Below are 57671 nucleotides of genomic sequence, written 5' to 3' on the forward strand. Positions count from 1 at the left end.
CATTGGAACCGACTACCGGCATCCCCGACGAATACAAGAAATATGTGATCGGTGTACAGGCTAACCTGTGGACTGAATATATCCCGACCTTCTCACAGGTTGAATACATGGTGATGCCGCGTATGGCCGCCCTGGCAGAAGTACAGTGGACAGACCCGAGCAAGAAAGAATATGAAAGTTTCCTTCCCCGCCTGGTTCGCATGACAAAATTGTACGACCGTCTGGGTTACAACTATGCCAAGAACATCTTCGACATCCATGCCGAATTCACTACAGATACTGAAAACGGACAGATCCTTGTAAACCTGTCGACGATGGGTGATGGTGATATTTACTATACACTGGACGGTAGCGAACCGACAAGTGCAAGCAGTAAATATAAAGCACCCGTTAAGATCAAAGAAGATGCGACTATAAAAGCAGTCGTTGTACGTCCTACCGGCAACAGCCGCGTATTCTCTGAAAAGATCAATTTCAGCAAATCGACAGCGAAGCCTGTAACATTGCGCGTAGCTCCGAGCAGAGGATATGAATTCAACGGTGGCCCCGAACTGACAGACGGCCTGACCGGTGATACCAACTACAAAACCGGCCGCTGGCTGGGCTTCCAGGGAAAAGACCTGGATGCAGCGATCGACCTGAAACAGCCGGTAGAGATCAGCAAGGTCAGCTTTAACACCAATGTGGTAAAAGGCGACTGGATCATGGGGGCAGCCGGAATTACCGTAAAGGTATCTGAAGACGGCCAGAACTTCAAAGAGGTGGCTACCAAAGTAATCCCCTCGCTAAAGCAGTCGGATAAAGACGGCATCTATTCGCAGGAAATCACTTTCGACCCGGTAAAAGCACGCTATGTGGAAGTGATCATCAAGAGCGATAAACTACCGGCATGGCACGGTGGTGCAGGCAATCCGGCCTATCTGTTTGTAGACGAAATCATTATTCAATAGGGTAAAACATTCACACAAAAAGCCGGCTACAAGACTCATCTGTTCCCGACAATAGGTCTTATAGCCGGCTTTTTCATTTAAATTCATACGGGCTTTATGCGAAAAGCAATTATCATGCTAAGCCTTTTCCTCTGCCACCTCACACTAGTATACGGTAATAATCAAGGCAAGCAGGAATACATCCTTGTTCTGAACTCCGTCAATTACGACGAAGTCTGGACAAATGGAGTCTATCAATCTATCTACAATACCTTTAATGGCCCTCAATATGCAGTCTGCACAGAAGAACTGATGGTTCCTACCATCGCGAATGCGGATGAAGCCGAAGCCAAAAGAAACTCCTTACTGGAAAAATACCCCATACGCCCTAAAGCCGTTGTCTTTATCGGCGACCCGGGATGGATAGTATACCGTCCCTTATTCGACAGCGATTGGAAAGAGGTACCTGTCCTGATCTGCTACTCACGTCAAACAATGCCAGCCTGTATCGATAATCTCCTTTTCCGGAATATATCAGAAAAAGAACTTGTCCCCGCCAGCCAGATGCTGAAAGGTTATAACATAACGGCCTTATATCAACCTTTCTACATGAAGGAAACGATTGAACTCATGCAACGCATTCAACCGGAGATCAAGAAGATAGCTTTCATATCCGATAACCGGTATATCAGCCTGTGTGCACAGAAAGAAGTGGAACAAGCATTGGCTGACTATTATCCGTCCCTGAAATTAGACCTTCTCACTACGACCCGGCTTTCTACCGAACAATTACTGGATACGATCTCACGCTACAATAAGGAAACCGGAATACTGTATTACTCCTGGTTCTCAAAACAGGTTCAAGAGACTAATTTCCTGAATGACAACATACAGCGGATCGTTTACGGCTTTGCCCATAATCCGGTTTTTACCGTTGCCGACCTACAAGCAGAAAACGGGAACTTTGCCGGAGGTCATTATATCTCGCTATCCGACTTTAGTGAAGAAGCTATTCATACTTTACAACAAATAGTAGACGGCACTCCGGCCCGTGATATTCAGCCACATAACGGAGGTAAACCGCAAACCTATCTGAATTACCGACATTTAAAACTACATAATACCGACAGTAACCTTTACCCTCACAATGCAGTCTATTATCAGCGTCCTCCGAGTTTCTATGAACAAAACAAGCTGGCTATTATCTGCATCATCGCGCTTGTCTGTGCCATAATCATAATCCTGGTGATGAGACTCCGGTTTTACTGGCAGGTACAACAGGAGATACGCGAACGTGAAAAGGCGGAAGAAGCGAACCGTCTCAAGTCGGCTTTCCTGGCCAATATGAGCCACGAGATACGTACGCCTTTAAATGCGATCATCGGCTTTTCCACCCTTTTAGTCAATGAAGACAGCCTGGAGGAAAGGCAGGAGTTCATCAAGATCATCGAAAACAACAATGAATTATTGCTCCAACTGATTAACGACATACTGGATCTTTCCAAAATAGAAGCCGGGACACTCGAATTCACTTATTCGGATGTAGACGTGAACAGCCTGTTAACGGGAATAGAGCAAAGCTGCCGGATCCGCAACCAGCATCCGGAAGTTCAGATTTCTTTCGAAGAACGTCTCCCCCAGTGCCTGATCCATACGGAGCAGAATCGCCTGACCCAGGTCATTACCAACCTGTTGAACAATGCCATGAAGTTTACTACCCGGGGAAGCATCCGCTTCGGCTACCGGCAGGAAGGAAACATGTTGCGCTTTTACGTAAAAGATACCGGCTGCGGCATTCCTGCGGATAAGATCGATTCAGTGTTCGGGCGCTTCGTTAAGCTGAACAACTTCCAGCAAGGCACCGGTCTGGGACTTTCTATCTGCAAAACGATCGTAGAAAAGCTGGGCGGCGAAATCGGTGTGAAATCGGAAGAAGGAGTGGGTACTTTATTCTGGTTTACCATTAAAATAGATACCTTTGCGACATAATAATTAAACAGCATCCGCCATGAAAAGAAACATGTTACTTTTGGCCGCTATCTGTTCCTGCTGCAACCTCTTTGCTGAAGAGGTCATTGTTAAACAGTTCAGACATGCCGGCCCCTACGAAGTAAAGAAGCCGTTCCTCAACGACAGTCTCGATGTAAACAGCAAGAAGTTTACGGAAAAAGAACTACTTAAAACAGCCATCCCGTTCAGTAACGTTCGCCAAAGCACACAAATACTGGAAGCCAACGTCGACGGAGAAGGACTACTCCCCGCCTCTTCCCTGCCCTATCAGATCGGACTGGCCTCTTTCTACCTGAACAGCGACCGGTACGTAAAAGGCAACCTGCAGGTAAAAGGCCCGGAAACATACGAGGTATATATTAATAATGAAAAGCAAACGCCTGCCGACGGCAAGATTGCGCTGACGCTCGAACCCCACCGTTACGAGGTCGTGATCAAATACCTTGCCGGAAAAGACAAAGCCGGTTCCCTGAAAGTGACTTTCGACACAGAAGCCGAAGCCACCGTCACAGCCACCACCGATCCGGAGAAACGGTACACCATCAGCGAGGTGTTCGACGGAACCCGCTTCCGCTCGGTAAGCCTCTCCCCCAACGGCAAATATTTGCTGACTTCTTACCAGACAACCTTCCCCGGCGGCGAGACAACGTCGTACCAACAGGTTACCGACAAGGCCAACGGACAGGTATTGGTTGAAAGTAGTACTAACAACTACAACTGGATGCCGCAAAGCAACCGCCTGTATTATACCCGCAAAGGACTGCAAGGCAAGGAACTGGTAAGCATCGACCCGGTTACAAAAACAGAAACGATCCTCTCCGCCAATCTACCCGACGGATGGTTCGTCTTCGCCCCGACCGAAGATTATCTGATCTTTATGGTATCGGAAGAAGGCCCCAAGAAAGACAAGGATATGGAAGAGATCATCGTCCCCGACGACCGTCAACCGGGTTGGCGCAACCGCTTTTTCCTGCACAAGTATGACTTATCAACAGGTTTGTTCGAACGTCTCACTTACGGACATAACTCGACCGGCCTCAACGATATTTCCAAAGACGGCCGTTACCTGCTGTTCACCAGCCGCGAGCGCACCCTGACCCAACGCCCGTTCAGCACGACGACTCTTTACCGGATGGATCTGCAGACGATGCAGACAGAAGAGATCCTGAAAGACCCGTTCATCGGTTCCGCCAGCTTCTCCCCCGACGGGACACAACTGGCTATCGAAGGTTCGGGAGAAGCATTCGGCGGTATCGGACTGAACATCGCACCGGGACAGACATCAAATACCGCCGACGGTCAACTGTTCATCTACGACCTGGCCGGCAAACAAGTAACCCCGGTAAGCAAAGACTTCGACCCGTCTATCCAGTCCGTCATCTGGAACAACCACGACAAGCAAATCTACCTTCAGGGAGAAGATAAAGACTGTGTCCGCCTGTACGTACTCAACCCGTCCAACGGAAAGATCAACCCGGTTCCGCTGAAAGAAGATATCCTGTCGGATTTCACGATCGCCACCTCGGCTCCCGAACTGGTTTACTTCGGCGAAAGTGCTTCCAACTCGCAGCGCCTTTACTCCGTCAACCTGAAAAAGAACACGACTGTCTGCCTGAAAGACCTGTCGGAAACGATCTTGAAAGATGTTACGCTGGGCGAAGTACGCGACTGGAACTTCCAGGCTGCCGCAGGCGACACGATCTACGGACGCTATTATCTGCCCCCGCATTTCGACCCGAATAAGAAATACCCGCTGATCGTGAACTATTACGGCGGCACAAGCCCGACGGAACGTTCGCTTGAAAACCGTTACCCGTCGCATGCATATGCCGCATTGGGATACATCGTTTACATCATCCAGCCCAGCGGGGCTACCGGCTTCGGACAGGAATTCTCCGCACGCCACGTCAATGCCTGGGGTAAACGTACGGGAGACGAAATTATCGAGGGCACAAAGAAGTTCTGTGCAGAACATAGCTTCGTCGATGCCAAAAAGATCGGTTGTATCGGAGCGTCTTACGGTGGATTCATGACACAGTACCTGCAAACAAAAACGGATCTGTTCGCCGCCGCGATCTCCCATGCCGGTATCAGCGATATTACAAGCTACTGGGGAGAGGGTTACTGGGGATATTCCTACAGTTCACTGGCCACCGCCAACAATTATCCCTGGAATGCCCGTGATATATATGTAGAACAAAGTCCGCTGTTCCATGCCGACAAGATCAACACACCGATCCTGTTCCTGCACGGTTCCGTCGATACAAACGTACCTGTCGGAGAAAGTATCCAGATGTTTACCGCCCTGAAACTGCTCGGTAAGGAAACCGCCTTTATCCAAGTAGTCGGACAAAACCATCAGATATTCGATTACAAGAAACGCGCAGAATGGAACAACACCATCTACGCCTGGTTCGCCAAATGGCTGAAAGAACAGCCTGAATGGTGGGAAGCACTCTATCCACAGAAAAGTCTGTAAACATAAAAGAGGGCTGATTCCAATCGGAATCAGCCCTCTTTTATTATGATATAAACAACAATCCCACTAATCAGCCAGTTCTTCCAACTGCTGTATAACCTGGTTGGCCATGCTGAGACATTCCTCCAGGTCTTCTGCCATATCGGGACGCAGGGGGAGGAATTCACTGAGCACATCGCGGGTGGTGAAGAGATCCATCAGATCAGGCATGCTGTTGAGTACCAATTCCTTTTTCCCTGGATAGTCATTCGGGATGTTATCGTTGAGCTCCCGGTAATAGTTAACCGCCAGTGACGCCTGCCTTATCCGTTTTTCGTTCATGTTGCGGATGCGATTGATCGAAGGCAGAACATTGGCAAACATGGCTCGCTGCAAATCGATCGCCGTGGTAATCTCTCCCAGCAAAAAATGAGACTTGATAAGGTTCATATTACATATCGTCCTCATTTCAGAGGGTGGAAACCTATCCATCATATATTCGAAACCTTCCTTTGCCTGGATAAGGGTAAGAATACTTTCCGGAAGGGTCACAGGCTGCTCCGGATTTTTCGCTTTCAGCCAGTTATAACAGGCCATCGTGATCAGGCAGCGATGCATAAGCCTCGTGCAATCCGGCCCGTCCGGCAGGAAGGCAGCATAGCGGTCGGCCTCAACATACTCATGCTTCATAATAAAATCATAGACCATCTGCTTGCAGGCTTCCGGATGTAAAGAATCCGGCGATTCTCTCCTCCATTCGTTAAACGGAGTAGCCCAATCGGCGAGGAAGGTCATTTCGTCTCCTTCACCGTCTTCGAAATCCATATCGTCACCATAAACTCCCGCCGCTTTAAAGACTTCGGGGATGGCCAGTTGTTTGAGCAATGCCTGTATCCTTTCCGGTGCCGGTGCATTACTATCGTCAATACCGGCTACTACGCAGAACAAAGGGAAAAAGGCATACCAGAGCCCCATCGTATCAGCCGCCGTTTTATCACCTTCGGCAAGAGCCTTTGAAGCCAGGGGGATAATAAGCTCCGCCAGTTCCACCGGATCGAGTTTACGCAGTTCAGTCTTGGCCGATGCAGGAAAGATACCCAGATCAAGCAGTTTCTTCCATAACTTCGAACCGGCGGTGACGCAGCAACATCCGGAACGCAGATCGAAATAAGTTTCTTTATTCAGAAAGCCCCCTTTTTTGGCGAGTTTCTTGGCAGCCTTGCATTCAGGCTCCGGCAACTGTTCCGGCGGCAGCAGGAAAAGATAACCAAGTGCTACCAGTTCATCCTTGACCCGCAAAACGGTATATCCACAATCCAGAAGATTCTGGAGTTGGTAAAGACTGAAACAAATATTACGGGCTAAAGGGGGAACAGGAGAAGCGGTTGCCACTGTTTTTACAGAATACTCCACCAGGCTTTCTATTGCATGCATCGACATAATTATACGGATTTTTGTTTGTAAAATATTTATTCAGAAGGCAACAAAGTTATACACTTTTCACTAAGATACGAGAGGATTTGTGTAATATTCGTATAAAATACTACTTAGTTCGGTAAGAACTCTGTTAATAATGACCACAAAGATAGAAATAATCTATAAATAACAATCACTTTACGAACTTAAATTCAAAGTTCATACGAAATTATTTCATATTTATAAACTTTTTTACTCAACAAAAAGGTACCACTGTGGTATCATTATATAAAACAAACCAGATTTCTATCGATTGGAATATCGGTCATCCTTACTGATTAAGAAGAATTTTCAGCATCTATAAAGATTGATTTTCAAAATTAATGCCAGAGTTCTTACCGAACTCACTAAATTTAACTGGCCTATGGCATTAAATGAACCCAAAAAGCGCAGCATCGTCGCCACCCTCGTGGCTAACATGCTGACAGAGCGTGAAGATGACTTCACGGCCAACGTTACTTACGTAGCAAGTCGCTCGATCGAAGATTTGTGCAATATTGCTGCAAATGGTAAAAGTAAATTCACAGCATCCGAATTGCTGGCCGCCCACAACGATTTAAAAGCGACAGCCAAAGAAGAATTATACTCAGGTTCTACCGTAGAATTCGGACTGACAAACAACTCACTCGGAATAGACGGCTCCTTCATCGGACCGAAAGCCAAATTCAATCCCTCAAAGAACAATGTAACCCTCCGCAGCACGCCTATCAAGGACGTGAAAACGGATCTGAAAGGTATCAGTGTAATCATTGGCGAAGTAGTGGAAGGACTTCCGACTGTTACCAAACTAACCGATGTATTTACAGGCGAAGTAAATGGAAAGATAACTCCGGGTAACACCCTCAACGGTGAAGGCAAACGTGTTAAGATCGTAGGAACAGAAGGCAACACCGTCGGTTTCTTTTTTATCAAAGAGAGCGACGATACCGAAACAGCTGTTCCGATGACAACCATTTCACGCAACGATCCTTCTTACTTCTCCTTTATCATTCCGGCCCTGGGCGATGGTAAGTATTACCTCGAAGTAGCAACCCAATATGGCGGCAGTAACCAACAGACAGTGAAAACCGTACGCCGCAACCGGTTCCCCTATCTCCTAACCGTGGGTGATGGCGGAGGTGACGACGACCGTCCCGTAATCGAATAAACTTTTCATAGGATGCCCCTATGCCCCCCGTATAGGATTATCCTATGTGAGGCTATAGGAACATCCTATGCGGGAGGATAGGCTTACCCTATGTGAGCGGATAGGGCAAGCCTTTATTCTCCCGAAAATAATCCATAATTACAAATTAATCAAAAAAGTAAAAAATGAAACAGTACTTACAAAAGACAAGCCGGCTACTACTGCTGGCAATGGTTATGTGTTTTTTCCTACCGCGGGTGATATGCGGACAATCTGTTCTTCCCTCTATCTATAAAGTTGTTATTCCCTCTCTCTCTAAAGGCATCCGTCCTGATGGAGAGGGAACAGAAGAAAAGCCCTATCTGATCGGTTCCAGAGACCATTTGGACTGGATTAGTTATACGATGATAACAACTAGAGAATTAAATCACAAACATTTCAAACTCACGAATGACATAGATGTGGGTAGTGACTGGAGAACGATAAGCAAGGTTACAGGAGAAGAGCAACAGGGTAAGGATGAACCACTTATACTCGCAGGTCTTCCTTTCCTTGGTGTATTCGATGGTAACGGATACCGAATTTCCGGGCTAACAGATTGTTTGTTTTCTGTAATCGGTACAGACGACCCGTATACCATTATCTCACCGGGCCCAAGCGCAATCATTAAGAATCTGGGGCTGGAAGTTTCACCAAAGGGAATGCATCCATCGTTTGAGGAAACCGGTTATACCGGTGTGCTCGCCATGTATACCAGTAATTGCTTGATACAGAATTCTTTCGTAACCGGAGGGACGATCTATTCCAAAATAAAACACCCCAGCCCAAATATCGGAGGATTAGTCGGAGGCGCCAGTAGTTTTACGGTTATCAGTAATTGTTACACTACAAACAATATAGAAATAACAATGGAAGCTGAAGCTCCTCTTAGAGAGGTAACGAGCGGAGGTATTGTGGGCAGTGGTTCGTTTAACACATATGTAAACAATTGCTTTGCTACAGGGACAATTTCTATAGATATAAGCAAGGAAGAACTCGATATCTACGACGAGCCTATCAGAGCAAAAACCTACTTGGGAGGTATAGCAGGAGGAGGGCTCAGTTACGTTCTAAACTGCGTGGCAGCAAATAAGGGAGGACTCACAATCAATACGGATGAACCGAAGCATGCCCATATTAAGAATATAATTGGCATAACATTTCACGAAGTTCTCGATGATCTTGGCGACTCGTACTATCCGTACGAATCGTACGAGTACGAACCGCTCCCCGATGACTTTGGAGGCCCCATATCCGGAGCTGAGAACTTCTATAACAACAATTATGCTCTACCTGATATTCCGAAAACATCGGGGGTAACAACCGACAAAGGCGTTGCCGGAACAGATTGGAATAATACCTCTATTTATCCTACCGGCATTTTCGACATCGGTCAATGGCTAGAGTCCGATATCAATCCCGAAACGGGATTCCCCAAACTTTGTTATGTCGGAACTAAAATAGCTTTGCCCAGCCAGATGAGCTCCTATGATGTAGATGCCAGTACTCCTGCCAACAACGGTACTTTCAGTGTAGACAAAAGCAAAGCAAAAGCCGACGAAGTGGTAACCATCACGACTGTACCGGATAACGATTATGCAGCTGCCCTTCCGACAGTAACCGTACCGGCCGGCACTCTTGTAACTGTAACACCGGTCAGCACCAATCAATATACGTTTACTATGCCTACCAGCCCCGTTACAGTAACTGCAACATTCCTTCAACTCATCACAGTCACTGTCGATGATGCAATAGCCAACGGCAGCATCGAAGTGAGGAAATCCGACGGCACTTCTCTGAACCCGGGTACGAATGCAGGAATAGAAGAAAACACCGAGCTCACTATCACCGCCACGCCGGCTTCCGGTTACAAATTGAAAACGCTGATGGCAGATGGGAGCCCGATTACAGGCTACACTCATACTGTTACAGCCGATGTATCCCTCTCGGCCCGATTCGAATCAATACCTGTAGATGATGGAGGTAGTGATGTTGATGGAGGCGGCGATGATGACAGTCCGACGACCCCGACAGTCTACCACACGGTACACCTTCCGTCAGTAGAAGGAGCAACTACCGATCCAGTAGCCGGGGAATATGAAGTGGAAGCATGGAGTAGTTTCCGGTTCTATCTCTCGATCGATAAGGAATACGACTTATCGACCCCGGTAGTAACGACCAGCCGTGGAGAAACCATTTCCCCACGTACCAGCGACGGTGCCTATATCATCCAATATGTTCGCCAGCCAGTCGATATTCTGATCGACGGTATCACCAAAAACTCCGATCCGGTAAGCAACGAAACAGTAACAACCGATGCTGTCAAAATATGGGCAACCAAAGGCAACCTGCATATCAGCACCGCTACAAATCAAACCGTTCAGGTCTACAATCTGATAGGCTTATTGGTAAAGCAAGCCGATATCCCTTCGGGAGATACTTTATGGCAACTGCCTTCCGGCATCTACATCGTCCGAATAGACAACCGACAGTATAAGATAATTCTATAAAAACATCAGTGATGAGAAAAGAAGAAATAATACGTAGAATAGCCAAAGATTCCGGACAAGAGGAAGTATCCATTAAGAAGACTATTGAATCGCTACTCAGGGTCGCTACCGAAGCGCTGGAAAGTGGCGAAGAGATCCGCTTCCATAATTTCGGAGTGTTATTACCCTGGAAACAGACAGGACGGCCTGCCCGTAACCCTAAAACAGGTACTCCTGTCATGATCAACCCGCGAACCTCGGTGAAATTCCGTCCGGGCAGGCTTTTAATGCAGGCTTTAAACGAATAGAAAAATATGAACCGACAAAAAGAAGGCACCATCGTAAAATGGTGCCTTTCTTGTTTTCACAACACAATATTTATCAGATAATGCCGCGCATCCGGTCTTCGAAAGCAGTCAACGCCGCTTTCGCGCCTTCGCCCATCGAGATAATGATCTGCTTGTAAGGCACGGTAGAAACGTCGCCGGCCGCATAGATACCGGGAACGCTCGTACGGCAATGGCTGTCGATCACGATCTCGCCGGGGCGGTTCGTGTCTACCACGTCACGGAACGGGCCGCTATTGGCTGCCAGGCCGATCTGGACGAAGATACCATCCAGTTCGATGTTGCGCACTTCCTCTGTTTTACGGTCTTTTATACGGATAGCGGTCACTTTCTCTCCGTTACCCAACACTTCCATCGTCTGGGAATGCATGAAGATCTCCACGTTCGGCAGGCTTCTTACTTTGTCTTGCAAGACCTGATCCGCTTTCAATTCGTCTGCGAATTCCAGTAGCGTCACTTTCGAGCAGATACCGGCCAGGTCGATCGCTGCTTCGACACCGGAGTTACCGCCACCGACAACTGCCACACGTTTGCCTTTATAGAACGGGCCGTCGCAATGCGGACAGAAGGCTACGCCGCGTCCGATGTATTCCGTTTCGCCGGGGACGTTCAGACGTCGCCAGCTGGCTCCGGTGGCTACGATAACGGCCGGGGCAATCAACTTTTCACCGGTAGAGGTGGTCAGTAGCTTTTCACGATCTCCCAGTTCCACCTTTTCGATACGGCGGTGTTCGAGGATGTCGATCGGATAATCCTTCATGTGCGCCATCAGGTCGAGTGCCAGTTGCTGGCCTGTTGTCTGCGACACGGAGATCATGTTCTCGATACCGACAGTTTCTTTCACCTGCCCGCCGATACGGTCTGCAACGACCGCTACGTTCAACCCTTTACGGGCGGTATAGATGGCTGCCGCACTTCCGGCAGGGCCACCACCGACGATAATTACGTCATAGTTCTTCTCTACCACCGGCAGGTTTTCTTCTTTCACGCCGTATTGGGCTTCCAGTTTACCCAGCAGTTCGCCGAAATCCCCGCGTCCTACATGGATCAGCTTGCCGTCGGCAAATACGGAAGGGACACCCTGTACTTTCATGGCTTCCACTTCTTCCTGGTTGATCGCGCCGTCCACCATTTCGTGGGTGATCTGCGGGTTCAACGTTGCCATCACGTTCAGAGCCTGCACCACATCGGGGCAGTTCGTACAGGTCAGCGACACATAGGTGGTCAGTTTGACCGGGCCGTTCAGCGCCTTTACCTTATTACAGATACTCTCGTCGGGAATATTCTTTCCTTTGCCGTCACTGTTCAGGATGGCCAGCAACAGGGAAGTAAATTCATGGCCGTTAGGGACGCCGCGGAACTTAATGCCGGTCTTTTCACCGTTCTTCAACAAGGAGAATTCCAGGCCGTCGCCATCAGTTACCTGCACGGACAGTTTGTCGGAACAGGAGGCCACATCGTTCAGTAGTTCGAGCAGCTCATGGCGGTTTTCATGTTCCGGAGCTACTGTGACATCAAATATATAGTTTGTCGTTAATCCTGCAAAGATGCCGGATAACTGGTCTTTCATCGCTGAGTCTAACATAATAAATCCTTTGTTTTAATTGTTTCCAAACAAAAAAGGCCGACATTTGATTGCCGGCCTTCCCTTTTTACTATTAGATCTTACCGACCAGATCAATGCTCGGTTTCAGCGTTTCGCCGCCTTTTTTCCATTTAGCCGGACAAACTTCGCTCGGGTGTTCTGCGATGAACTGAGCAGCTTCCACTTTACGAAGCAGTTCGTCTGCGTTACGGCCGATACCGTTGTCGTTGATTTCTGCCAATTTAATCTTTCCTTCCGGGTTTACCAGGAATGTACCGCGGTAAGCCATACCGTCTTCTTCGATCATTACACCGAATGCGCGGCTCAAAGCGCCTGTGGGGTCGGCCAACATCGGGTATTTGATCTTACGAATCGTTTCAGAAGCGTCGTGCCATGCTTTGTGTACGAAGTGTGAGTCTGTGCTTACAGAATAAACTTCTACGCCCATAGCCTGGAACTGTGCATATTTGTCGGCCATGTCTACCAGTTCAGTCGGGCAAACAAATGTAAAGTCTGCCGGATAGAAAAAGAAGATAGCCCATTTGCCTTTGATGTCGTCGCTACTTACAGTTTTGAAACTTCCGTTCTGAAATGCCTGTACTTTAAACTCGGGTGCTTGTGAATTGATAATAGGTTCCATTTGATTTACTATTTTATTGTTATTACTATTTGTTTTTGTTACTGGTGCAAAGATAAGTTGCCGATTCGAGGTAAGAACAAAAAATCCAATCGAAAGGTTTTATGTGGTCATAGACAAAATCTTTGAGTATCAGTAAATCAACCTTATTATCCCACCCTATTCCTCTGAACAACAACGGCCATTGCACTTGATGCCGGACATTTCAAATTCGAGCGTGGCATGCTGGATGCCTGCATGCAAAAGCTCGTGTTTTATCTCCTGCTTGATGCGTTCCATATCCGATACATTTTCGATGGCAATATGTGCAGTCAGGGCTGTTTCGGTAGTGCTGATCGCCCATATATGCAGGTGGTGCACTCCTTTCACTCCTTCTACCGCATGGATCACCTCTTCCACCTTGTCTATATCCGTCCCCATAGGCACACCGTCGAGTGACAGACGCAGGCTGTCGCGCAACAATCCCCAGGTGGAAACAATAATGACGATGGCGATCAGCAATCCGATGATCGGGTCGATAATATACCATCCCGTATGGGCTATCACGATACCGGAGACCACCACGCCGACCGATACCAACGCATCAGCCGCCATATGCAGATAGGCTCCTTTCACATTCAGATCCTTCTCTTTGTCCTTCATAAACAGCCATGCCGTAATCCCATTGATAACGACCCCGATACCTGCCACCCAGGCGATAGCGTCGCCCTCGACCGGACGCGGGTGCATCAGTTTCCCTATACTTTCAGCAATGATGATCCCGACAGCCACCAGGAGGATGACGGCATTCAACAAAGAAACCAGTACGGTGCTTTTCTTGTAGCCATACGTGTATTTGCCGGTAGGATGTACCTTTGCCAGCCGAAATGCTAACATAGCCAGTACCAAACTGGCCACATCCCCGAGGTTATGCCCCGCATCGGACAGCAGTCCCAGCGAGTTATACCAGAAGCCTGCCACAAACTCGGCTACGACAAACGCCAGGTTCAGGGTGATACCTATAATGAAAGCCTTGTTGAGGGAGGTTATCTCGTGGTGGTGATGATCGTGATGATGTTGTTCCATATTCTTTCTTTTATCAGAGTAACAATATGGGACAAAGCTATGTTTTTTCCGGCAATAAAAATATACCTGATTATAGGTAATTTATCACGCCTTAATACTGTATTCTTTGAAAATCGTTATCTTTGGGCATCAACTAAAAGCGACAGGAATATGAAGAGAATTAGCTTTTTAACTTTATCGGCCGGTGCACTGCTATCATGCGCCCTCGGTTTTTCCGCTTGTGGTTTGGCAGGAACACCTATTGCCAAATCGGCTTCAGATAATAATCCCACCTATAAGGTCGAGTATTTATTTGAACACGACGGTTGTAAAGTATACCGGTTCATGGATATGGGACACTATGTATACTTCACCAACTGCCAGGGAGATGTCAGCAGCATTGAGAATGACAGTGTCCGTTATGTCAATAAAGTTCGCAAAGAACAGGTAAAGATTCGCAGAGAACCGATCGAGTAAGGTCAAATAACTATACCGTGTTTCTTAAAGATCTCTTTCGCATTTGCCAGGCGTTCGGCGGAAAGGGGTTCTACATCTTTTAATTTGTAGTCGATCCCTTGTGCTTCATATTTGTAAGTACCCATCGTATGGTAAGGCAAAAGTTCTGCTTTTTGAACGGTTTTATAATGGCTGATGTATTCAGCTAATTGATCCAGAGCTTCGTCGTTATCCGTCAGCCCGGGAACGATGACGTGGCGTATCCATACAGGAATACCGCGTTTCTCCTGTTCATCCAGGAAACGTAACGTATTATCCAGTTTCACCGCTGTTAAACGGGGATGTAGTTCGGGGTCTATCGTTTTTATATCCAGCAAAACCAGATCGACATATTCCAATATCTCCAACGCTTTCGGGGTACAGATATAGCCGGAAGTATCGAGTGCCGTATGAATACCTTCTTCCCGGCAAAGACGGAAAAACTCCTTGAGAAATTCAGCCTGCAACAAGGGTTCTCCCCCGGTGACAGTCACGCCGCCTTTGGCGATAAAGTTCTTATATCGTAAAACCTCTGCCAACAGTTCTTCCGGTGTCATCTGATATTTGGCACCGCCTTTGCTGTCCCAGGTATCCGGATTGTGGCAGTACAGACAACGAAGCGGACAGCCTTGCATAAAAACAACAAAGCGAATTCCGGGACCATCAACGGTCCCGAAACTCTCTAGTGAATGTATGCGTCCAATCATTAAAGTGAATGATTGATTGTTCTTGAAATGACATCCAACTGCTGTTCGCGTGTCAGTTTCACAAAGTTCACTGCATAACCTGATACACGGATCGTCAACTGCGGATAGTTTTCCGGATGATCCATTGCGTCGAGCAACAGTTCCTTGTCGAATACGTTCACGTTCAGATGCTGTCCGCCGTCAGGCGTAAAGTAACCGTCCAGCAGGCCGACCATATTGGCGATCTGGATATCACGTTCCTTGCCTAATGTGGCAGGAGAAACGGCGAATGTATAAGAGATACCGTCGTGTGCATGCTGGAACGGCAGTTTAGCAACCGATGCCAGTGCAGCGATAGCGCCTTTGGTATCACGTCCATTCATCGGGTTGGCACCCGGGGCAAACGGTGTACCGCCTTCGCGACCATCGGGAGTTGCACCTGTTTTCTTTCCGTACACCACATTGGATGTGATAGTCAGGATAGACTGTGTCGGAGTGGCATTGCGGTATGTCTGGTGCTGGCGCAGATATTCCATGAACTTTTCTGTGATATCGACAGCGATGCTATCTGTACGGTCGTCGTTGTTACCGAAAGGAACATAATCGCCTTCGCGTTCGAAACCGACAGCCAAGCCACGTTCGTCGCGGATCACTTTTACTTTTGTATCGCGGATAGCGGCCAACGAGTCTGCCACGATAGAAAGGCCGGCAATACCTGTGGCGCGGATACGTTCCACCGAACCGTCATGCAAAGCCATTTCGAATGCTTCGTAAGCATATTTATCGTGCATATAATGGATGATCTTCAGTGCGTTCACATAGACCTTAGCCAGCCAGCGCATCATCTGTTCGTATTTCTCCATCACTTCGTTGTAATCCAGGTATTCGCTGGTAATCGGTTCGAATTTCGGAGCTACCTGTACACCTGATCTTTCGTCACGGCCACCGTTGATGGCATACAGCAGACACTTAGCCAGGTTGGCACGTGCGCCGAAATATTGCATTTGCTTACCGATCTTCATCGGAGATACGCAGCAGGCGATACCGTAATCGTCCCCATAATCGGGACGCATCAGGTCGTCGTTCTCATACTGGATAGCGGAAGTATCGATAGAAACCTTTGCACAGAAACGTTTCCAGTTTTCAGGAGCGTTGTTGAACCACAGAACCGTCAAGTTGGGTTCCGGTGCCGGGCCGAGGTTATATAATGTATGCAGGTAACGGTAAGATGTCTTCGTCACCAATGAACGGCCGTCGACACCCTGTCCGCCTAACGATTCAGTTACCCAGACAGGATCGCCTGAGAACAGGTCGTTATATTCCGGAGTACGCAGGAAACGAACGATACGCAGTTTGATGATAAACTGGTCGATCAGCTCCTGTGCTTCTTCTTCCGTCAGTTTGCCTTCACGGATATCTTTTTCAATATAGATGTCGAGGAAAGTAGAAGTGCGTCCCAATGACATGGCAGCACCGTCCTGGTCTTTCACTGCAGCCAGATAACCCAGGTATACGAACTGAACGGCTTCGCGTGCATCCTTGGCAGGTTTAGTCACATCGAAACCATAACCGGCACACATCTTTTCGAATGCTTTCAGCGCCTTGATCTGTTCGGATATTTCCTCACGGCTCTGGATGATCTCTTCGGTCAGCTCCTGGATATCGAGTCTTTTCAGATAATGTTTCTTTTCTGCGATCAGGATCTCTGTACCGTACAGGGCCACGCGACGGTAGTCACCGATGATACGTCCGCGTCCGTAAGCATCCGGCAGGCCGGTGATGATGGCGGAACGGCGTGCTGCGACCATTTCATCTGTATAAGCGGAGAATACGCCTTCGTTATGCGTCTTTCTGTATTTCGTGAAGATTTCTTTTGTCATCGGATCCAGTTTGTAGCCGTAAGCTTCCAGACTGTTTTCCACCATGCGGGTACCACATTTCGGGTAGATACCGCGTTTCAGGGGGGCATCGGTTTGCAGGCCGACAATCACTTCGTTTTCTTTGTCAATATAACCTGGCCCGTAAGTATCTATACCTTGAGGATATTTTGTTTCAGCGTCGTAAACACCCTTCTCCCTTTCAACCTTAAACATTTCGGTCAATTTATCCCAAACTTTCTTCGTCTTGTCTGAGGAGTCTTTCAAGAAAGAGTCATCCCCTTCGTAAGGTTTGTAGTTGTTTTGGATAAAATCCCTTACATTAATCTCTCTTTTCCAAATTTCGCCTTTGAACTGCGCCCAGTTCTCGTTTTCAAACTTCATACCTTATTTTGTTTACTTCGGTTTTAATTTCGATGCAAAGGTACGTTATTTATATGTCATGCGAAACAATCAGTAAATACATCATGTATTCCCAACGGTCAAAATCCCTACAAATAGTTACTAAAACGGCAGATATATTGTGGCTTATCGCCTGATATAGGTATCAAACAGGAAGGTTCATAAATAACATCAAAAAAATAAAAAAGGAACCATCCTTCACAGGCGGGCTCCTTTTTTATGTCGGAAACAACCAATAAAACATTCCGACATACGTTTAATCATCTTATATGCTTACATAATTAGCAAAAGGTTTTGATATAGCGATTATACTAATAGTGTTACTTTTTTTCTATGTTGCAAAGATAGAGTTGTCAGGAAGAGTACACAATACCTATTATATAGTAAAAAAGAGCGTTCCATTACCTATTCCGTGTTATAATGAAGAAAATTGCTTCCTTCGACAAACAAAAAAGAGCCATTCTTCACAGGATGGCTCATCTTTATATATGAAAGGGACAACCAATAAAAAATCCCTTTCACGGGTATTTACCTTAAATAATAGGTGTACATAAAAATCAACAAATCGGGTTTTGGTCGGACGATTATACTAATAGTAAAACTTAATTGATGCGACAAAGGTAAAAGCACGTAAAGACGCACGCAATACCTATATATATGTAAAACGCACCTGTTTCTAACTATTAATAGGGATTATAAGACAAAAAATGCATCCTTATACAAACGTATGCCGACTAATGGAAAAGAGAAAGCCTTACTTGAAAGACTATTAAACGAGAAGGGATAAAATTGTCTGCTAAGAGATTTGTTGCTGATAATTATCTGCAAGCTTGTCCATAATTGTCAACAAGCTTGCAGATAGTTATGGGCAGGCTTGCAGACAATTGTCGGCAAGCAATTACCTGCTATATTTTTTACCATCTCCTTGCATCCATTACGCCTTTACAAGGCATTAGATCAGATAACAAATATCTATTCAAACACCCATAAATACCTACAAATAGGTAAGATTGTCCTTATTTTACCTACAATATGCGATTGCGCATACTTTTTAACCGCCCTAATTTTGCCCAAAATTAAAAAAGGCAATGAGAAAATTAACAAACTTACTGGTTGTCGCTCTACTTGGGTCTTGCGCAACGGCCCTGGCACAAAACGAAGAAACACCTACAGCATCAGAGAAATCGGCTGAAATTTATGCCGGCGGTTATGAAAAATTTCGCTTCGGCGGTTATGGAGAGATCTTGGCTAATTTTATGGATTATGGCATCAATCGTTTTTCCGGAGTTACCTATGGTAATACAAAAGACAACCGGAATTCGATATCTATCCCTCGCTTCGTTTTAGCATTCGACTACAAATTCAATTCCAAATGGATACTGGGAGCCGAAATAGAATTTGAAGCAGGTGGTACAGGCTCAGCCGTCGAACTTGAACAAAAAGAAAACGGCGAATATGAAACGGAAATAGAAAAGGGTGGAGAAGTCGCTCTTGAACAATTCCATATCACCCGCCTGATTCACCCAGCCTTCAATGTACGTGCGGGACATCTTATCGTGCCTGTCGGATTGACAAACGAACATCATGAGCCGATCAACTTCTTCGGAACCTCACGTCCGGAAGGTGAAACAACCCTTCTGCCCTCTACCTGGCATGAAAACGGTATTGAGTTCTTCGGTACTTTCGGTAAAAACTATACCAAATTCAGTTATCAGGCACTCATTGTTGCCGGTCTGAATGCAAACGGCTTTGATCGCGACACATGGGTTGCCAGTGGAAAACAAGGCCTTTTCGAAGCGGACAACTTCACTTCACCGGCTTATGTAGGCCGTTTGAATTATGAAGGTATCCCCGGATTAAAGATTGGAGGTTCCATGTATTATTGCAATGATGCCGGAGCCAACTCCGACAAAACAACGACTTATGCAGGTGTCGGCAGAATACCGATCCGCATATATACAGCAGACCTGCAATTCCGCAACAAATATGTAACTGCCCGTGGAAACATCCTCTACGGGAACCTGGGAAACTCCAAAGAACTTAGTAACTGGAACGGTAAACAATCCAGCAAATCGCCTTACAGCCGATTGACACCTATTGCCAAAAACGCAGTTAGCTACGGTGGAGAAATGGGTATTAACATCCGTTCGTTCTTTAAAGAGAATGCCAAAATACCGACCATCTATCCTTTTGCCCGCTACGAATATTACAACCCTCAGGAAAAAGGTGAAAGCGGACAGACGATGGAAAAAAGATGCCAAGTAAGCATGTGGACCGCCGGTTTGAACTGGTATGCCCTGCCTAACCTGGTAGTAAAAGCGGATTATGCAACCCGCCAGATCGGAAGAGGGAAATATAACAGCGAAAATGAATTTAGCCTCGGTATAGCTTATATCGGTTGGTTTATAAATAAATAAATAAAGAGCAATAATATATTAATAATTAGACACATGGACAAACGATTCTTTTATTCAGCTATTTGTGCATTAGGGCTGTTATTTACAGCCATATCATGCAGTGATAACGATGATCCGAAACCGGATGACAAGCCAGACGCAGCTAACATTGAATATACTGCTGAAAATGCAGTAAGTTGGGGCAATTACATGTATAATGTAGCAAACTTATTAAAGAATGATGCTACCACCCTTTACAACGCATGGAATACAAAGTATGAAAGTGAAAGTTATACAGGAGGTGAAAGTTTCGCTTCTCTTTTCAAAAATCATAACTCTGTATACACCAGTGCACTTAATTGTGTAGACGAACTTATAGAAGGATGCATTACAATTGCAGATGAAGTTGGTAACGCTAAGATCGGTGATCCATACAGCAAATACGTTGCAGGTAATACGACAGAGGCCCTTTATGCCGTAGAGTCATGGTATAGCTGGCATTCACGCGACGACTATACGAATAATATCTGGTCTATCCGTAACGCTTATTATGGTTCATTGGACGGAACAATTCATAAAAATTCGTTGTCAGCTCTGGTTGCTACAACCAATGCCGATCTCGATACACAAGTAAAAACGGCTATCGCAAATGCAGCAACCGCAATCCAGGCTATCCCGCAACCTTTCCGCAACAACATCAACAGCAACGAAGCTCGTGCTGCCATGGATGCCTGCGAAACATTAACAAATGTATTTGAAAGCTTGAAAGGCTATGCTGACGATGCCTATAAAGCCAATTCATACGACAGCATACTGGATGCCATCGTTGATAATTATGTAGATGGGGTTGTATTACCGACTTACAAATCACTCATGGAACAAAATACGGCTTTGCTCAATGCAATTACGACATTCAGAAATAATCCGAGCGATATTAATTTCAGTAATGCTTGCGATGCATGGTTGGTAGCCCGTGAACCATGGGAAAAGAGCGAAGCCTTCCTGTTTGGCCCAGTAGATCATTTAGGCCTCGACCCCAATATGGACAGCTGGCCTCTCGACCAGGTTAGAATCGTAGGAATTCTGGATTCCGGCAACTTCAGCGATTTGGAATGGGGTACAGGAGATGATGACGATGCAGTGGAAGAAGCTCAGAGTGCCCGTGGTTTCCACACATTGGAATTCTTGCTTTTCAAAGATGGAAAGCCTCGCACCATCCAATAATAATATTCCATTGATTTATATAGTCAAGAGGCAGGATGTCAAACCTACCCTCTTGACTTGTTTGTTCGTATACCTAAACAACAACAAGACATAAAAATGAAACAATATTACAATCTGTTTTTATCTTTTACTTTATTGCTCATTGCAAGCGCGTGTGAAGACGGATTTGATATAGACGATGTTGAAATAGCTAACGGATATGCACTCTCCGCCGGCACTTCCACCATCTTCGTGAATTCATCGAAAGCGTACGACTCTAATGCCGATTGGGTTACGGGAAATAACCTGATACGCTTTTACCGGGGAGACAAATTATATGATGACGTGCGTACTAGTTCTAACGGTCAAGGAGGAGGATTAGGGCCAGTTTATGCCGGTTACTCCTGCGGCAGTTGCCACCGCAATGCAGGTCGTACCCGTCCGACTCTTTGGAGCGAAGGCGGTTCTGGTAATTATGGCTTCTCTTCCATGCTAGTTTATATCAGCCGCAGAAACGGAGTCTTCTTCAGGGATTACGGCCGGGTGCTTCACGACCAGGCTATTTACGGAGTCAAACCGGAAGGAAAACTTTCAGTAAAATATACCCATGAGACATTCTCCTTCCCGGATGGGGAGACTTATGAATTATGTAAACCGGACTACTCCATTACCGAATGGTATGCCGACAGTATTGCTCCTAAAGATTTATTCTGTACAGTTCGTATCCCTTTACGCCATGTCGGAATGGGACAAATGATGGCACTCGATCCTAAAGAAATCGAAGCATTGGCCGCTAAAAGCAACTACCCGGAATATGGTATCAGCGGACGTTGCAACTACATCTCTGAACGGGGAGTCATGAGTCTGGGGCTGTCAGGAAACAAAGCTCAACATGCAGATCTGACAGTCGAGTTGGGTTTCTCCAGTGATATGGGTGTCACTAACAGCCGCTATCCGGAAGAAATTTGTGAAGGCCAGATACAGGTGAATCAAGGCAGTATGATGGGACTTTCTTACGATCAACTGGATATTTCAACAATAGATATGGAAGATGTCGATTTCTACATGCAAAGTCTTGGGGTTCCGGCCCGACGGAATGTAAACGATCCGCAGGTAATACGCGGGGAAGAGATGTTCTATCAGGCCAAATGTCACTTATGCCATGTCACAACTTTACACACAAAATCACGTGGGTCGGTATTGTTGAATAATACCCAAGTTCCTTGGTTAGGTAGTCAGACTATCCATCCCTACTCCGATTACCTGTTGCATGACATGGGATCGGAAATCATGGGAGTCGGCCTGAACGACAACTACGTCAGTGGTCTGGCCCGCGGAAACGAATGGCGTACTACCCCGCTGTGGGGTATCGGACTTCAGGAGAAAGTCAACGGACATACTTATTTCCTTCATGACGGACGTGCCCGCAATTTGGTAGAAGCCATCATGTGGCACGGGGGCGAAGGAGAAGCATCCAAAAATTTATTCAAGAAAATGAGCAAAGAGGATCGCGATGCTCTGATTACATTCTTAAATTCACTTTAACACACTTGTTATAATATAATTATGAAACAAATAATAGCAGTTATCATACTATTGTTACTCCTGCCTGTTGCAGCCATCGCACAACACGAAAACGATATGGAAAATGGTATCGTATCCTTAGCGGGAAAAGAAGGATTCACGATAGGAACAAAAAAAGGTGATTTCATATTCAAACCTTATTTATTGGTGCAGACAGCAGCCAATCTCAATTACTACGACGATGAAGGACTGGACCCCGCCTACAATCAGGACAACATTGCCAATTCAGGATTTTCTATTCCTTATGCTATTCTGGGATTTACCGGAAAAGCCTTCAATATGGTAACATTCAACCTTTCCATCAATGCGGCTGCATCAGGCGGTGCACTTCTTCAGCAAGCTTGGTTCGACGTACAGTTGAAACGGCAGTTCGCCATACGCGTCGGTAAATTTAAAACACCGTTTACCCATGCTTACCTGACTACATTGGGAGAAACATTGATGCCGGTAATGCCTATATCACTTACAGCACCAGTTATTTTACCTCATTCGCTCAACGCTGTAACCCCAAACATCGGAACAGGCTTTGACCTCGGTGTTGAAATTCACGGTGTGGTAAAAGAAAAATTCGGATATGAAGTCGGAATATTCAATGGCACGGGAAGTTCCGTTAATGTGGCATCCAAAACATTTAGTGACGACTGGCATATTCCTTCCTTGCTTTATGCCGGACGCGTAACCTATATGCCTAAAGGGGTAATGCCTGCCACACAGGGTAATCCCAACCTTCTGAACGAAGACAAAATGTTATTCGGTCTTTCCACATCTCTTAATGTGGAAAGTGAAAATGAAAGTACAAACGATTATCGTGCCGGGGCGGAATTCGCCATGCTGAAAAAACGCCTGTACCTCGGAGCAGAAATTTACTATATGAATGTAGGATTCACTAAGCGTCAGAAAATTGACGAAAGTTACAACTATCTGGGAGGATATGTACAGGGGGGATATTTCGTTACTAACCGCCTACAGGCTACTGCCCGTTATGATTTCATGAACCGCAACGGACTCGACACGAACGGATTTCTCAACATGCCGGCAGTAGGTATCAACTATTTCTTCAAAGGTTGTAACCTGAAACTACAGGCCATGTACCAGTTTACCGGACGTACCGGTCATGATACGCAACTCGACCGCGATAACGACGACCTCGGGCTTGCCATGCATTCCGGCACAGTCCTGCTTCAATATACATTCTAACGAGAAGAATATGAAAAAAGAAATTCTTTCAATACTATTACTGTCAGCACTCGGGCTGATCGCCTGTGACGACGGTAAAATATATACAAATAATAATATTACCACCACCGAAGGAAGTGTTCTGAGAATAACGACCAACATCTGCGGTATCAACGACTGGCCGGAAGGTTACAGCGTTGTTATTGCCGGATTTGACAATACTGACTATGCCACCATTTCCAAAGGGATACCGGCCCCTGAAAAAGACGGAGAAACGGTCGATGTCATCTTGTCTGGAATCTCGACAGAAGTCAGCCAAGTCGAAGTATGCGTCATCAACCGATTGAGAAAGCGCATTGCCACCTTCTACAAAGCAGACTTCACCGCACAGGATGACACTGTCTTTTTAAATGCAGGAACAATCAATGCCGGCATGTTCAACAGTATTCAAAAAACGGTATTCGATTCTCATTGCATCGCCTGTCATGGAACCAGTACTTCTGCTGCCGGAGGATTATACCTGACGGAAGGGAAAAGCTATGAGGCTCTTGTTTATGTGAAAGCCGATTTATCACCGGAAGGGAAAATGCTGGTAAATCCGGGTAACACGAATGACAGTTTTATCCTGGATATCCTTTTGTCAAATACGACAAGACACGATCACAGTGATATATTGTCAGTCATGCCCGAAAAAATAACTCTGTTACAAAGTTGGATCGAAGGAGGAGCCAAAGAATGATTCTCACTAAAACATACGAACAAAACTCCATACACGCTCAAATCAGTTCTTTTGAAGGGAAAGGAGGGGTGACGGAATATCATATTATGTTTTCCGTTGCAAGCCCTTCGCTTCCTTTCTGCGAACAATTGGACAGGTTGCAGGCTGCCTACGAGACACTGACTAAACAAGATTTAAAGAATGCCGTAGCCGTTTTCCGCCGTTATTTTCTGAGTGATGCAGCCAATCAGGCCGAGTCGCTGATCGAACGGGAATGTGAAAATCCTTATTGCGCACTGTCAGTGGTACAACAGGCTCCGATGAACGGAACCAAGATCGCCCTGTGGGTCTGGTTACAAACCGACATGACGACAGAAACCTATAAGTCAGGGATGTTCGAAGCAGCACACAACGGTTACCGTCATTTATGGAACGGAGGAGCACACAACAAGGCTGCCACTTCCGAATATCAGACCCGCCTGTTGCTCAACGACTACGTAATGCAGCTCACCGAACAACATTGTACGCTGGCTGCCGATTGTATCCGTACCTGGTTCTTCGTACAGAATGTAGATGTAAATTACGCCGGTGTTGTAAAAGCCCGCAAAGAAGTGTTCATCACTCAGAACCTGACGGAGAAAACACATTATATATCCAGTACCGGGATAGAGGGTCGTCATGCCGACCCGAACGTTTTGGTACAAATGGATGCCTATACCGTCGACGGCCTGCAACCGGAACAAATCCGGTTCCTCTACGCCCCTACTCACCTGAACCCTACATATGAGTACGGGGTTACGTTCGAACGGGGAACAGCTGTTTCTTACGGCGACCGTAAACACATATTCCTTTCCGGTACCGCCAGTATCGACAACCGGGGAGAGATCGTTCATCCCGGAGATATTCTGAAGCAGACCGAACGGATGATGGAAAATATCAGAGCATTGCTGCAGGAAGGCGGAGCCTCCATCGATGATATCATGCAGGCAATCGTCTATCTCCGTGACCCGGCCGATTATGTGGAAGTAGACCGCTATATCCGTAAGAATTATCCGCATCTGCCGCACCTGATTGTACTGGCGCCGGTATGCCGTCCGGGATGGTTGATTGAAACGGAATGTATTGCCATTATTCCGGCAGACCTTCCGCAATACCCCTGTTTATAAATGAAACACCATAAATACAACAACTATGTATAAACAAGGAAAATACAAAGAGACAGATAAAATGAGTGACTTGATTTGCGAGAACTATCCAATGGTTCTCGTAATGAGTCGCTTCGGTATCGACCTGGGATTCGGGGAGAAAAACATCGGGGATGTATGCCGGCAGAACGGAGTGGATTGCTGTACATTCCTCACCGTTGTCAATTTTCTTTCGGAAGAGAATTCGACTACGATCAACGAGATCAACAAATGCCTTTCCCTCGGATCACTGATCACCTATCTGCATAATGCACACGATTATTTCCTCAACTTCCGGTTGCCGCATATCCGCCGCAAACTGACGGAAGCGATCACCGGTTGCCCGGGGGATATTGCTTTCGCTATCACCAAATTCTTCGACGACTATGTCTACGAAGTCCATAAACATATGTCGTATGAAGAAAAGATCGTCTTCCCCTATGTGCGCAATCTGCTGGAAGGGGTGAAAGATTCCAAATACAATATCAGCATCTTCCGCAAACGACACGACCAGATAGAGATGAAGATCGTTGAGCTCAAAAATATCCTGCTCAAATACTATCCCGGCCCCGACAATTACCTGCTGAACAGTGTCCTGTTCGATATCTTTGCCACCGAACAAGATCTGGCCTCTCATAACCGGGTAGAAGATTACCTCTTCGTTCCCGCTGTACTAGCAATTGAAAAAACAATAAAATGACTGCTGTTTTATGAGCACTAACATCAAAATAGCTATTGCAGAACCTTCTGCCATTATCCGTTGCGGATTGATCACCATCCTGAAACGGCTGCCCGGATTACACATCCAGTTAACAGAAATCTCCACAGCAGAGCATCTGGTGGATAGCCTTCGCATGCACCGGCCGGAAGTACTGATCATTAACCCTTCACTTCCCGGATATTTTGGGATACAGCACCTGAAAGAAGAATGCGGCTGTCCCGATATGAAATGCCTGGCCATTGCCTGCATGGTTGCCGATCATAGCATGCTTCGCTTTTACGATGATCTGCTCAATATTTATGATAGTCCCGACGAACTGAAACATAAGCTGGAACGGCTGAATGCTGAAGAAACGTCCCCCGAACCGGAAGAAGAGGAAGAACAACAAACATTAAGCTCCCGCGAAAAGGAGATCGTTGTCTGTGTGGTTAAGGGAATGACAAACCGGGAGATAGCCGACCGGCTATATCTTTCCACTCATACCGTAATCACTCACCGCCGGAATATCGCCCGGAAACTACAGGTTCACAGTGCCAGCGGTCTGACTGTGTATGCAATTGTAAATAAACTGGTTGAATTAAATGATATAAAGAAAGCCTGACAAATATTATTTTCTCACAGCTTTTGTTTTCTTTTCACATAACAAAATTTGGCTTCAATCTGATATACTGTATCTTTGGGAAACAAAAAAAATATATCAGGCTACCATGGATCTAACAACAAGACAATACAACAAGACAAGAGTACAGATCACTTCCTTTGAAACTAAAAAAGGGATCACCGAATATCATATCATTTTCGAACAAACGGATTGTCTGGATGACTATACTACCCAGTTGCAGGACTTGCTTAAGGCTTACAACCAGTGTGTGGGAGAACTTCCCGGAAATCCGACCGCCGTATTCCGCCGTTACTTCCTGAGTGACGTGACCAACCAGACGGCTCTGCTGATGGAAGAGGAACGTTCAAATCCTTATTGCGCCCTCTCTATCGTACAACAGGCTCCAATGAACGGAACTAAAATAGCACTCTGGGCATGGCTCCAGACAGGCGTACAGACACAAGTGCTTCCGAGCAATCTGTTTGAAGCCCGTCACGGAAATTACCGCCAGCTTTTTGGTGCCAACCTTTGCAACCGTGCTGCCAATTCCGAATATCAGACACGGCTTATCTTCCGCGATTACATCATGCAACTGACCGATGCCAAGTGCACGCTGGCCGCAAACTGTATCCGTACCTGGATATTCGTACAGAATGTAGACGTCAATTATCCGGGAGTGGTTAAAGCCCGCAAGGAAGTATTTGCAACACAGAACCTCACGGAAAACACGCACTTCATCGCCAGTACCGCGATAGAAGGCAGATATCAGGACACCAACGTTTTCGTCACAATGGATACGTATGCCGTATCCGGGATTGGACAGGAACAGATCCAATATCTATACGCTCCCGATCATTTGAGCCGTACATACGAGTATGGAGTGACTTTTGAAAGAGGCGTAGCCATCACTTACGGCGACCGTCGCCACGTATTCGTTTCCGGTACCGCCAGTATCGACCGATACGGTGAGATCGTCCACCCGGGAAATGTGATCAAACAGTCCGAGCGCATGATCGAAAACATCACCGCATTGCTGAATGAAGCCGGAGCCGACTTAAACGATATTATGCAGGCAATCGTCTACATACGTGATACCGCCGACTTTGCCCGCGTCGAACAATATATGAAGGCTAACCATCCGGACATCCCTTACCTGATCGTCCGTGCTCCGGTATGCCGCCCGGGTTGGCTGGTTGAGATCGAATGTATCGCCGTAGTTGCCGTCGATGAACCGGAATATCCGTCATTATAATCAACAAACGTGAAAGAATAATAACGCTCGAAATTGTTCGCTTAAAAAGAACTACCTTTGAACATTCAATAACACCAAAACAATTTAGAAAGGAATAGTAAAACTTATGTATAAAAACGGGAAATACCGGGAAACCGACAAGATGAGCGATTTGATATGCGAGAACTACCCGATGGTTCTTGTGATGAGTCGTTTTGGAATCGCCTTGGGATTCGGAGAAAAGAATATCGGAGAGGTATGCCGCCAGAACGGTGTAGATGCCTGTACCTTCCTGACAGTGGTCAACTTCCTGACGGAAGATATTTCCGCCCCTGTCACCGATGTCAACAAATGTCTGTCTATCGACGCGCTGATCACTTACCTGCATAATGCACACGATTACTTCCTCAACTTCCGCCTGCCGCATCTGCGCAGGAAACTGGTGGAAGCGATCGCAGAATGTCCGAAAGATGTAGCCTTCGTGATCCAGAACTTCTTCGACGAATATGCCGAAGAGGTGAACAAGCATATGTCATACGAAGAAAAAGTGGTCTTCCCTTACGTCCGCGGATTGCTGGCCGGGAAGAAAGACCCGAAATATAATATCTCGATCTTCCGCAAGCGTCACGACCAGATAGAAATGAAGATTGTGGAACTAAAGAATATCCTGATCAAATATTATCCGGGCCCCGGAAGCAACCTGCTGAATAGCGTGCTGTTCGACATCTTTGCCACCGAGCAGGATCTGGCCTCACACAACCACGTGGAAGATTACCTTTTCATGCCCGCTATTTTAGCTTTAGAAAAAACAATTAATTGATGCCTTATGAGCACCACACTGAAAATCGTTATTGCTGAACCTTCCGCCATCGTCCGCAACGGATTGGAAGCTATACTGAAGCGCCTGCCCGGCGGCCTGCGCGTCCAGTTTTCTGAAATAGCGACTATCGAAACGCTTACCGAGGATCTCCGGACACACATGCCGGATATCCTCCTCATCAATCCATCCATTCCGGGATATTTCACTATTCCCCACCTGAAAGAAATGACAGGTTGCCCGAATATGAAATGCCTGGCTCTGGTCTATTCGCCGATCGACCACTCCCTGCTCCGTTATTACGACGACCAGATCAATATCCTCGACAGTGTCGACGAGATAAGTCTCAAACTCGAACGTCTGCATGCCAAATCGGAAGAAGAAGCCGACGGCGACGAACAACAGACCCTGAGTTCACGCGAAAAAGAGATCGTCGTATGCGTAGTAAAAGGCATGACGAACCGCGAAATAGCCGACCGCCTGTTCCTCTCCACCCATACCGTCATTACGCACAGAAGGAACATCGCCCGCAAGCTACAGGTACATAGTGCCAGTGCCCTCACGGTGTATGCGATTGTCAATAAGCTGGTGGAACTTAGCGATATCAATAAGGCATAAACAATCATTCATACCATACAAAAAAGGGGATCATTGCTGAATGATCCCCTTTTCTTATCTGTCCGCCACTATAACATCACTTTATAGCGTTTACCGTCCACTTCCACAATATAGGCACCGGAAGGGAACTGCCAGCGGGTTTCCCCCGGAAGGATACGCGCTTGCTTCAGCAACCTGCCGTTAAAGTTATAAACCGCTGCCCGCACTTCGGTAGTGACACTGATATACAGGCAACCATCAGCCGTGCGAACTCCTATACCGTCGGCAGCAATCGTCTCGTTGGCTACCGGATCAGGGTTCTTCACGACACCGTCGATCCTTATCTCAACCGGTTGACGCACATACTTCACAAGGTAAGCACCGTCGCTGCTACGCGGGGTGATGGTTTCGCCCCGGTCGGTCGTGACAATAGGTTCGGATTGATCATATCCTTTATCCAATGTAAGATAAAAACGGAAACTACCCCATGCTTCTACCTCGTATTCTCCGGCAACCGGATCGGTGGTTGCACCTTCCACTGACGGAAGTGCCACCGTATAATAGACTGTTGGTTCAGGATCAGGAGTCACCGGCGGTTGAGGATCAGGATTTTCTTTGCTAAATGTCGCAGCAATCGTAACAGCATCATCCGGCATGTCAAATGAATACTTATTATTGCCTTCACTATTGACAGTTACATTTCCACCTCCGGCTTTTGTAACGGTTGGTAATCCGCTAAGTTTATAACCGTTTGCCGGGGTAGCAGTAAAGGTGATTTTATCACCGTCCAAAGCTTCCGTTTTATTTCCCTCTATGCTGATAGCACCATTTGTAACGCTTGCTATTGTTATGTCCGACTTAACATTAAACACGGCTGCAATCGTCGTTTTTTTACCTGGCATGGTAAAGTAATAATGTCCGGCATTCTCTGTTATAGCAACTGCATTTTCTCCTTCCGGCTGATAAGTCAGACTTCCCAGTAAAGAATTCTGATCCGGAGTTATGACAAGTTCAACCTGTGTACCTGCTCCCGCATACGTTTTATAATACTTTGCACGTACAGCGCCATGTGTTGTTGCTGCAAATTCCAACGGATAGGGAATTGAGACATCCGGTTGGTTAGCCATCAAGACGCCGGTAGTTGTTTTCAGCTTGGGCATAACGGGTAATGCTCCGGTTTCCCAGTTACTTGTATTATCCAGTATACTGGCAGGTATCGGGTCATTGTTCCTCCAATCCCAGCCTGCACCATTCTTATCTGCAGCATTAGATCCGGTGATTGGATTAGATGTACTATTTGTCAGGTCGTCCCAAACGATATTATCATAAGCATGATTGTCTTGGAAATTAAAAGAAACAGCGCCATTGTCAGGACTTTCACCTAATATCCTGCCAACAAAACAAGCCACATCTCCATCTTTTGTAATCAGTTTGTAGTTTAATGCAAGGCTATTTTTTATAGACATACTATTGCTTCCATATCGAACTGCATATCCGAGAATACCTCCGGCACCTCCTGTGTCGGAAGGATCTTTAGCACTGATTATCCCGGATGAAAAGCAATTAGCTATGCCAGCATTCCCATCATAATTATCCATATACCCAACTATTCCACCTGAAACGGAATGAAGTCCTTTTGTTTCTTCCCCGTTGTATATATCTACAGTCGAATAACAATTGCTGATAGTTGCTGTAAACCAAGACTCTGTTTTCCAAGATCCTACCACGCCACCAAGATAGGAAGCAGAACCAATAACATTGCCCGAAATAGCACCTCCTGTAACGTAGCAATTTTTTAGAGTAGCCTTTTGACCCAGGCCGACAATTCCTCCAAGTTGGCTATCCCCGACACCACTATTGGTTACTTTCATGGTTACCCCCTTTTCTGAAATCACAACTCCCAGATTTTGGATAGTTCCACTATTCAGCCAACCAAATAGACCGGAAGTTATACTTTCTCCGGATATTTTATTGATATACAGGTTTTGAACCTGATATCCATTCCCGTCGAATGTTCCTTTGAAAGGATTTGAGTCGCTATTTCCTATCGGTGTCCATTCCTCACTATCGAGGTCAACATCGGCAGTTAGTTTGACAAATTTGCCATCGAAATCGTTTCCGGCATTTACCACGTTGGCAAATGTTTTCAAAGCGGCCGGGCTGGCAATCAGGTAAGGATCAGCATCTGTTGTACCAACTGAAGCAGCCGCAGCGGTAAGCTCCGTTTGCGTCAGTGTAGGATGTTCGCTGCCGGGAAGTAATTCCCAGGCATATTTTTTCAACAATGACGTTTGCGTCGTCCCTTTAGTTGTACTATAATTATAGGCACCCTGATTCATCCATTGAACCAGGAAATTGTTTTTACTGACATCAGCAGGAACAGGCAGCAAGTTTTCAGTAGTTCTTTCGGCATCATTTCCGGTGCCTTTTGCATAGGCATCCTGATTCCAATAACAATTCAGTAATGTGGATCGTGTACCGGCATTTCCTGCAAATCCGCCTACTTTGGTATCAGTAGAACCTCCTTCCACAGTTCCCAACGAATAACATGAATGTACATCGTTGGCTTCATAGTCATTGGAACTAAAAACGCTCTGTCCGACAAAACCGCCGATATATGCATAATCTCCTCCTTTTACATTTCCGGTTGAATAGCAATTATAAATGATCGGATGCCCTCCGGATGTCGTTCCGTTTTGTCCGACAAAGCCACCAATATAACTTTTATAAGTATAAGTATCAACAACTCCACTCCCTGCTGTCACATCTACAGAAGCATAGCAGTTTGTAATAATGCTGCATGTACCATACCCTCCATAATTCATCCCGACCAATCCTCCGGCATAAACTTTCTCTCCTGTTACAATTTTCCCGGTGGCACTACATCCATCCATAACATCACCGCCCTTCAATCCGGCTAAAGCTCCGACATAAGAATACCCGGTTCCAGTAGGAGTCGTTAACTCTATATCGGCATTCTCTATATGTAGATTTTTGACAAGGCCACCATTACCGGGAGTAGGAAAGCTTGCATCCCCTATTATACCAAACAAACCGGCAAAAGTATGTGTACCCCTTATTTTCAAATTGGATATAGTATGGTTTTGTCCATCGAAGGTTCCACGAAAACAGTTTTTCTTTATAGAATATAGGTCAGTATTACTAAGCCCTATTCCTATCGGTGTCCATTCATGTTCTGCCAGATCGATATCGGTTGTAAGTGTCAACGTGCAACCGATAAACATTTTATCACTGGCCGTATTTCCTGTTTGCCGGTCTTCGTTTACCATTTGGGCGACCCAGGCCAACTCTGCTGCCGAACTGATATTGACGGCTGCATTCCCGGCTGTCCATCCGGCAGGTTCAGTAGCGGTTAGCCCATCCCATACGTCCGCCTGTGCTTTCGCTACGTGCGAAATAATTAAGAAAACAAGCAGATATAATAACCTGCTTGTAACCAAAGTAATTTTTGTTTTCATATTGTTTTTATTTTGTATGTATCAAATCAATTCGTGCGCAGGCATTGCGCACGAGCTTGCGCATCGGCCGCGCATTCCCTTGCTCATACATCGCGCACGGGAATGCGCAATGCCTGCGCAAAAAAGTTTATTCTATTACGGGGCGGTCATCCTCACCATTACCTACCGTCAGCACATAAGGGAAACGGTTACGCCGTACGTCCTTTAGCAAGACTGTACGGTTGCCACCATATTGGGTCGCTATTTCAAGATAATATTTTCCGTCAGCCAGAGCCGGGATTATGAAAGAGAGGAAAGAAGGATCGTTACGCGAAACGACAGTCATCGGAACAGCTGTTTCTGCATCATCATCCGACTTGATAAAGAAAAGCCCAACAGTATTACCTTCCGTCCCTACGATTTTGATGCGTTTACCTTCCGCATTGAGGGTATTTCCCGGAGTGATCTTTCCATTTACTTCACCGGTGAATACATCGGTTACTTTTCTGAGGGTAGGAAGTCCTTCCACCACTTCACCTATAATCACACCAACCTCTTTCAGATCCTTCTTCACATCAATAATAGGCGTGCTGCGAAGGGTTACACTGTTCTTTGCCGGATCGAATTTGGCTTTCGGGCCGATGAAGGAACCGTCTATTCCAAGGGAGTTGTGAACAAGTCCGAATTCTACGGTAGAACCGGAGTACAATTCATCCTTTGCAGTCGCCTTCAGATCGTTGTGGGCGGCCAGTAATTCGGAAGCAGAGAACTTACTTTTACCGTTGGCGGCAATATTACAAAGGTCTTCGATCGAGCGGTTTGCCACGTAAGTAACGTTGGCTGTGAAGTCATCTTCACGCTCTGTCAGCATGTTAGCCACAAGATTGGCGACGATACTACGCTTTTTTGGTTCATTTGTTGCCATAAGCTTTATTAGATTGATTGAGTTCGTAGAGAACTGTGGTTATTATATTGATTTTCATAGCTAGAGAAGCTCCACCACTGTTGTACGCAGCATAGAAAGAACGATACACCAAAGTTTAAGAAGAACATTTATTTTCCCCGTTGATACCCTCAGAGTACCTTTTCCTGTAAAGAAAAAGACGAAACAAACAGATATCTGACGGTTAAGTCTTGATAATTACCCTATGTTGATACCATATTTACTGATTATTACTATCTTTGCCAGCATTACTAACATAGTTCTCTACGAACTAAGTTATTTTAAACCCTCTTATCCCCTCGTTTTTCCCAATTAACATAACAAATCTCAAAACCTGTTTCTTTCTTAATAATTAACCCTAACATTTCACCTTTTTTTCAAAACGGGGCAAACAATATCCGAAACCTTCCTGTTAAGAACAAAGAGTATCACTAATAACGAATATCACATGAAGAAATTCTTTTTAATAGGGGCAACGTTATTATTCTCCCTTTATGCAAGTGCACAACATGTAGCACTAAAGAATAATATCATCTATGATGCCACTGCCACTCCAAACCTAGGTCTGGAAGTGGGGCTAGGGAAAAAGGTTACAATGGATCTTTCTGCGGGTTACAATCCATTCGAGTTTAGCAACGACAAGCAGGCGAAACACTGGCTGGCACATGCAGGCGTACGTTTCTGGACTTGCGAGAAGTTCAACGGGACATTTATCGGCGTTCACGCACTGGGCGGCCAATACGACGTGGCAGGCTTCAAGCTGCCGTTCGATATGTTCAAGAAACTGGAAAACCATCGTTACGACGGTTATTTGTATGGCGGGGGCGTCAGTATCGGCCATCAATGGATATTATCCAAACGCTGGGGAATCGAAGCCGAGATCGGTGCTGGTTATGCCCGCATGCATTACGACGAATATGCCAAAGGCAAAGATATGCCTAAACTGCGCAGCGGCAACCACAATTACTGGGGAGTGACTAAAGCGTCCCTTTCCTTCATCTATTTCATCCACTAAAAACAAGTAAACAAAATGAAGAAGTTATTCTATATAGCAACCGTTTTATTATGCTCCGCCTATGGGAGCATGCAGGCACAGACTGTTAGTCCCGACGGCATAGCATACAGCGATCTGCAGGTAAAGAAAGAGGGCAGCCAGGTAAGCCTGTCGACTACCGCCAACCTCAACAACATGCAGCTGAAATCACAGAACATGGTCATCATCACGCCGGTACTTCAGTCGGCCGACAAAGCACACACGGTGAAGTTCGACCCGTTCGTGATCACCGGAAAGAAACGTATGAAAGCACTCGACCGCGAGATGGGCTTCGGTGCGGAACCGTTTGAACAAACACCGACCGTGATCTTCCGCCATAAAAAGAACCAGGCGGAGTCTATCCCTATGACGCTGACCGTTCCGTACGAAAGCTGGATGCGCAACGCCTCACTGGTGATGCAGGCCAATACGACCGGATGCGCTTCGTGCGACGTGGCAAGTAATATCACTCCGCTGTCATCACGTATCCTGCCGCCGGTGGTTGCACCGACTTACGAGTTGAGCTATGTCACTCCTCCGGCAGAACCGGTTAAACAGCGCAGCGAAACCCATTCGGCTTACCTGAACTTCGAAGTGGGCAAGTCTGTCTTGCTGCACGACTTCAAGAACAATGCCGCCGAACTGAAAGAGGTGAGCAAGATCGTTAGCGAGGTGCGCAACGACAAGAACCTGAAGTTTACGGAATTCAATATCACCGGATATGCTTCGCCGGAAGGTGGCTACGATTATAATATGAAACTGTCGGAAAGCCGCGCCAAAGCATTCGCCGCTTATATGAAGGATAAGGAAGACATGCCGGCCTCCCTGATGAAGGTGAACTGGGAAGGTGAAGACTGGATCGGCCTGCGCAACGCCGTCAAGGCTTCCAACCTGTCCAACCGTGATGAGATCCTGAAAGTATTGGAAGTATCCGATATCAATAAACGTAAAGCACAGCTGAAAGCGCTGAACGGCGGCAAGACTTACCGTATGTTACTGGATGATTATTATCCTGCCCTGCGCCGTATCGACTACACGCTGGCTTACATCGCCCGTCCGTTCGACGTGAACGAAGCCAAACAGGTGATCAAGACGAAACCGCAGTACTTGAGCCTGAACGAGATGTTCGTGGTAGCCAACACCTATCCGAAAGACAGCCCTGAATTCAAGGAAGTATTCGACATCGCCGTACGCCTCTATCCGACCGACCCTGTGGCACAGCAGAACACTGCCGCCCTCGAAATTGAACGCGGAGCTACCGATGCCGGTATCGCCCGCCTGCAGAAGATCAATACGCCGGAAGCCTGGAATAACCTCGGTGTGGCTTATGCCAGAAATAAAGAGTACCAGAAAGCGCTCGACTATTTCGGTAAGGCTGCCAACGCAGGCGTGAAAGCGGCTGCACAGAACGGAGAAGAATTGAGCAACTGGCTGAAAGAACAATAAGACCTCCCTCCCCGCGTCAATAACGGGGACAGGCCACCAGATAAAGAAAGCCCCGATAGGCAGGATGCTTACCGGGGCTTTTTGTATTCATATAAGTAGAAAAATCATTCTTTCGATTTCCATTCGTTGATCAACTCGTTGATCGTCTCCCTCACCGACATGATGCGGCTGGTCTTCCAGGCATTGCTTCCGGCAAAGGCATATCCGTTTTCAAAGTTTCCTTTGAACGCATTATACAACGCCGTCACGATGCAATAAGGACTTTTCGAGATATCACACGTCTTGATGCAGTTGAACGGGCAAGCCTTCGGCTGTTTGATGCCGGCCTTTACCTTTTCGAGGAAATTACAGTGGATCGCGCGTCCGGGCATTCCGACCGGGCTCTTGATGATCTCAATGTCTTTCTCTTCCGCTTTGATATAGCTTTCCTTGAAAGCCTCGGAAGCATCACACTCGGTGGTAGTGACGAAACGGGTTCCTAATTGAACGCCCGATGCTCCAAGATCCATCATGCGTTTGATATCTTCACCCGTATAAATGCCTCCTGCCGCAATTACCGGGATTCTCTTGTTGTATTTCTCCTCAAACAGGGAAACTTCGTGTACTACCTGCGGCAGTAACTCTTCCAGTGAGAAATGTTCGTCCTCCAACTGGTTCTCCTTGTAACCGAGGTGACCTCCGGCTTTCGGGCCTTCCAGTACAACGGCATCGGGAAGATAGTCGTAGTTGTTCTTCCATTTCTCGCAGATGATGCGTACGGCACGTGCACTCGATACGATAGGCACCAGCTTCGTTACACTGTCTTTCTTCAGGAAAGAAGGTAAGTCGAGCGGCAGGCCTGCACCACTGAAGATGATATCCACCTTTTCGGCGATACTAGTCTTCACCAGTTCTGCGAAATCGGAAAGTGCCACCATAACGTTCACACCGATGATACCTTTTGCCTTTTCACGGGCTTTGCGGATCTCTTCGGCGAGGCCTAAATTGCCTGCTTCCGTGTAATTAGGTGATAGTTTTTTATATAAGAGTCCGAGACCGGCTGCGGAGATAACGCCGATCCCACCTTCATTTGCTACGGCTGAGGCTAAGCCGGATAGAGAAATGCCTACGCCCATCCCGCCTTGGATAATTGGGAAGCGAGGTTTCAAATCTCCGATTGTTAATGTCTTCATGAAAAATATTGTTATTAAATACGCGGCAAAGGTAGCACAATAAACCAAATGATGTGCAAAAAGAACCAATATTATTGCACAGGTATAGTACTTTTGTGCAGTATTTATAATTCTAGTATTAAAGGAGCCACAGATTTACACTCTTTTCCAGGTTTAATCGTATCTTTGCATAAAGGGATAAACCTCTAAAAGAAAGGAGTTAATTATGACAGCAATAGAACTTGAAGCACGCAAAGCCGAACTAGCTCGACAGGTGCTCAATATAGATAGTCGGGATATACTGGAAAAGCTTCAGGATTATCTGAAACATTTGTATAGTGGTAAAGAGGGAACAACCAACGTGATATCGGAAGAAGATACGATAAGCAAAGAGGAAATTCTTGCCGGTATTGCTGAAGGTTTGAACGAAGTAGCCGAACGCCGCCGTACTGGAACCAAAGGCAGAACTTTAAGAGAGTTGATCAATGAATTATGATATAATATTTAACCAACCGTTTGCCAGAGAAGTAAAACGGTTGAATAAAAAGTATCATTCGTTGAAATCCGACCTGTGTTTGCTGGAACAGGAACTGCTGAGTAAATTATGAATTATCACCATACCTACCAATAAAGAAATGCAGACAATGCATCAAACACTGTCTGCGTTTTTACTACTTGATTCTAACTATTTAACCGGGATATATCCCACCTTCTTTACTGTTTCCTGTCCTTCTGCCGACAATACATAATCGATAAACGGCTTTACAGGGCCTTCGTTCTTCACTTCATAATAATAGAACAATGGGCGGACGATCGGATAGGTCTTATTCTTTGCGTTGGCAAAAGAGGGTTCGACGAAGCTCTTGCCTGCATCGTAAGAGACATGGATCGGTTTTACATCCTTATTTACATAGGCCAGCCCCACGTAACCGATAGCTCCTTTTGTCTGGCTTACCGACTGGATAATGGCTCCGGTGGCAGGCATACTCAGGATGCCGTTCATGTAGTTCTTATTTTTCAGTACGCTTTCCTTAAAGAATTCGTACGTACCGGAAGAGGTTTCGCGTGAATAGGCAACGATCTTCAGGTCGGCTCCGCCTACTTCTTTCCAGTTCTTGATCTTTCCGGTGAAGATACCTTCCAGCTGTTCGCGGGTCAGGTTCGTTACTTTATTAGAGGGGTGCACTACGATTGCCAGGGCATCGTAGGCGATCACTACCTCTTTCGTATTCTTCTTAGCTTCCTGCAAGCGGACTTTCTCGTCGAATTTCATCTTACGGGAAGACATGGCGATATCGGTCGTTCCTTCCATCAGGGCGGAAATGCCGACACCAGAACCACCACCTGTTACAGTTACTTTAGTACCTTTATTCTTATTCATAAAGTTTTCAGCTTCCGTCTGTGTGACCGGCAGGCAAGTATCACTCCCCTTAATCTTCTGTGCAAATACATTTGTTGTAAATAAACAGGCGGCCATAGCAGCCAAAACAATTGTCTTTTTCATTACGCTTATTGAATTAATTTCCTGATGCAAAGTAACTACACAGGTATTTCAACCACATGAAACAGGTATTACATTTGTATGAAGATGTTGATGTCGCAAATTGCGACATCAAGTTCTTTTTTACATACGAAAGCCCCGAAGAACGAATCCTTCGGGGCCTTGTTTTTGTCTGTTTTTGCTCTTCACAGAGGTTGAACAGAAGAACTTTATTTCATTACTTTAGTATTAATATCTACCGCTTGTTCACCCTCGCAGGCTACTTGGCTCATGACGGAACCACGCGGTAAACAATTTAGAATTATTTGATTTTAAATAATTGCTTTATTTTACGATTGCTTTTACAGCAGCTTCACCTTCTACGGCTACAACTATTACACCAGCTGGTACAGAGATGGTAGTGTCGTCTGAAGAGAGAACTGCGTTAGCTACAACCTGACCAAGTACGTTACTGATAGTAACTTTCTTACCTGCAGCACCCTTGATTGTGATATCACCATTACCAGCAATTACACTTACAGAAGTTACACCGATAGTTTCGTTAGCAACAGGTCTTTCCGAAGTATGAGCAATATTAAATACATCTGCATCATAATCTTTATCTGTTAATACAGGAACACCATTATGTATTTTCACATAAGTCAATTCTATAGGATTAGTCTTGTTTGTTGATTCCATTACGAAATCATTGTTACCATCTTCTACCATACGGAATTGGAATGTTACATTCTGACGGATATTCTTGCTTAGGTCAATAGTGTCATGTCTTACGCTCTTAGCGAAATTGTTCAAGTCTGCAGTATCAAAAACCGGAACATTGTCATAGATTACCAGTTTACGTTCTTTATACAAATGTTTAGCAGGAACAAAACCTAATCTTGTATAAGGCTCTGTAGTTCCAAGAGAAGTATACTGGAAGATCTGAGGATTTTTATTTGCAGCATTATAATCAGCTACTGAGTCAACATAGTTAACCAAATACCAACCTGTACGAGAGAACTCTCCTGTAGTCGGGTGAGAATGATCAGCCGGACATTCAACCTCACTATGGCTATTTACACGTACAGCCAATAAATACTGTGGTATAGTTGTCTCAGAAACATAAGCTGTATCTACAAAGATCGCTTCATTTCTTTTTAACTGATATTCATTAAAGATACCCAAATAGTTAGCACCTGTCCAAGTATTTTCTTTTGAATCATTATTGATATCTACACATACATTTTTACTATCTTCGAATAATACACGTGAAGGATTCTTTGTATCAAAGAATTTAACTGTATCACCAAATAATGCCAAATCATCATCTTTGCTTAACTTACGATAGATATAATTATCTGCAGGTGACAAAGAAAATGTACTTGTACGTCCTGACATTTTGATAAATTCAAGATCAAGAGCAGAAGATGTTGCATCGGAAACAACCACTTTATTAGCTTCTACTGGTTTCGGAGTGAAGCTATAATAAGAAGCAGTATCAATCAATACATAGTTACCTTGAATTGTCGACTCTTTCAAGTAGAATACAGCAGCGTTGTCTTTCTTATTCTTACCCAGTTTGTATTTTGCACCATCAAGAACAATCCATTGCTGATCTTGTTCTGCCAGATTACGAGAAGGTAATACTCTCAATTTATAAGCAATACGAGTTAATTGCTTAACATTCTTATTTGCTTCATTTGTGAACTTTTCTGCATCGGATTCTTTAGCAGTCATCGGAACCAACTGGAAGAACAAATTAGCATTTTCAGATTCACGAACTTGCAGAGCTTTGTCATTCTTAGCATCTACATAAGCATTAATTCCTTCGAATCCTGTATAATATTTCAAAGAATAAGCTTTGTAATAATTTGCATCACCTTCAATCTTATTATAATAAGCAGGGACAGTTACATCTGTTACTTTTTCAAATTTATATTTGTTTCCAGCCAAGTCTGTAACAACCAAATTATCTGCCGAATAACCTTCACCTTTATAGAATAAACCTACAGGAAGATTAGACTGACCTGTATACTGATCATTATCATATTCACGGTTTACAATGCTAGTCACAACACCACCATTAGAGCTTACGATCCACTGTGCAGAAACATACCAGTTTTTGTTTGCATCAGGTAAATAAGTCATAACAGAGTCCAAACCTACTGTGTAATAGTAATTTTTCTTCTTATCAGTAATAATCTGGCTATCATCGTTCAAATTCTTGATGAAATAGTAATCAGAAGGAATATCGGCCAAATCTGCAGGAGTGCGTCCATCCAGATAGAATCTAACCCCAGCACCATCAACATCCTTATGAGATGCAAATTCTGAGTGAGTCTTATCTGTCAATACTGCAATCTGCACTAATGTATCAGGTGTCAGATCCGTAATATCTTTCCAATATCCAGAAGGATCAGCATTATTAAAACTCTTAGCTGCCCCACTTGTGTATACAGCAATTGAGTCAGAAGAAGGGAAGTACTGAAATTTGAAAGCGAATTGAGGTAATGAACCATCTGTTCCTTTCAAGATAGACTTTGTTGTATCTGCATAAACAAACGGTCTGTATTTAGAACCACGGTTTGCTGAGTTATAATAAGCAGTATCAACCATAACGAAATATTTGTTATCGTTGTTTGTCCTATTATCATACTGAGCTTTATCGATCAAATAAAGACTGTCTGTATATGATACAGCTTTCGTATAATCGGTTGCATTTGGAGCAGCATTGTTTGCCATAGCAGGAACAGCCTGCAACTGTTTTCCTTTAAAGATGTTCAATTCTTTAGCATTGATCAATTCCGGAGTATAATTCAAAGTGAACCAACCGTCTGTAACCTTTGAAGTCTTGCCCATCATTGTGTTCAGATCGCCTGCATTCAAATAAACAGGAATTGCTTCATAAGGAGCAACAGCCAAAGCTGTAAAGCCAGTTGCATTACCTTCTTTAACATCGGCATTTGCAAAAATTTTAGCGACAACCGCTTTGTTTGATGTGTTATATCCTAACACAATAGAAGAGTCATTTGAAAATGCAGCTGCTAATCTTGCTGTATCAATTTGAGAAGAGTATGATGTTTGAGCAGTATACTTCCACTCAACAATATCTCCACCAACAGCAATTGAATCTGTTGAAACAGTAGCTCCATTCTCATAAACCAACTCACTAGCAGAGTTAATAGACAAAGGAAGACCAGTTGCTTTATTTACAAAGCGGAAAGTAGGAGTACTAGCATTCGGATAGTCGATAACAGAGACCGTCCACAAAGCAGAATCAATTTCAGCTAATGTTGCACTTTTACTATCAAAAATAGATAGTTTATACACATTCCCATCTTTAGTAACATTTAACTGTTCTCCAGCTTTTCCAGAAAGGATGTAACTCTTTCCAGTTTCAAGCTTTTGTACAGTAGAACTTGTATTTGCTAAACTTCCGTAAGTCTGAGCAGAAACAGTCCCAACACCCATAGCCAGCAGAACGCCGGCTACCAAAGTAGAAAACTTTTTGTTCATAATCAATAAATTTAATATTAATAATAGTGTTATAAAAACTCGCTCACAGCCTACTCTCGGTAGGCTTCCAAATGTTAATGACTAGCTAAAACGATCGTTTTTTCTCGTCACTGTTTTCGAGGAATTTTGATTTGATGACAAAAAGCTGTAATTTCGTACTTGCTTTGCTATTCTGTTGATAAGAAAGAAGATAGTAAGGGGAAAAAAATTAGAAGAAATGATTGGTATTTCAAAATGATGAGTTACCTTTGTGACGAGAAAAAACGATCCTTTTTTTTAGTCAGTCTTTTTTCGATCTCTAGCCTTGCTATTCATAGTTTAGAGTACTATTTCCAACAAATGTTAAAAACAGTCGGTTTTTAGATGGATAACTATCCGTTTCACCTCCGATGCCTACTCATTTTCTACGGGTAACTACCCGTTGAGCGTCCGGTGCCTACCCATTTTCAGAGGGGATCGGCAAGGAGGAAGAATACGATAAAAAGTCTCAATAGTTTCAAAAGTCTCTAGCCCTTTTTCGAAATAGTGACATTTTTCCCCGAGTCCGTTTTATCATAGTAACCCGCACCTAATGAGATTAATAAATCATACATCTGCGCCTTTTTCAGCATACGGAACGCACTCGAACGGCTGATTCCGCGGACAACCGCCTCTTCCACCAGGGTGGCTGTTTTAAACTTATCCGGCATGGCGGCAAACAGGTCACGCTGGGCTGTGTGCATCTTAAAATGCTGCTCCGTATCGCTATGCTTCAGGGTGGTGCTTACCAGCATCGAATGACGCAGGCAAACAGTACCGATATGGAAAGCCACTTCGAAGTCGGCATCCGTTATGATGCGATGCACTGTCTCTACTTCTTCCTCCGCTTTGCGCAAAGCTGTCAGTACCATTGCAATACGGAAGATGATCAGGCGGTGGCGCAACACGACCGAGGTAACATCTTCATTACCGAACACGCGTACATTATAATATTCGCGTGAGAAATAGCGGTCGAGCTTCTTACGCTGACGGTCGGTGAAACTGACAAACGTATCCGTTTTTTCGAGGAACACGGCCATATCCTGCAATCTTCCGCCCAGCTCCGTGAAGTAGGACGCATTCTTAGGGTCATTATCAGCAGAAGTCAGAGAACGATAAACGCCACCTCCGGCAATATGGTAGATCAGCAAACGACTGTAGAGGCCGTTTTCGGTAGTGGGTACGAACTTGGCGAACATGCTGGGGGTACCGGTTACGAACATACCCAGCTTCGGATGTTCGACAATGAAGGTACCGTTGGTTTTCGAAGCGCAACTCACACGTTCCCCGTGGAATGCCTGGTTGAGAACGTATCCGTAACCGCCAAAATCCTGCGCCATCGTGTTGTTCAACGATTCCAGTTCGGTTTCGAACAAGAGGGATGAATAAGGATCGTTTATCTCCAACTGCGCAATCATACGGGCAGTCGTCGTGTAGCCTGCCATATGGAGCTGCCTTTGCTGCACCAAGCGGGGACATTCAAGAGGAGTACCGGCCGGCTTTTTAGCTTTCGACTGGCGTTGCTTCAGTTTGTCGAGCTCGTAGGCTTCCTTTTCCTTATTATATTCCTCCACCTTGCGGGCGGAGTTGTCGTAGATGGAACGCTGCCAGGGTTCTATCATTTTAAATACCCGGCTGACACACCCTTTACCACTGCCCGAGGGGCCGGTCACGACGGTGTAGAACGGGGCATAATACATTTCGCCCTGCATCATGCCTCTCACCTTGGGTAAGGCGGTACTGATCATGGTGAGTGAAGCGAGCAATGTCAGGTCGTGTTCCGTATCGTCGGAAGCTGTCTTCAAAGCGTCCGCGAGGAGGTTCGGAAGGCCTGTCAAAAGGGACTTGTCGAAGTGCGGAAAATCACCTTCTACGGGTTCATAATCAGGGCCCATAGGGGAACCGTCGTCCAAAAGTGCATCTTCGGGAACGGGGGTGGAACTTTTGAGATTTCTGACACTTTTTTTCGTCGCCATACCCGGTGTCTGACGGCCGGAATTGCTGCCGTGGGCAGATTGGTAACGGTGGTAGATGTCTGCCACGGTGGCAAGGATCTCTTTTTCATCGAAACCCGGAGCGGTGTAGCGGTAGAGACATTCTGCCGTCACTTCGGCTTCGCTGAAACCGGCACTGTTGAGCGCCGAAGCCAGCTTCACCACATAGCTGTGGCGGCTGCCGTCGGTAAAAGGGTTGCCTGCTTCAAACTTGTCGATGTAGTTGGACAACGAGCGGGGTTCGGGCTGGGAAAAGACACCGGACTTTCCGGGTGCAACAGGGACACATACCACTTCGGCTTCTATCTTATAAAAGGCCGCCGGATCGTAGCTGACGAAGCAACCGCGGTTGGGGTCTTTGCCCGAAGGGTCTACCTTCACGTCCGGCAAGTCGGCTTCAAGCAGTCGGCTTACCACTGCAAAGGCCTGGGCGTGGTGTTCCATATCGCTGTCTACCAGCACGAAGAGTTTCAGCCCGGTACCCGAAGGGCTGATATGGCCGGCTTTCACATAGGATAGTTCGCGGGCACGGGCGAGCAACTCCGATGGTGATCCCGGCACATGGTCGAGGTCGCCCACTACGCAGCCGGAGTAACCTACCAGGTGTTCGCGTTTGCGGCCGCCTTCCATCCGTCCGCCTGCCACGAGCAGGGGAAGGTTCTTTTTACAGATACCCGCTTCTTCCTCACTGCCGGAGGTTACCAGGGCGCGAACGTTTTCTACTTGTTGTTTGTACTTACCGTTTACCACATCGGCTAAATAGCCACCGAGGGTGACCGGTGTGTAAGAAAGGGTGTCGAATGCTGTTCTGAACAGGGTACATTCAACGTCTTGATTAATTTGATTTCTCATACTAAATTATAATGAGGTTTATACTGTCAGGGTTCCCCCAGATGTTCGATCAGTACGCCTACTTGCTTCGGCGTGTAGAGTTTCTGGAATTTCACCCATCCGGCGGCTTCGAGCTTGGCTTTCAGTCCGCGCGAGGTACGTATCCATTCCCACATACGTTTATAGGCAACCACCGGCGTTCGGCCGGGAAAATAGAGTTGGGCAAATTCCGTTACCCCATACGCTCTCCTCCAGGGAGACGGTTCTGTTTTTTTGTCTTCCATATTTTTCTGATATTTAAACAATTAGAATACCACAATGTAAGAATAATATTAATAGGTTGTTAGGTTTTTGAGGGATATTTATCAAATAAATAATACATGATGGATAAGGGCGGGGTATTCCAGCTATTCACTAATTGATAAAGGGTATATCAGATATCAAATGCGACAGGAAAGGATATTATATTACATTATCTTTTATGTCTTCAGAGGTATATTGCAGAGTATAGGGTGAGGTATAGTAAAGAGATTTGGTAATAGGAAAAGGTGAACTATTTAGCGACGTCAACGGGCTCGAAGAGTTCGAACTATGTTAACCCACGGTGCAACCGTGGGTTAGGGTGTCTGCCGGATGGTGCGTCCCCAAGGGGGGCGAACAACACGCTAGGGTTGAACCTCTTCGAGGCTCACCGGTGATGATCGACATGCCCCCCAGTTGCACTGGGGGTTAACATAGTACGAACCCTTTGGGTCCGCCTACGACACTATCATCAGACTCAAAATTGTCAAGAATCGAACCTTTCGACCCTTATTTAAAACTTATACTGCAACCGCACCGTCAGCACATTGTCTTTGCGGTCTTGTTCGTAGCCTTTTACGAAGTCGCTCTTTTCGTTGAAGTTGAATTCGTAATAGGCCTGCACACGGATGTGTTTGTTGAAGCGGTACAGACCGCCGATACCGAATGTGCTTTGGGCCAGGTCGGTTTTAGAGGTGAATGTGTTTTCGGCACCGATCTCGTTTCCTTTCAGTTTCGTATTCGGGTCGTAGACGTCGTATTTGAATACGGCAGAGAAAGGGGAAGTGCCGATGTCTTGCACCAGATAGAAGAAATAACCGATAAAGGGGCGCTTGAACAGGGCGTTTTCGGGAAGATCCTCCGGACGTGTTCCCGTATTCGGGCTTTTACTGCTTCCGGCAATTCCGGGCTGTGTACCTAAAAGACCTTCGGCACGCAACGAGGTTGTTCCCCATGAACTCAGGAAGCTGAACTGGGCGTCCATACCGATGTATTCGCGCTTCATATAAGTACCGGTTCTGCCTTTATCCACTTCGATAAAGCGTTTGCCGTCCATTTCATAAGCGGTCGTTGTCGGGTTGTAGACACCTCCGTTGTAGTAAGATACACCTGTACCCCATTTACCCCAGTTGCCGATTTCCTTGTCGGCACCCAGGCGTCCGATGAAGTCTTTGCGGCTGTCGGTTTCGCGGTTGATACTGTTACCGGCAAACAACCCGGCATCCAGACGGAGAAAGCCCAACGGACTATCCTTCTTGGCACGAAGGGTCAGCATCGCTCCCAGATCGCGCTCGTCGGGAAAGAAGTACTGGATGATCGTGGCACGTTCGGGCGACTCGAGGCCACTGGTGGAATACCCGATCTCATGCCCGAAGGGACGGTTGAAAACACCGGCCATCAACTGGCTGCGCTTCGTCCAGGGATCTTTGATACCGATATACAGGTCGCGGAAGCTGACACCTTTGTCGTTGGCTTCGATCTGCACGGCTCCGGTACCGATGCCGTCGTTATATTCGAACTTCAGGCGACCACGGCGGATACCGATACGGTTGAAGCCTTTATCCTCGTGCTCGTTCTTGTCGCCCACTTTCAGGGTGGCATCCTCCTGTCCATACTGATATTGTCCCTGGATATAGGCGGAGACTTTAAACTTGCTTAGTCCCTTCACTATCTTATCCAGCGTTGCTGTCTCTTCCGCAAGCGAATCGATGCGGGCATCTAACTGTTCCGTGTTCTGAGCTTCCGCGAGAAAGGGAAGCAGCGCCAACAGGGAGAGCGCCATAAATTTGATTACTTTCATTCCTAACTTTGTTGGTTGCGGTGAAAAATGTATTACATCACTGTTTCCGACAGCAAAGAAAGCGCTTTTCTATTTCACACATATTTCAGTCTTGTTACAAAGATAAAACCAAGTTGTTACAAAAAGGTTACGAACAACTTGGTTAAAATCCTATCAGTCAACAGTCAGGTTACCGTGGCCGGTTCGTTTGTCCTTCTCGGCACGCTTCTCCAGCTCTTTTATTGTCAGGGATATGAGTTTACCGACCGGCTTACCGTCGCGATAAGTAATGACACGCAGGCGGCTGGCTGTTTTCGGTATGCTCAGCGGTTCGCTGTACTTCGGAGTAAAGCAATCCGGGTCTGTATTATCGAATGTATAGTAGATATCCGTACCGGCAATCTCGCTTCCCAGTTCCACCTGCAACACGCCGTCCTGCAGATACGGGGTAACGATCGCATTATACATACTGCGGGCATAGTTGATGCCGGCTTGGTCGGCACGAACGAAATGACGTTCTACACGGGGCCAGAACTTTTCCCAATCCGTTTGGGCAGGCCCACTCCACAATACTTCAGCCAACGCCCAGCCGCGCGGCCAGGTCATATACTCGGCATGGCGGAAAGTAGGGATCGCTTCGCCCCAGACATTACCTTGTCCGCCCAGTACCATTTCGGCCGGAACGCCTTCGGGTACGGGGTTGAAGCTATACGAATCCGTCAGGCGGCACATGGAATAGGTGGCCGGTTCTACGGAAGGTTCTCCCTGATACAAATCCAGGTAACAATGTTCGGTCGGCGTCATAATCACATGATGCCCGGCTTTAGCCGATTTGATACCGCCATCCATACCGCGCCAGCTCATGACGTTGGCATCGGGTGCCAGGCCGCCTTCCAGTATCTCGTCCCAGCCGACCAGCTTCTTGCCTTTCGATTTCAGCAGGTCGCCCATGCGGTGGATGAAATAGCTCTGCAATTCTTCTTCGTTCTTCAGGTTCTCCGCTTTCATGCGTGCCTGGCAACGGGGGCATTTATGCCAGAAGCCTTTGAAACATTCGTCGCCACCGATATGGATATACTCGTCCGGGAAAAGGGCAGCTACTTCCGTCAGCACCTTATCCATAAATTCGAAAGTAGACTCCTTGCCGATGCATAGCGTATTCTCATCTTCGCCATAGAATTTATTACCTACATTGAGTGCGTCGGGGGCTTTCATACAAGCCAGCTCCGGATAAGAAACCAGAGCGGCTACACCATGACCGGGCACATCGATTTCAGGGATGACGCGTACAAAACGCTGGGCGGCATAAGCCAGCACTTCCTTCACCTCTTCCTGGGTATAGAAACCGCCGTAAGTACTCTCCTCACCCGGCTGCTGACGTTCGCGTCCCCACCAGTCGCCCACACGGGGAGCACGCCAGGCGCCTACCTCGGTCAGGCGCGGCAGTGATTTAATTTCCAGGCGCCAGCCCTGGTCGTCGGTCAGGTGCCAATGGAAAACGTTCATTTTATATTCGGCCAGCTCGTCGATGTACTTCATTACCTCCTCTTTCGTAAACCAGTGGCGGCTTACGTCCAGCATGAGACCACGCCAGGGGAACTGGGGTTTATCGGTAATTTCCGTACAGGGAATTGTCCATTTCTTATCTTTGGGTTGTGCAGTCCCGCTTTTGATCTCTGCCGGAAGCATCTGCAACAAGGTTTGTACGCCGTAGAAGATTCCGGCAGGCTTATTCGCCGTAAGCAGGATATCGCCTTGTTTCACTTTCAGGTGATAACCTTCATCTCCCAGAGCGGCATCATCCACCAGTTTGAATTCGATCTTTCCATGTTTCTCCACAGGGAGCGTGAAACCGGTGGCGGGAGCGATCTTACCATTCAGATAATCGGCGATGCCTTTCAGTTCTTCATTCGATTGATCCAGGGTAATTGCGGCGTTACGTGTCAGGGTAAAACAGTCTGAACCGACAGTCATTTCCTGTGGAACAGGGATCAGAGCAATTTCTCCGTTCTCTGTAACACCCGACTTGTTTGCGCAGGATACACAAGCCAGCAACAGAGAGGCAGTAGCAAGACTCAACAGTGTTCTTTTCATTATTATAAGTTTATGTTTGAAATTCTGCACGAAGATAAGCATTAGCTGATAAAACCGGACAGGGTTGGTAACAAAAAAGGCGGTGTGCCGTATGCATTCCTGCATAACTGACACACCGCCCGGGTATTTAATTACTAATATTTATCGAGTTACTTCACGATAGCTTTAACAGCCTTTTCGCCTTCCACACTTACTATTACAACTCCCTGAGGAACAGGTATCGTTGCATTGTCGGAAGTGACAGTCTGGTTTACAAGCGGCTGACCCAATACGTTGGAAACAACGATCATCTTACCGCCTGCATTGCGTACGCTGATAGAACCGGTACCGGCAACTACGCTGATGGTTGAAGTCGAAACTTCATCGTTGGAAGTTGCAAAGTCGTCAGTATCTTCCAGGTTGAAGATCTGAGACTGGTTGATCAATTCCTGCATCTTCTGGTCGTCATCTTCATGGTTGCCGTTTTCTACAGTAAACTCAGCCAATACAGGCACGCCATTGTGGATCTTCACCCATGCACCCTTGAAGGAAGCGATCTGTGATACGCCGTCCAGGTTAGACTCGAGCAAGAAGTCCTTATGATCGTCGTCTGTGTAACGCAGAGAGAATGCATAGTTCTTATGCAGGCCGTCTACCGGTTTCTTTTCGAAGAGCTCTTCATTGTACAGGTCGCGAGGATCAAGAACACCGTCTTTAGTTCTCAGGTCTGCCAATTTCTTACCGTTCTTCAGGATATACAAGAATTCGCCGTCTGCATCTACCTGGTGAACACCATCCACGAAACCAAGGCGAGTATAAGACTGCCATTTGTAAGCGTCAGGATTGTTCAACATGTTCGTGCCGCCCTTTACAGAGTCAGTCAGGTTGATCAGGAAGCTACCGGCCAGGTAACCGTTGTAATCACCTTCGTGCTCGCAACCCGGGTTGTAACCGTGTGTGTTACACCACTTACCGTCTGCTACGGAATCCGGACGTACAACCAACAGGTACTGAGGCATACGGTCTGTAGATTTCACTACATAGTCTGCATAGATAGCAGTCGTGCTGTTTTCACCCGGTTTGATCATTTCTGCTGTCAAGCCTAAGAAGTTGAATTCATCCTTAGCGCCCGGTACGTTTACTGCATTATTAGAGTCTTCATACAGGAATTCCTTTCCTGCACCTCTTGCACGGGACAGATTGATCGTCTTACCTTCTTCGCCCAGATCCATATACAATGGACGGTCGTCGGTGATAACGGCAAAGGCGGATGAGCGGTCTTCAGCTTCTTTATCCAGTTTAGTGATGCTTAACTTACCGATACCGTCGATGCAATGCGCTTGTCTCCAACCGTTGAATGCGTAAGAGTATTTCGGGATGTAGCATTTCTCATATTCTTCACAATCTTCACAATCGCCCGGATCAGGAGCAGGAGTATTGCGTAAAGTCAAAGAAGCAGGATAAGGACCATTATCATCTGGATTTTCAGGACACTCATCACAATCATTTACCTTATTATTAAAGATATCGATCAGGATATAACATTTGTCATCGTCTTTACGCTGGTCGGCTTTCAGATAGAATACACCGAGCTTGCCTTTGCCGGCTTCAATATCGTCGCGGCTCATCGGCTGATAGTAAGCAGTCTTACCAAATTCTTCTACCAGGGCGATATACATCTTATCGTTATCGATGAGGTTCTTATCGCTCACTTTCAACACATAAGCAGTACGAGATAATTGCGGTAAGCCGGCAACACCTGCACCGTAACCAAACTCATAGTTGGTTGCTTTAAAGTCTTCCGGAGCAATTTCCAGCTCATAAGTGGTAGACTGGCTTTCTATCGGCATGAAGGTATTATCTACAACATTCAGATAGAGGTTACCGTTAGCGAACAGGTTATAGTTCAAACGATACTTGGTGTAAAGCAATGATGCCGGATCAAGGTGTTTGTATCCGTGATGTTCGCTTGTCAGTGCTTCGTTATCTGTTACCGGAATGAAGTTATAGTTATGCAGGTGGTCTAACATCCAGAGACTGCATGAGCTACAACTGTTGTATTCAAATCCGGTATAGTTTTCATTGATCAGGAAAATATTACCGTCTTTATCTTTATATAACTGGCCTTCAAAGACCGGAACAGTATCCTGACAGATATACCAACCTTCATCACTATATCTTCTGTTAACTGCACCTGGATCCTCTTTGTCGAAAATAGCATAATCGAATGCATATTCACGGTTATAGATAGCTACGGTAGAGCGGTCACCGCAACCGGTATGCTTAACAACCCACATGGTAGCAGGCATGTCGTCATAGTTCTGATCGTCTTCCGGAGCATCGAACATCATGCGTCCTGCCAAATTAGCCACCACATTCTTACCGTTGTCGGCACTCTTGATAAAGTAAATTCCTTCCGGCAATGTGGTACGTGTCAGATAATCGAAGTCGCGGTTCTTGAAGAAGAAACGGGTCTGTAGAGAGCCTGGGAGCTCATAGCCGCCATCCAATTCAGCATTCTTAGCTGTGAGTACAGACGTCTTATCAGTCAGGTAAGCCAAACGGAGAACTACCGGACCGTATGTGTCGTTATGCTCCGGAGCAGCTACTCCATTGGCAGCCCATATCGCTGCCATATCATTATTGGTAGAGTTGAACGCATATTGAGCATTTACCCATTGGCCGGAAGGTGCATTTTTCTGCAAAGCATTCATCGGCTCGATCACCAGACTGTCTTGTGAAGGATAATAAGTGAACTTGAAGAGAGAACGGGCAATCCATGCTTTTGGTGTCAATCCAGTGATATCGTCCGGCATATTACTTGCATCCAGATCGCCTTCCATAAGGTCTAATTTCAGATCTTTACTGCTATTGGGGAAGTATTCGGTACTTACATATAAAGTACTGTAAGTATCATAATCACCATCACTAGCTCTTTCTCCCGGAACCTGTAATCTTACATACTTTTTTGCTTCATCGGATTCAAGCCCAAGAAGTGCATCGGCGCTACTTATTGAAGGGAAATAAGAGCCATCATTATCCACCGCGATAAATTGATTTGTCAGCAACGGGCTAGTCACAGTCGGTTTAACCGTTGCGTCGAACTGTACGCTCTTATCTTTCGGCAAACCTCCCCAGAAATTTCCATACTGGAAATCAACCATCTGGTTAACAGCACTAGCATCCAATGTGATAGCACCCGCAAGAATAGGTTTTACCTTAACGATATCACCAATGATATTGGCCATTGCATCGCCGGCTTCTACTTTAGAATACTTCCAGGCCATGAGTTCATTGGAGCCCTCATACTCATTTTTCTTCAAAACAAGAACCGAGTCCTGGTTGCTGAAATAAGAATACAAGGGAGCATAGTCGAAATTATCCACCTGCTTATCGGTTGTGTACCAAGCCCAGTTTTGTGTACAACCACCCAGAAAGGATTTAATAGGGCCATCAGAATAAGAATTATGATTCTCTACTTTTTCCTGAGTATAAGCTTTCACATGCCCATACTCCAACTCCATATTTGTTTCTTTGTTCACAAACACGAAGTTCTTTCCGCTACGTCCGTCATCGGTAGCTTTGATTGACCACAAAGAATAATTGATTGGGGTATTATAACCCGGTTCTTCTAGTTTCAAGACCAAACCATTGGTACCATACCCATAACCATAACCAAGATCACGATACTGCACTAATAGTTTGCCATCTTCATCTACCAACTGGTACCACTTGTCTGCTTCAAAATGGTTTACTTCATTATCAATCTCATCACTGCTCATTACTTCCGTCGGACGATACGTAATCTTATGTCCGCCGTAATTTTGGGCATATACATGAGTTGAAACACTGGCCGACAACACGAGGCCGGCAATTAACGAGGTAATTGTTTTACTCATAAATTCTAATTTAAGTAATACTAAAATAAAGTTCTATATAAATCCTTTTCTATAATCTTCACATATTCATCCGGATAAACTATTTATCCGAAGGTGGTCATAACCAACTTATCAGGGGAATGGTACAAAGATATAAATAACAATTTAATAGCAACTCTGCCATTACACTTTTTTAACCATACGGCCGGTTCTATTATCAAAGGTGAGGATATTCATTACAAAATCCCGATTTTAACCATTCGGCAACCCTCTGTATCCCTACCATTTACAAAAAGACAAGTAACAAAATGTCAAACATTATCTTTACAAGAAGATATTCAAACAAAAAGGGCTATCGGAATAGAATATCCGACAGCCCTTTTCAATCTATATACCTAGTGTTATTTTGCAAACTGCAAACCTTTCAGTTTATCCCATGCACCACGGGTAAAGTCGGGTATTTCAACAGGAGCACCTCCGTTATTCACCGAGGTTTCAGTCAACTCGGTCAGGCAAGACCACTCGGCGGCATCATAAACGTCCTGATCCAAGGGCAAGCCCTTCTGCAGGCAGTAAATAAGACGGTAGTCCATAATAAAGTCCATACCTCCGTGGCCTCCTACTTCCCGGGCTTTTTCACCGACTTCTTTCGTAATAGGGTGTTCATACAGGGCCATAATAGAATCCATCTGAGCCTTATTCAGAAACTCGTGGGCGTTCGGCTCCAGCGCTATTCCTTCTACCGGATATTTCTGTGCAAAACCTTTCGTTCCGCTTACTACATGTTTACGATCGTAAGGACGCGGACTGGTTACATCATGCTGGATCAGAATAGTTTTCCCTTTCTCTGTCTGGATCAGGGTAGTATTCATATCACCCAGTTTATATGCCTGCTTCACCTCTTTTGAATCGGCTCCAAAAGTATTCTTTGCATATTCAGTCATGCCCGCCTCTTTGGTAGACATAGAGACCAGATAATTCATCTTATCACCACGGTGAATGTTCATAATCTGGCAAATCGGGCCTAAGCCGTGGGTAGGATACGGATTGCCGGTATGTTCTTCGTTATATTTCAAACGCCACATTCCCTGATAGCCGCCTTTCTCACTCGGATAGAAGTTTAATGAACGCAGGTCGTGTATATATGCTCCTTCACCGTGAATGACTTCACCGAATACACCTTGCCGGGCCATGTTCAGTGTTGCCATTTCAAAGAAATCGTAGCAACAGTTTTCAAGCATCATGCAATGTTTACGGGTCTTTTCTGCCGTATCCACCAACTGCCAGCATTCGTCGATCGACATGGCAGCGGGCACCTCTACCGCCACATGTTTCCCATGTTCCATCGCATACACTGCCATCGGTGTATGGTTCAGCCAATCGGTACAAATGTAAATCAGGTCGATATCATTCCGTTCGCAGATCTTTTTCCAGTCTTCAGAACCAGTATACTCATCGGCAGCGGGAAGATTCTTTCCTGCCAGTGTTTGCTGTGCACTTTTCACATAATCTGCATTCAGGTCGCAAAGCGCTTTCACCTCTACCCCATCCAGAAATGTATAGCGGTAAACCGCACCACTTCCGCGCATACCCAGACCAATAAATGCAACACGCACTGTCGGGATCGGATCACAAGCCAGGTTTAAAACATCTGTCTGTCCGGCAGGACGTTCTGGAGCAGGTGTCGGGATCATTTTAACCTGTGCCGCAGACTGGTTACAAGTAAAACAGGCTAAAACAGCCAATAAGAACAAGGAATATACAATTCTTCTCATAAGTATTTTAAATATATAAAGTGCGAATAAGTTAGAGAAAGTAGGCCATCCTCGTTTGAGGATGGCCCGAAACTAAGGTTAATTAATACCCGGGGTTCTGATCTTCTTTCAGAAGCGGGTTCAAGTCCATTGCATTCTGAGGTATAGGCATCAAAAGGATACGGTCGTTCCATTTCTTTTCAATTACCTTATATCCATTCGGAGCATAGGTAGTCGTATTCATCACCTTCTGGCAATAGGCTGAACCATAGCGGCGGATATCATCAAAACGATGTCCCTCACCTGCCAGTTCTATGCGGCGTTCGTTACGGACAAAGTCCAGAGCGGCCTCTTTCGACGGCATGGATGTCGGTACCGACGGCATACCGCAACGGTCACGCAGATCATTCAATGCAGCCTGCACTTCACCGTCCCAACCTGAATTTGCAATACGGGCTTCGGCAAAAGTCAGCAAGACTTCGGCATAACGGATCACGGGATAATCATCCGCACTCGTCCAGTCTGAATAAGGAGTCAATGCAACCATTTTACGGTAGCTGTAGCCTGTCCACGACTCGTTACCATCCAGACCGGCAAATTCAGGTTTCCAGCGATAATAGAATGTACCTCCGGCAAAGTCCGTTTCATGCCATCCTTTAAACGGGAACTGGATAGATGCATACAAGCGGCTGTCGCGGTTGCGGAACTCTTCCATATAAGCATATTTCTTCAAATCCATTTCCGGCACTTTCTTTATATAGCCGGACTGATCCAGATCGGCCACCTCAGCGGTGATCTCTTCGAAGTTTTTCTTACGTGTCTCCACCGGGATCAGGGGGCGCACGGTTTTACCATCGATGTCCCAATAGGCATCTACCAGATCCTGCATCGGTTCGTAAGATGAATAACCTGATCCCATCTGGCTCGGACGGATATAAGTATAACGAGCCCAGTCGTAGTTATTATCATCAGCCATATATTCGCGGGTAAGGATGTACTCCGGATTGGATGGTGAAGCGTTAGAACCCTGCCACAAGGTTTCATAACTGAACAGACCTTTCACGAAAGCATCCTTATCGATCCCTTTGGCTTCAAAGTCAATAAACTGTGCCATTTCATCCCCCTCTTTTTTCTGTGCATCGTTCAGGGCAGTCACACGGAACAAAGAATGATGCCCTTCGCTTATTACTGTATTGGCAGAAGCTTCCGCTTCCTTATAATTACCGAAGTACAAAGCTGCACGGGCACGCATCGCCAAAGCAGCAGCACGGGTAATACGCCCGGTTTCCTGCAAATAACCACCATTATATTTATCAGGCAGAACAGTTGCAATAGCGGCCAGCTCATCCAGGATAAAAGCCTGTACCTTCTCTACCGGATCACGGGGAACGTTCGGTGCATCATACTCCATCACGGTTGTTACCAGCGGCACCTTTCCGAACTTGGTTGTCAGATCCAGATACGTCTGTGCCCGGAAAAAACGAGCCTCCGCTTTCATCCTTTCTTTCAACGTTTCATCCATTTCGCACTTATCGACCTTTTCCAGGAAGTTATTCACGATACGAACCGTACCGAAACTATATCCACGGTCTTCCGCCGTACTCAATTCACTTTGCTGGATCGATTCGTACGGGCCTTCCCAGGGCTTATGGCTATGTGCGTTATCCGTACACATTTCATCCCAGATATCGAAACCGTTCCCCTGTGCATAACAGGCATTCAAACCGTACCAGGCATCTTTCTCCGATGTCCAGAAACTTTCAGCCGATATATCCGAAGGCGGGATCACATCCAAATCACATGCTGTAAAAGAGGCAGTCATTAAACCGAGCACTGCCCATTTCTTTATATTTAGATTTACCATTACTCTTGCTTAATTTATAAATTACTGAATCAATTAAAAAGAAACATTCACACCAAATGCCACCGACTTGGTTCCCAATGAACCGATGCCACGACCGGAAGATGCTTCGGGATCAAAATCCTTCATCACATGGTCGGCACGCAACGTAAACAGGTTCTCTCCGGTCAGGAAGAATTTCAGAGTAGACATTCCCCATTTGGATACGATATTGGATGGAACACGATAACCCAATGTGATCGTCTTAATACGGAAGTAGTCTGCATCGAACAACTGGTAATCCGAGAAATACTGGTTGTAATCATCCAGGCTATGTCCTCCGTAGAT

At 45.9% G+C, this 57671-nt stretch carries 41 protein-coding genes (2 of these 41 cut by a window edge); 22 read left to right on the forward strand and 19 right to left on the reverse strand.

Annotated elements, in window-relative coordinates; genetic code table 11:
* The 3 genes from HMPREF1212_RS17650 to HMPREF1212_RS17660 all read left to right on the forward strand — a co-directional run.
* On the forward strand, positions 1-950 hold the final stretch of the coding sequence (locus HMPREF1212_RS17650) for a glycoside hydrolase family 20 protein (protein ID WP_046150510.1). The gene continues 1372 nt to the left of window position 1, outside the view; only the last 950 of its 2322 coding nucleotides appear in the window; its start codon lies off the left edge, out of view; its stop codon occupies positions 948-950.
* A gap of 96 nt (positions 951-1046) precedes the next feature.
* Positions 1047-2918 carry a sensor histidine kinase gene (locus HMPREF1212_RS17655; RefSeq protein WP_046150511.1) on the forward strand — a complete coding sequence of 624 codons (1872 nt, stop codon included), beginning with the start codon at positions 1047-1049 and terminating at the stop codon, positions 2916-2918.
* A gap of 19 nt (positions 2919-2937) precedes the next feature.
* Positions 2938-5418, forward strand: a complete 2481-nt coding sequence (locus HMPREF1212_RS17660) for a S9 family peptidase (RefSeq protein WP_046150512.1) — start codon at positions 2938-2940, stop codon at positions 5416-5418.
* Positions 5419-5484: 66 nt separating this feature from the next.
* On the opposite strand, the gene HMPREF1212_RS17665 is transcribed toward HMPREF1212_RS17660, so the two are convergent.
* A complete protein-coding gene (locus tag HMPREF1212_RS17665; protein WP_046150513.1) occupies positions 5485-6837 on the reverse strand; it encodes a hypothetical protein in 1353 nt (450 codons plus the stop codon).
* 400 nt (positions 6838-7237) lie between these two features.
* On the opposite strand from HMPREF1212_RS17665, the gene HMPREF1212_RS17670 reads away from it, so the two are divergent.
* The 3 genes from HMPREF1212_RS17670 to HMPREF1212_RS17680 all read left to right on the forward strand — a co-directional run bounded on the left by HMPREF1212_RS17670 (position 7238) and on the right by HMPREF1212_RS17680 (position 10835).
* Positions 7238-8020, forward strand: coding sequence for a DUF4469 domain-containing protein (locus tag HMPREF1212_RS17670; protein WP_046151221.1), 783 nt, complete (start codon positions 7238-7240; stop codon positions 8018-8020).
* Positions 8021-8184: 164 nt separating this feature from the next.
* Positions 8185-10548 (forward strand): InlB B-repeat-containing protein, encoded by a 2364-nt coding sequence (locus HMPREF1212_RS17675; protein WP_046150514.1) that lies wholly within the window; start codon positions 8185-8187, stop codon positions 10546-10548.
* A gap of 11 nt (positions 10549-10559) precedes the next feature.
* Positions 10560-10835 (forward strand): HU family DNA-binding protein, encoded by a 276-nt coding sequence (locus tag HMPREF1212_RS17680; RefSeq protein WP_046150515.1) that lies wholly within the window; start codon positions 10560-10562, stop codon positions 10833-10835.
* 73 nt (positions 10836-10908) lie between these two features.
* On the opposite strand, the gene ahpF is transcribed toward HMPREF1212_RS17680, so the two are convergent.
* The 3 genes from ahpF to HMPREF1212_RS17695 form a co-directional block, all read right to left on the reverse strand.
* The gene (ahpF, locus tag HMPREF1212_RS17685) at positions 10909-12459 is read right to left on the reverse strand and encodes an alkyl hydroperoxide reductase subunit F (RefSeq protein WP_028727765.1); all 1551 of its coding nucleotides are present in this window, start codon (positions 12457-12459) and stop codon (positions 10909-10911) included.
* Between the two features lie 73 nt (positions 12460-12532).
* Entirely contained in the window at positions 12533-13099 is a 567-nt protein-coding gene (ahpC, locus tag HMPREF1212_RS17690; RefSeq protein ID WP_028727764.1) for an alkyl hydroperoxide reductase subunit C, read from the reverse strand.
* Positions 13100-13255: 156 nt separating this feature from the next.
* Positions 13256-14161, reverse strand: coding sequence for a cation diffusion facilitator family transporter (locus HMPREF1212_RS17695; RefSeq protein WP_046150516.1), 906 nt, complete (start codon positions 14159-14161; stop codon positions 13256-13258).
* A 150-nt stretch (positions 14162-14311) separates the two neighbouring features.
* Between HMPREF1212_RS17695 and HMPREF1212_RS17700 the strand changes: the two genes are divergently transcribed.
* Entirely contained in the window at positions 14312-14617 is a 306-nt protein-coding gene (locus HMPREF1212_RS17700; protein ID WP_046151222.1) for a DUF4884 domain-containing protein, read from the forward strand.
* Positions 14618-14619: 2 nt separating this feature from the next.
* On the opposite strand, the gene pflA is transcribed toward HMPREF1212_RS17700, so the two are convergent.
* Positions 14620-15342: a pyruvate formate-lyase-activating protein gene (gene pflA, locus HMPREF1212_RS17705; RefSeq protein ID WP_046150517.1), complete on the reverse strand. Its 723-nt coding sequence runs from the start codon at positions 15340-15342 to the stop codon at positions 14620-14622.
* A complete protein-coding gene (pflB, locus tag HMPREF1212_RS17710; protein WP_028727760.1) occupies positions 15342-17582 on the reverse strand; it encodes a formate C-acetyltransferase in 2241 nt (746 codons plus the stop codon). Before pflB ends, pflA begins: the two co-directional genes overlap by 1 nt.
* A 1106-nt stretch (positions 17583-18688) precedes the next feature.
* On the opposite strand from pflB, the gene HMPREF1212_RS17715 reads away from it, so the two are divergent.
* The 11 genes from HMPREF1212_RS17715 to HMPREF1212_RS17765 all read left to right on the forward strand — a co-directional run bounded on the left by HMPREF1212_RS17715 (position 18689) and on the right by HMPREF1212_RS17765 (position 29849).
* A complete protein-coding gene (locus tag HMPREF1212_RS17715) occupies positions 18689-20017 on the forward strand; it encodes a hypothetical protein (protein ID WP_046150518.1) in 1329 nt (442 codons plus the stop codon).
* 33 nt (positions 20018-20050) lie between these two features.
* Positions 20051-21220 carry an imelysin family protein gene (locus tag HMPREF1212_RS17720; RefSeq protein WP_046150519.1) on the forward strand — a complete coding sequence of 390 codons (1170 nt, stop codon included), beginning with the start codon at positions 20051-20053 and terminating at the stop codon, positions 21218-21220.
* A 96-nt stretch (positions 21221-21316) separates the two neighbouring features.
* Positions 21317-22744 (forward strand): di-heme oxidoredictase family protein, encoded by a 1428-nt coding sequence (locus HMPREF1212_RS17725; RefSeq protein WP_046150520.1) that lies wholly within the window; start codon positions 21317-21319, stop codon positions 22742-22744.
* 21 nt (positions 22745-22765) lie between these two features.
* Complete coding sequence (locus HMPREF1212_RS17730; protein ID WP_046150521.1) at positions 22766-23980, forward strand: porin; 1215 nt, start codon at positions 22766-22768, stop codon at positions 23978-23980.
* A gap of 10 nt (positions 23981-23990) precedes the next feature.
* Positions 23991-24698 (forward strand): hypothetical protein, encoded by a 708-nt coding sequence (locus HMPREF1212_RS17735; RefSeq protein WP_046150522.1) that lies wholly within the window; start codon positions 23991-23993, stop codon positions 24696-24698.
* A complete protein-coding gene (locus HMPREF1212_RS17740) occupies positions 24695-25843 on the forward strand; it encodes a Rid family hydrolase (protein WP_028727754.1) in 1149 nt (382 codons plus the stop codon). The genes HMPREF1212_RS17735 and HMPREF1212_RS17740 overlap by 4 nt, the downstream gene beginning before the upstream one ends.
* A gap of 25 nt (positions 25844-25868) precedes the next feature.
* Positions 25869-26561, forward strand: a complete 693-nt coding sequence (locus tag HMPREF1212_RS17745) for a hemerythrin domain-containing protein (protein ID WP_046150523.1) — start codon at positions 25869-25871, stop codon at positions 26559-26561.
* A gap of 10 nt (positions 26562-26571) precedes the next feature.
* Positions 26572-27183, forward strand: coding sequence for a response regulator transcription factor (locus HMPREF1212_RS17750; protein WP_046150524.1), 612 nt, complete (start codon positions 26572-26574; stop codon positions 27181-27183).
* Between the two features lie 106 nt (positions 27184-27289).
* Positions 27290-28435, forward strand: a complete 1146-nt coding sequence (locus tag HMPREF1212_RS17755) for a Rid family hydrolase (RefSeq protein WP_046150525.1) — start codon at positions 27290-27292, stop codon at positions 28433-28435.
* 106 nt (positions 28436-28541) lie between these two features.
* Complete coding sequence (locus HMPREF1212_RS17760) at positions 28542-29234, forward strand: hemerythrin domain-containing protein (RefSeq protein WP_028727748.1); 693 nt, start codon at positions 28542-28544, stop codon at positions 29232-29234.
* Positions 29235-29240: 6 nt separating this feature from the next.
* Positions 29241-29849: a response regulator transcription factor gene (locus HMPREF1212_RS17765; protein WP_046150526.1), complete on the forward strand. Its 609-nt coding sequence runs from the start codon at positions 29241-29243 to the stop codon at positions 29847-29849.
* Between the two features lie 68 nt (positions 29850-29917).
* Here HMPREF1212_RS17765 and HMPREF1212_RS17770 read toward each other — a convergent pair whose 3' ends face one another.
* On the reverse strand, positions 29918-33307 hold the full coding sequence (locus HMPREF1212_RS17770; protein WP_046150527.1) for a GLUG motif-containing protein: 3390 nt from the start codon (positions 33305-33307) through the stop codon (positions 29918-29920).
* Positions 33308-33434: 127 nt separating this feature from the next.
* Positions 33435-34211, reverse strand: coding sequence for a DUF4469 domain-containing protein (locus HMPREF1212_RS17775; RefSeq protein ID WP_046150528.1), 777 nt, complete (start codon positions 34209-34211; stop codon positions 33435-33437).
* Positions 34212-34677: 466 nt separating this feature from the next.
* On the opposite strand from HMPREF1212_RS17775, the gene HMPREF1212_RS17780 reads away from it, so the two are divergent.
* Positions 34678-35244, forward strand: coding sequence for a DUF3575 domain-containing protein (locus HMPREF1212_RS17780; protein ID WP_028727744.1), 567 nt, complete (start codon positions 34678-34680; stop codon positions 35242-35244).
* A 15-nt stretch (positions 35245-35259) separates the two neighbouring features.
* Complete coding sequence (locus HMPREF1212_RS17785) at positions 35260-36708, forward strand: DUF3868 domain-containing protein (RefSeq protein WP_046150529.1); 1449 nt, start codon at positions 35260-35262, stop codon at positions 36706-36708.
* A 104-nt stretch (positions 36709-36812) separates the two neighbouring features.
* Here the strand turns inward: HMPREF1212_RS17785 and HMPREF1212_RS17790 are convergent, their stop codons facing one another.
* On the reverse strand, positions 36813-37880 hold the full coding sequence (locus HMPREF1212_RS17790) for an NAD(P)H-dependent flavin oxidoreductase (protein ID WP_028727742.1): 1068 nt from the start codon (positions 37878-37880) through the stop codon (positions 36813-36815).
* A gap of 205 nt (positions 37881-38085) precedes the next feature.
* Here HMPREF1212_RS17790 and HMPREF1212_RS17795 point away from each other — a divergent pair, with 205 nt between their 5' ends.
* Complete coding sequence (locus HMPREF1212_RS17795; protein WP_028727741.1) at positions 38086-38355, forward strand: hypothetical protein; 270 nt, start codon at positions 38086-38088, stop codon at positions 38353-38355.
* A complete protein-coding gene (locus HMPREF1212_RS27500) occupies positions 38345-38467 on the forward strand; it encodes a hypothetical protein (RefSeq protein WP_255353076.1) in 123 nt (40 codons plus the stop codon). The genes HMPREF1212_RS17795 and HMPREF1212_RS27500 overlap by 11 nt, the downstream gene beginning before the upstream one ends.
* 77 nt (positions 38468-38544) lie before the next feature.
* Here HMPREF1212_RS27500 and HMPREF1212_RS17800 read toward each other — a convergent pair whose 3' ends face one another.
* The 10 genes from HMPREF1212_RS17800 to HMPREF1212_RS17845 form a co-directional block, all read right to left on the reverse strand.
* Positions 38545-39363, reverse strand: coding sequence for a phosphate ABC transporter substrate-binding protein (locus HMPREF1212_RS17800; protein WP_028727739.1), 819 nt, complete (start codon positions 39361-39363; stop codon positions 38545-38547).
* Positions 39364-39684: 321 nt separating this feature from the next.
* Complete coding sequence (locus HMPREF1212_RS17805; RefSeq protein WP_046150530.1) at positions 39685-42855, reverse strand: DUF6383 domain-containing protein; 3171 nt, start codon at positions 42853-42855, stop codon at positions 39685-39687.
* 506 nt (positions 42856-43361) lie between these two features.
* A complete protein-coding gene (locus HMPREF1212_RS17810) occupies positions 43362-45719 on the reverse strand; it encodes a DUF3987 domain-containing protein (protein ID WP_046150531.1) in 2358 nt (785 codons plus the stop codon).
* Between the two features lie 26 nt (positions 45720-45745).
* Positions 45746-45982 carry a DUF4248 domain-containing protein gene (locus HMPREF1212_RS17815; RefSeq protein WP_046150532.1) on the reverse strand — a complete coding sequence of 79 codons (237 nt, stop codon included), beginning with the start codon at positions 45980-45982 and terminating at the stop codon, positions 45746-45748.
* 530 nt (positions 45983-46512) lie between these two features.
* Positions 46513-47799, reverse strand: a complete 1287-nt coding sequence (locus HMPREF1212_RS17820) for a hypothetical protein (RefSeq protein WP_046150533.1) — start codon at positions 47797-47799, stop codon at positions 46513-46515.
* Positions 47800-47952: 153 nt separating this feature from the next.
* A complete protein-coding gene (locus HMPREF1212_RS17825; RefSeq protein WP_046150534.1) occupies positions 47953-49872 on the reverse strand; it encodes a beta-N-acetylhexosaminidase in 1920 nt (639 codons plus the stop codon).
* A 149-nt stretch (positions 49873-50021) separates the two neighbouring features.
* A complete protein-coding gene (locus HMPREF1212_RS17830) occupies positions 50022-53750 on the reverse strand; it encodes a DUF6383 domain-containing protein (RefSeq protein ID WP_157317056.1) in 3729 nt (1242 codons plus the stop codon).
* A gap of 380 nt (positions 53751-54130) precedes the next feature.
* Complete coding sequence (locus tag HMPREF1212_RS17835; protein WP_046150536.1) at positions 54131-55504, reverse strand: Gfo/Idh/MocA family protein; 1374 nt, start codon at positions 55502-55504, stop codon at positions 54131-54133.
* 82 nt (positions 55505-55586) lie between these two features.
* Positions 55587-57347 carry a RagB/SusD family nutrient uptake outer membrane protein gene (locus HMPREF1212_RS17840; RefSeq protein ID WP_046150537.1) on the reverse strand — a complete coding sequence of 587 codons (1761 nt, stop codon included), beginning with the start codon at positions 57345-57347 and terminating at the stop codon, positions 55587-55589.
* 33 nt (positions 57348-57380) lie between these two features.
* Positions 57381-57671, reverse strand: partial view of a TonB-dependent receptor gene (locus HMPREF1212_RS17845; RefSeq protein ID WP_046150538.1) — the 3' end only. Its footprint extends 3147 nt past the window's final position; 291 of the gene's 3438 nt are visible here — the last part of the coding sequence; the start codon falls outside the window, past its right edge; its stop codon occupies positions 57381-57383.

It is taken from the genome of Parabacteroides sp. HGS0025 (assembly GCF_000969845.1).
Taxonomy (GTDB): Bacteria; Bacteroidota; Bacteroidia; order Bacteroidales; family Tannerellaceae; genus Parabacteroides; species Parabacteroides gordonii.

Coding starts and splice junctions, on each gene's coding strand:
- HMPREF1212_RS17665 (WP_046150513.1), bottom strand. CDS start 6,837: ATGTCGATGCATGCAATAGAAAGCCTGGTGGAGTATTCTGTAAAAACA.
- HMPREF1212_RS17820 (WP_046150533.1), bottom strand. CDS start 47,799: ATGAAAGTAATCAAATTTATGGCGCTCTCCCTGTTGGCGCTGCTTCCC.
- HMPREF1212_RS17775 (WP_046150528.1), bottom strand. CDS start 34,211: ATGGCAACAAATGAACCAAAAAAGCGTAGTATCGTCGCCAATCTTGTG.
- HMPREF1212_RS17785 (WP_046150529.1), top strand. CDS start 35,260: ATGAAGAAGTTATTCTATATAGCAACCGTTTTATTATGCTCCGCCTAT.
- HMPREF1212_RS17725 (WP_046150520.1), top strand. CDS start 21,317: ATGAAACAATATTACAATCTGTTTTTATCTTTTACTTTATTGCTCATT.
- HMPREF1212_RS17715 (WP_046150518.1), top strand. CDS start 18,689: ATGAGAAAATTAACAAACTTACTGGTTGTCGCTCTACTTGGGTCTTGC.
- HMPREF1212_RS17755 (WP_046150525.1), top strand. CDS start 27,290: ATGGATCTAACAACAAGACAATACAACAAGACAAGAGTACAGATCACT.
- HMPREF1212_RS17770 (WP_046150527.1), bottom strand. CDS start 33,307: ATGAAAACAAAAATTACTTTGGTTACAAGCAGGTTATTATATCTGCTT.
- HMPREF1212_RS17805 (WP_046150530.1), bottom strand. CDS start 42,855: ATGAACAAAAAGTTTTCTACTTTGGTAGCCGGCGTTCTGCTGGCTATG.
- HMPREF1212_RS17800 (WP_028727739.1), bottom strand. CDS start 39,363: ATGAAAAAGACAATTGTTTTGGCTGCTATGGCCGCCTGTTTATTTACA.
- HMPREF1212_RS17790 (WP_028727742.1), bottom strand. CDS start 37,880: ATGAAGACATTAACAATCGGAGATTTGAAACCTCGCTTCCCAATTATC.
- HMPREF1212_RS17695 (WP_046150516.1), bottom strand. CDS start 14,161: ATGGAACAACATCATCACGATCATCACCACCACGAGATAACCTCCCTC.
- HMPREF1212_RS17720 (WP_046150519.1), top strand. CDS start 20,051: ATGGACAAACGATTCTTTTATTCAGCTATTTGTGCATTAGGGCTGTTA.
- pflB (WP_028727760.1), bottom strand. CDS start 17,582: ATGAAGTTTGAAAACGAGAACTGGGCGCAGTTCAAAGGCGAAATTTGG.
- HMPREF1212_RS17830 (WP_157317056.1), bottom strand. CDS start 53,750: ATGAGTAAAACAATTACCTCGTTAATTGCCGGCCTCGTGTTGTCGGCC.
- HMPREF1212_RS17795 (WP_028727741.1), top strand. CDS start 38,086: ATGACAGCAATAGAACTTGAAGCACGCAAAGCCGAACTAGCTCGACAG.
- HMPREF1212_RS17730 (WP_046150521.1), top strand. CDS start 22,766: ATGAAACAAATAATAGCAGTTATCATACTATTGTTACTCCTGCCTGTT.
- ahpF (WP_028727765.1), bottom strand. CDS start 12,459: ATGTTAGACTCAGCGATGAAAGACCAGTTATCCGGCATCTTTGCAGGA.
- HMPREF1212_RS17750 (WP_046150524.1), top strand. CDS start 26,572: ATGAGCACTAACATCAAAATAGCTATTGCAGAACCTTCTGCCATTATC.
- HMPREF1212_RS17660 (WP_046150512.1), top strand. CDS start 2,938: ATGAAAAGAAACATGTTACTTTTGGCCGCTATCTGTTCCTGCTGCAAC.
- HMPREF1212_RS17810 (WP_046150531.1), bottom strand. CDS start 45,719: ATGAGAAATCAAATTAATCAAGACGTTGAATGTACCCTGTTCAGAACA.
- HMPREF1212_RS17765 (WP_046150526.1), top strand. CDS start 29,241: ATGAGCACCACACTGAAAATCGTTATTGCTGAACCTTCCGCCATCGTC.
- HMPREF1212_RS17815 (WP_046150532.1), bottom strand. CDS start 45,982: ATGGAAGACAAAAAAACAGAACCGTCTCCCTGGAGGAGAGCGTATGGG.
- pflA (WP_046150517.1), bottom strand. CDS start 15,342: ATGATTGGACGCATACATTCACTAGAGAGTTTCGGGACCGTTGATGGT.
- HMPREF1212_RS17780 (WP_028727744.1), top strand. CDS start 34,678: ATGAAGAAATTCTTTTTAATAGGGGCAACGTTATTATTCTCCCTTTAT.
- HMPREF1212_RS17670 (WP_046151221.1), top strand. CDS start 7,238: ATGGCATTAAATGAACCCAAAAAGCGCAGCATCGTCGCCACCCTCGTG.
- HMPREF1212_RS17735 (WP_046150522.1), top strand. CDS start 23,991: ATGAAAAAAGAAATTCTTTCAATACTATTACTGTCAGCACTCGGGCTG.
- HMPREF1212_RS17840 (WP_046150537.1), bottom strand. CDS start 57,347: ATGGTAAATCTAAATATAAAGAAATGGGCAGTGCTCGGTTTAATGACT.
- HMPREF1212_RS17675 (WP_046150514.1), top strand. CDS start 8,185: ATGAAACAGTACTTACAAAAGACAAGCCGGCTACTACTGCTGGCAATG.
- HMPREF1212_RS17680 (WP_046150515.1), top strand. CDS start 10,560: ATGAGAAAAGAAGAAATAATACGTAGAATAGCCAAAGATTCCGGACAA.
- HMPREF1212_RS17655 (WP_046150511.1), top strand. CDS start 1,047: ATGCGAAAAGCAATTATCATGCTAAGCCTTTTCCTCTGCCACCTCACA.
- HMPREF1212_RS17740 (WP_028727754.1), top strand. CDS start 24,695: ATGATTCTCACTAAAACATACGAACAAAACTCCATACACGCTCAAATC.
- HMPREF1212_RS17835 (WP_046150536.1), bottom strand. CDS start 55,504: ATGAGAAGAATTGTATATTCCTTGTTCTTATTGGCTGTTTTAGCCTGT.
- HMPREF1212_RS17760 (WP_028727748.1), top strand. CDS start 28,542: ATGTATAAAAACGGGAAATACCGGGAAACCGACAAGATGAGCGATTTG.
- HMPREF1212_RS17745 (WP_046150523.1), top strand. CDS start 25,869: ATGTATAAACAAGGAAAATACAAAGAGACAGATAAAATGAGTGACTTG.
- HMPREF1212_RS17825 (WP_046150534.1), bottom strand. CDS start 49,872: ATGAAAAGAACACTGTTGAGTCTTGCTACTGCCTCTCTGTTGCTGGCT.
- HMPREF1212_RS27500 (WP_255353076.1), top strand. CDS start 38,345: ATGAATTATGATATAATATTTAACCAACCGTTTGCCAGAGAAGTAAAA.
- HMPREF1212_RS17700 (WP_046151222.1), top strand. CDS start 14,312: ATGAAGAGAATTAGCTTTTTAACTTTATCGGCCGGTGCACTGCTATCA.
- ahpC (WP_028727764.1), bottom strand. CDS start 13,099: ATGGAACCTATTATCAATTCACAAGCACCCGAGTTTAAAGTACAGGCA.